49 protein-coding genes (1 of these 49 running past the window's edge) are annotated in these 54948 nt (G+C 66.1%); 19 read left to right on the top strand and 30 right to left on the bottom strand.

From position 1 onward, the window contains the following. Nucleotides 1-840, top strand: an 840-nt coding sequence (locus B9C43_RS57435) for an HNH endonuclease signature motif containing protein (protein ID WP_200825424.1), incomplete at its 5' end; no start/stop codon positions are given. A gap of 368 nt (nt 841-1208) precedes the next feature. Here B9C43_RS57435 and B9C43_RS05325 read toward each other — a convergent pair. Continuing rightward, entirely contained in the window at nt 1209-1709 is a 501-nt protein-coding gene (locus B9C43_RS05325; RefSeq protein WP_084424896.1) for a hypothetical protein, read from the bottom strand. A gap of 49 nt (nt 1710-1758) precedes the next feature. On the opposite strand from B9C43_RS05325, the gene B9C43_RS56590 reads away from it, so the two are divergent. The 6 genes from B9C43_RS56590 (at nt 1759) to B9C43_RS05300 (ending at nt 7456) form a co-directional block, all read left to right on the top strand. Next, nucleotides 1759-1929 (top strand): hypothetical protein, encoded by a 171-nt coding sequence (locus tag B9C43_RS56590; RefSeq protein ID WP_160096333.1) that lies wholly within the window; start codon nt 1759-1761, stop codon nt 1927-1929. Further along, a complete protein-coding gene (locus tag B9C43_RS05320) occupies nt 1926-2708 on the top strand; it encodes a hypothetical protein (RefSeq protein ID WP_084424895.1) in 783 nt (260 codons plus the stop codon). The genes B9C43_RS56590 and B9C43_RS05320 overlap by 4 nt, the downstream gene beginning before the upstream one ends. Next, nucleotides 2705-4135: a flavin-containing monooxygenase gene (locus tag B9C43_RS05315; protein WP_084424894.1), complete on the top strand. Its 1431-nt coding sequence runs from the start codon at nt 2705-2707 to the stop codon at nt 4133-4135. The genes B9C43_RS05320 and B9C43_RS05315 overlap by 4 nt, the downstream gene beginning before the upstream one ends. 5 nt (nt 4136-4140) lie before the next feature. Further along, nucleotides 4141-5685 carry an aldehyde dehydrogenase family protein gene (locus tag B9C43_RS05310; RefSeq protein ID WP_143446131.1) on the top strand — a complete coding sequence of 515 codons (1545 nt, stop codon included), beginning with the start codon at nt 4141-4143 and terminating at the stop codon, nt 5683-5685. After that, a complete protein-coding gene (locus B9C43_RS05305; protein ID WP_084424893.1) occupies nt 5682-6812 on the top strand; it encodes an NAD(P)/FAD-dependent oxidoreductase in 1131 nt (376 codons plus the stop codon). The genes B9C43_RS05310 and B9C43_RS05305 overlap by 4 nt, the downstream gene beginning before the upstream one ends. 86 nt (nt 6813-6898) lie before the next feature. Continuing rightward, nucleotides 6899-7456 carry a DUF305 domain-containing protein gene (locus B9C43_RS05300; protein ID WP_084424892.1) on the top strand — a complete coding sequence of 186 codons (558 nt, stop codon included), beginning with the start codon at nt 6899-6901 and terminating at the stop codon, nt 7454-7456. A 179-nt stretch (nt 7457-7635) separates the two neighbouring features. Here B9C43_RS05300 and B9C43_RS05295 read toward each other — a convergent pair whose 3' ends face one another. After that, nucleotides 7636-8364: a decaprenylphospho-beta-D-erythro-pentofuranosid-2-ulose 2-reductase gene (locus B9C43_RS05295; RefSeq protein ID WP_033391805.1), complete on the bottom strand. Its 729-nt coding sequence runs from the start codon at nt 8362-8364 to the stop codon at nt 7636-7638. Between the two features lie 55 nt (nt 8365-8419). Here B9C43_RS05295 and B9C43_RS05290 point away from each other — a divergent pair, with 55 nt between their 5' ends. The 3 genes from B9C43_RS05290 (at nt 8420) to B9C43_RS05280 (ending at nt 13878) form a co-directional block, all read left to right on the top strand. Then, a complete protein-coding gene (locus B9C43_RS05290) occupies nt 8420-9721 on the top strand; it encodes a DUF1015 family protein (protein WP_235038442.1) in 1302 nt (433 codons plus the stop codon). Then, a complete protein-coding gene (locus tag B9C43_RS05285; protein WP_235038524.1) occupies nt 9621-12281 on the top strand; it encodes an ATP-binding protein in 2661 nt (886 codons plus the stop codon). The genes B9C43_RS05290 and B9C43_RS05285 overlap by 101 nt, the downstream gene beginning before the upstream one ends. Before the next feature lie 100 nt (nt 12282-12381). Next, nucleotides 12382-13878 (top strand): hypothetical protein, encoded by a 1497-nt coding sequence (locus B9C43_RS05280; protein ID WP_143446130.1) that lies wholly within the window; start codon nt 12382-12384, stop codon nt 13876-13878. Here B9C43_RS05280 and B9C43_RS05275 read toward each other — a convergent pair. The 8 genes from B9C43_RS05275 to B9C43_RS05245 form a co-directional block, all read right to left on the bottom strand. Then, nucleotides 13875-14525 (bottom strand): DUF3558 domain-containing protein, encoded by a 651-nt coding sequence (locus B9C43_RS05275; RefSeq protein ID WP_084424889.1) that lies wholly within the window; start codon nt 14523-14525, stop codon nt 13875-13877. The genes B9C43_RS05280 and B9C43_RS05275 overlap by 4 nt on opposite strands. Beyond that, nucleotides 14526-16073 carry a DHA2 family efflux MFS transporter permease subunit gene (locus B9C43_RS05270; RefSeq protein WP_051897396.1) on the bottom strand — a complete coding sequence of 516 codons (1548 nt, stop codon included), beginning with the start codon at nt 16071-16073 and terminating at the stop codon, nt 14526-14528. A gap of 154 nt (nt 16074-16227) precedes the next feature. After that, nucleotides 16228-16395 (bottom strand): hypothetical protein, encoded by a 168-nt coding sequence (locus B9C43_RS58350; RefSeq protein WP_235038441.1) that lies wholly within the window; start codon nt 16393-16395, stop codon nt 16228-16230. 24 nt (nt 16396-16419) lie between these two features. Then, entirely contained in the window at nt 16420-17310 is an 891-nt protein-coding gene (locus B9C43_RS05265; RefSeq protein ID WP_051897397.1) for a hypothetical protein, read from the bottom strand. Between the two features lie 67 nt (nt 17311-17377). Beyond that, on the bottom strand, nt 17378-18385 hold the full coding sequence (locus B9C43_RS05260; RefSeq protein WP_084424888.1) for a D-cysteine desulfhydrase family protein: 1008 nt from the start codon (nt 18383-18385) through the stop codon (nt 17378-17380). A 3-nt stretch (nt 18386-18388) separates the two neighbouring features. Continuing rightward, nucleotides 18389-18796, bottom strand: coding sequence for an HIT family protein (locus B9C43_RS05255; RefSeq protein ID WP_200825423.1), 408 nt, complete (start codon nt 18794-18796; stop codon nt 18389-18391). A 10-nt stretch (nt 18797-18806) separates the two neighbouring features. Continuing rightward, nucleotides 18807-18971: a DUF397 domain-containing protein gene (locus B9C43_RS05250; RefSeq protein ID WP_084424887.1), complete on the bottom strand. Its 165-nt coding sequence runs from the start codon at nt 18969-18971 to the stop codon at nt 18807-18809. Then, nucleotides 18934-19857 carry a helix-turn-helix domain-containing protein gene (locus tag B9C43_RS05245; protein WP_235038440.1) on the bottom strand — a complete coding sequence of 308 codons (924 nt, stop codon included), beginning with the start codon at nt 19855-19857 and terminating at the stop codon, nt 18934-18936. The genes B9C43_RS05250 and B9C43_RS05245 overlap by 38 nt, the downstream gene beginning before the upstream one ends. A gap of 153 nt (nt 19858-20010) precedes the next feature. On the opposite strand from B9C43_RS05245, the gene B9C43_RS05240 reads away from it, so the two are divergent. After that, nucleotides 20011-20199, top strand: a complete 189-nt coding sequence (locus B9C43_RS05240; RefSeq protein WP_084424885.1) for a hypothetical protein — start codon at nt 20011-20013, stop codon at nt 20197-20199. A gap of 49 nt (nt 20200-20248) precedes the next feature. On the opposite strand, the gene B9C43_RS05235 is transcribed toward B9C43_RS05240, so the two are convergent. Further along, the gene (locus B9C43_RS05235; RefSeq protein WP_143446129.1) at nt 20249-21520 is read right to left on the bottom strand and encodes a ThuA domain-containing protein; all 1272 of its coding nucleotides are present in this window, start codon (nt 21518-21520) and stop codon (nt 20249-20251) included. Nucleotides 21521-21693: 173 nt separating this feature from the next. On the opposite strand from B9C43_RS05235, the gene B9C43_RS05230 reads away from it, so the two are divergent. After that, nucleotides 21694-22398, top strand: a complete 705-nt coding sequence (locus B9C43_RS05230) for a VIT1/CCC1 transporter family protein (protein WP_084425595.1) — start codon at nt 21694-21696, stop codon at nt 22396-22398. Between the two features lie 128 nt (nt 22399-22526). Then, complete coding sequence (locus B9C43_RS05225) at nt 22527-23237, top strand: hypothetical protein (RefSeq protein ID WP_143446128.1); 711 nt, start codon at nt 22527-22529, stop codon at nt 23235-23237. A gap of 1 nt (nt 23238) precedes the next feature. Here the strand turns inward: B9C43_RS05225 and B9C43_RS05220 are convergent, their stop codons facing one another. From B9C43_RS05220 to B9C43_RS05210, 3 genes are read right to left on the bottom strand one after another with little or no spacing between them, the layout of a single operon-like run. After that, a complete protein-coding gene (locus B9C43_RS05220) occupies nt 23239-23943 on the bottom strand; it encodes a GntR family transcriptional regulator (RefSeq protein ID WP_033391822.1) in 705 nt (234 codons plus the stop codon). Beyond that, a complete protein-coding gene (locus B9C43_RS05215; RefSeq protein ID WP_235038439.1) occupies nt 23940-25388 on the bottom strand; it encodes a purine-cytosine permease family protein in 1449 nt (482 codons plus the stop codon). The genes B9C43_RS05220 and B9C43_RS05215 overlap by 4 nt, the downstream gene beginning before the upstream one ends. Before the next feature lie 46 nt (nt 25389-25434). Next, the gene (locus B9C43_RS05210) at nt 25435-26031 is read right to left on the bottom strand and encodes a TetR/AcrR family transcriptional regulator (RefSeq protein WP_235038438.1); all 597 of its coding nucleotides are present in this window, start codon (nt 26029-26031) and stop codon (nt 25435-25437) included. 24 nt (nt 26032-26055) lie between these two features. On the opposite strand from B9C43_RS05210, the gene B9C43_RS05205 reads away from it, so the two are divergent. From B9C43_RS05205 to B9C43_RS05195, 3 genes are all read left to right on the top strand, one after another. Continuing rightward, the gene (locus B9C43_RS05205; RefSeq protein WP_456077594.1) at nt 26056-26970 is read left to right on the top strand and encodes an SDR family NAD(P)-dependent oxidoreductase; all 915 of its coding nucleotides are present in this window, start codon (nt 26056-26058) and stop codon (nt 26968-26970) included. Nucleotides 26971-27043: 73 nt separating this feature from the next. Beyond that, nucleotides 27044-27481 (top strand): MarR family winged helix-turn-helix transcriptional regulator, encoded by a 438-nt coding sequence (locus B9C43_RS05200; protein ID WP_084424880.1) that lies wholly within the window; start codon nt 27044-27046, stop codon nt 27479-27481. A gap of 112 nt (nt 27482-27593) precedes the next feature. After that, the gene (locus tag B9C43_RS05195; RefSeq protein ID WP_143446127.1) at nt 27594-27965 is read left to right on the top strand and encodes an aspartate carbamoyltransferase; all 372 of its coding nucleotides are present in this window, start codon (nt 27594-27596) and stop codon (nt 27963-27965) included. 3 nt (nt 27966-27968) lie between these two features. Here the strand turns inward: B9C43_RS05195 and B9C43_RS05190 are convergent, their stop codons facing one another. Then, nucleotides 27969-28505, bottom strand: a complete 537-nt coding sequence (locus B9C43_RS05190; protein ID WP_235038437.1) for a TetR/AcrR family transcriptional regulator — start codon at nt 28503-28505, stop codon at nt 27969-27971. Between the two features lie 88 nt (nt 28506-28593). Between B9C43_RS05190 and B9C43_RS05185 the strand changes: the two genes are divergently transcribed. Then, nucleotides 28594-29460 carry a TIGR03564 family F420-dependent LLM class oxidoreductase gene (locus B9C43_RS05185; RefSeq protein ID WP_084424877.1) on the top strand — a complete coding sequence of 289 codons (867 nt, stop codon included), beginning with the start codon at nt 28594-28596 and terminating at the stop codon, nt 29458-29460. Here the strand turns inward: B9C43_RS05185 and B9C43_RS05180 are convergent. From B9C43_RS05180 to B9C43_RS05170, 3 genes are read right to left on the bottom strand one after another with little or no spacing between them, the layout of a single operon-like run. Continuing rightward, a complete protein-coding gene (locus tag B9C43_RS05180; RefSeq protein ID WP_084424876.1) occupies nt 29450-29941 on the bottom strand; it encodes a DUF742 domain-containing protein in 492 nt (163 codons plus the stop codon). The genes B9C43_RS05185 and B9C43_RS05180 overlap by 11 nt on opposite strands. A 12-nt stretch (nt 29942-29953) precedes the next feature. Further along, complete coding sequence (locus B9C43_RS05175; RefSeq protein ID WP_033391828.1) at nt 29954-30385, bottom strand: roadblock/LC7 domain-containing protein; 432 nt, start codon at nt 30383-30385, stop codon at nt 29954-29956. Continuing rightward, the gene (locus B9C43_RS05170; protein WP_084424875.1) at nt 30382-32871 is read right to left on the bottom strand and encodes a sensor histidine kinase; all 2490 of its coding nucleotides are present in this window, start codon (nt 32869-32871) and stop codon (nt 30382-30384) included. The genes B9C43_RS05175 and B9C43_RS05170 overlap by 4 nt, the downstream gene beginning before the upstream one ends. A gap of 283 nt (nt 32872-33154) precedes the next feature. Between B9C43_RS05170 and B9C43_RS05165 the strand changes: the two genes are divergently transcribed. Beyond that, nucleotides 33155-33517, top strand: a complete 363-nt coding sequence (locus B9C43_RS05165) for a DUF485 domain-containing protein (RefSeq protein WP_084424874.1) — start codon at nt 33155-33157, stop codon at nt 33515-33517. Beyond that, nucleotides 33514-35127 (top strand): solute symporter family protein, encoded by a 1614-nt coding sequence (locus B9C43_RS05160; RefSeq protein ID WP_033391830.1) that lies wholly within the window; start codon nt 33514-33516, stop codon nt 35125-35127. The genes B9C43_RS05165 and B9C43_RS05160 overlap by 4 nt, the downstream gene beginning before the upstream one ends. On the opposite strand, the gene B9C43_RS05155 is transcribed toward B9C43_RS05160, so the two are convergent. From B9C43_RS05155 to B9C43_RS05100, 12 genes are all read right to left on the bottom strand, one after another. Then, nucleotides 35119-35541 (bottom strand): carboxymuconolactone decarboxylase family protein, encoded by a 423-nt coding sequence (locus B9C43_RS05155; protein ID WP_033391831.1) that lies wholly within the window; start codon nt 35539-35541, stop codon nt 35119-35121. The two genes, B9C43_RS05160 and B9C43_RS05155, sit on opposite strands and share 9 nt — an antisense overlap. A gap of 26 nt (nt 35542-35567) precedes the next feature. Beyond that, complete coding sequence (sigJ, locus tag B9C43_RS05150; protein ID WP_084424873.1) at nt 35568-36416, bottom strand: RNA polymerase sigma factor SigJ; 849 nt, start codon at nt 36414-36416, stop codon at nt 35568-35570. A gap of 35 nt (nt 36417-36451) precedes the next feature. Next, complete coding sequence (locus B9C43_RS05145; RefSeq protein ID WP_084424872.1) at nt 36452-37243, bottom strand: SAM-dependent methyltransferase; 792 nt, start codon at nt 37241-37243, stop codon at nt 36452-36454. A gap of 126 nt (nt 37244-37369) precedes the next feature. Beyond that, entirely contained in the window at nt 37370-38245 is an 876-nt protein-coding gene (locus B9C43_RS05140; RefSeq protein WP_084424871.1) for a GHMP family kinase ATP-binding protein, read from the bottom strand. After that, nucleotides 38242-40047: a class I SAM-dependent methyltransferase gene (locus B9C43_RS05135; RefSeq protein WP_084424870.1), complete on the bottom strand. Its 1806-nt coding sequence runs from the start codon at nt 40045-40047 to the stop codon at nt 38242-38244. Before B9C43_RS05135 ends, B9C43_RS05140 begins: the two co-directional genes overlap by 4 nt. After that, a complete protein-coding gene (locus tag B9C43_RS05130) occupies nt 40044-41174 on the bottom strand; it encodes a glycosyltransferase (RefSeq protein ID WP_084424869.1) in 1131 nt (376 codons plus the stop codon). The genes B9C43_RS05135 and B9C43_RS05130 overlap by 4 nt, the downstream gene beginning before the upstream one ends. Continuing rightward, on the bottom strand, nt 41171-41953 hold the full coding sequence (locus B9C43_RS05125; RefSeq protein WP_033391846.1) for an alpha/beta fold hydrolase: 783 nt from the start codon (nt 41951-41953) through the stop codon (nt 41171-41173). Before B9C43_RS05125 ends, B9C43_RS05130 begins: the two co-directional genes overlap by 4 nt. Nucleotides 41954-41957: 4 nt before the next feature. Beyond that, nucleotides 41958-42245, bottom strand: coding sequence for an acyl carrier protein (locus B9C43_RS05120; protein ID WP_200825422.1), 288 nt, complete (start codon nt 42243-42245; stop codon nt 41958-41960). After that, nucleotides 42238-46179, bottom strand: coding sequence for a type I polyketide synthase (locus B9C43_RS05115; protein ID WP_084424868.1), 3942 nt, complete (start codon nt 46177-46179; stop codon nt 42238-42240). Before B9C43_RS05115 ends, B9C43_RS05120 begins: the two co-directional genes overlap by 8 nt. After that, nucleotides 46167-52637 carry a type I polyketide synthase gene (locus B9C43_RS05110; RefSeq protein WP_235038435.1) on the bottom strand — a complete coding sequence of 2157 codons (6471 nt, stop codon included), beginning with the start codon at nt 52635-52637 and terminating at the stop codon, nt 46167-46169. Before B9C43_RS05110 ends, B9C43_RS05115 begins: the two co-directional genes overlap by 13 nt. Before the next feature lie 403 nt (nt 52638-53040). After that, nucleotides 53041-54501 (bottom strand): benzaldehyde dehydrogenase, encoded by a 1461-nt coding sequence (locus B9C43_RS05105; RefSeq protein WP_084424867.1) that lies wholly within the window; start codon nt 54499-54501, stop codon nt 53041-53043. A 72-nt stretch (nt 54502-54573) separates the two neighbouring features. Then, on the bottom strand, nt 54574-54948 hold the final stretch of the coding sequence (locus B9C43_RS05100) for an MHYT domain-containing protein (protein WP_051897410.1). It continues 396 nt past the right edge of the window; 375 of the gene's 771 nt are visible here — the last part of the coding sequence; its start codon lies off the right edge, out of view; it ends in the stop codon at nt 54574-54576.

Genomic DNA, 54948 nt, shown 5'->3' with positions numbered 1-54948 from the left:
ATGACCAAACAGACTGCGGTGCTGTCGGATGACCAGGCGCGGTGGGTGGAACAGCGGGTGTTGGAACGGGGGCCGAGGGCTGATCACTCCCGGTTCCGGCGTGCTGTGCGTGACACCGTCACCCGCGCCGACGTCACAGCCGCCGACCAACGACGCCAGCGCGCCCGCGAGGAAGAGCGCGGCGTCACACTCGTCGACCTGCCCGACGGCCTGGCCCAGTTGAAGATCACCCTGGATGCCGCCGAAGCGGTCACCGCGTTCAACCAGATCGACGCCCTGGCCAAGCAGCGCAACACCAAGGAGCGGTCGCTGAAGCAGTGCCGGGCGGATGTGTTCATGGACCTGGTGGCGGGCAAGAACATCAAGCGCCCGGTCATCGCCACCAACGTGATGGTCCCGATGACCACCCTGGCCGGGTTGACCGAGCGGCCTGGTGAGCTATCCGGGTATGGCGCGATCACCGCTGAGCACGCCCGCGAACTAGCCCGCGACAGCACCTGGCGCCGCATCCTCACCGACCCGGCAGGTCATGTCCTGGAAGTCAGCCACCGCAGGTTCGCTCCGCCCTCGTTGAAGCGCCACATCCAACTGCGCGACCGCACCTGTCGACAACCCGGCTGCGAAGAACCCGCGGAGCGCACCGAAATAGATCACACCCAACGCCATACCGACCACGGTGAAACCAGCGTCGCCAACCTTGCCGCCTTGTGCAAGAAGCACAACCTGTTGAAAGAGCGAAGCACCTGGAAGATCGAGCAACCCGAACCAGGAACGCTCACCTTCACCACACCAAGCGGAAAAACACACACCACACAGCCGGAACCTTATGAGTTGGAATAAGTAGGCAAAAGGACAAAGCGGGTATGGCGCGAAAAGTGAGCGAAGCGAAAAGTGGGGTATGGGGTGTGGTGGGCGAAGCGAAGGCTCGATTTTACTTGGGGTAGCGGCGCGCTTAAACTGTCCGGTGCGGGGAGGCCCCACGCGCCACGAAGGAAAAATGATGCGGAACGAAGGGGGACTCCCCGGCTTCCTCCCCGAGCGCGCCGCAGGGGCCCCAAGTCAAATCGAGCCGCAGCAGGCACCAAAGGCAGAAATAAAGGCCAAAGCAAAAGAACCCAGCTGAAACCCGAAGCAAACGGAAACCGAGCCAGAACCCGAAGCAAACGGAAACCAAGCTAGAAACCCGAACCCAACCCCAAAGCCACCACTCAATTACAAGACTCAACAGAAAGCCACGAAGGAACAGGCTGAGCCTCAGCCTCACACCACTCTAACAACCCAATAGTCCACAGCAGCGAATGTACAACAACATCCAAAGTAGTCGGAACGGTCTGCTCCGACAAAGCCAAATCCAACTGGAACCCAGCCTCGTCCGGCCGCCCATTCAACTCCGCGAGCAAAGCTCGTACCGTTGCCCGCAACGGAGGCTCAAGCTCATCAATCGGAACCGCGAACTCTTCTTCATCTCGCAAGTCCACCGCGTACGTGACGTCCGGCGGAGCGTTCCCCACGCGCAACAGCATCATCTGCGCTGACGCGGACACGAGCTGGCCGACGATCATCCGGGTGTCCGTGCCGACGATGCCTTCGTCCCCCGTGAGCTTGCGCAGGGCGTCGAAAACGCCGTTGGTGTCGCCTTCCCGGGCTACGTGGACCAGCTCACGGGCGCCGGCCCTGGCCCGGTGGAGTAAGTCTCTGTCGTCGTCCACCGGCCACGGGTACCCCGCAGGACGGGCCAACAATCGCTACCGTAGAGGGATGGCACAGTTCGGTGAGCTCTTCGGGCCGGGGAAGCTTCGCAAGGAGAGCTCGGACGACCAGGGCACAGGTGACTTGTTCGATCCTCGGTCAGTCGACCTCGACGCCGGCGTGATCCGGATCCGGCCGATGCCCAGGAAACCGGACGAGCCGGGAGATCCGGCCGAGTGACGTGGCCGTGGCGCGAGCTGGAGGGCCTGTTCGCCGCCGGTAAAGCCCTGATGTCGTCGGGCAGTCCGGCTGCGGTGCTGCAGGCCGCTGTCCGTGCTGCGGGTGACCGGGTCATCGGTCGTGAGTTGACGATGCGGGTCGGTGACGCGGACGTCACCCTCACACCTGTCGAAATCGACACGGAACTGGACACGGTCGGTCTGGCGCTTGGGCAGGTCCCCAGCGTCCGGATCGTCGCCGTTGATGTGGCCTGGCCTGGCACGCCTGTCCAGCAGCTCGCGATCACCGGCAGCAAGGTGCAGTTCCAGTCGCTGCCGTTGCCCAGTGTGCGGGCCAATGAGGTGTCCGTGGAGATCACGCTGGCCGCGGACGTCGTGAAGGCGAAGGTCGCGGAGCTGCAGCCGGATCTCATCGTCGACATCGGCGAGGACGCCGTCATGCGGGTGAAGTGGGCGCCGCGCCGCAGCTGGGGGCACATCGAGGTCGAGCCGGCTGTCGTCGGCGACTGTGTGCACCTCAAGCCGAAGGTCCTGCAACTGCGGTCCATGCGGTTTCGCAGCGCCGAGAAACTCGGCCCGACTGTCATCGAGATCCCCGACTTGCCGCGTGGGCTGCGGCTGACCGAGGTCGAGCTGGGTGCGAGCAGGCTTGTGCTGCGTGGTGAGGCTGAGCGGTGGCACGAGAAGATCCCGCTGACCGACTTGCTGACGTGGCTCGCGACCGCCGCGGCCACATTTACCCTTCCGCAATTCCCTGGACGAGATAACGTCAACGGATGACCAAGGTTGGGATCATCGGGTCGGGGTTCGCCGGGATCGGTGTCGCCATCGAGCTGCGACGAGCCGGGGTCACCGACATCACCCTGCTGGAGAAGGCCGCCGAGATGGGCGGTGTGTGGCGGGAGAACACGTATCCGGGCGCTGCGTGTGACGTGCCGTCGCCGCTGTACAGCTTCTCGTACGAGCCGAACCACCCGTGGCAACAGAGGTACTCCGGCCAGGCGGAGATCCGGGAGTATCTGACGGGCGTCGCCAAGAAGTACGGCGTCGACGAACACATCCGCTACCAGACCGAGGTCGCCACGGCCGAGTACGACGGGCGTTGGCACGTGACCACGACCGATGGCGAGAAGTTCGAGTTCGACGTGCTCATCCCGGCCGTCGGCCAGCTTTCCCGGCCCGCGCTGCCGGACATCCCTGGCATGGACACGTTCCACGGCCGCATGTTCCACTCCGCGCGGTGGGACCATGATCATGACCTGACCGGCAAGCGCGTCGCCGTGATCGGCACCGGCGCCAGCGCGATCCAGTTCGTACCCCGGATCCAGCCGTTGGTCCGGACTCTGAAGCTGTTCCAGCGCACCGCGCCTTACGTCCTGCCGAAGCCCGATCGGCGGTATGGGCGTTGGCATCAGGAGCTGTTCCGGCGTTTCCCGCAGGCGCGGATGGCCGGTCGCGGCGGGATCTGGGCGATCTGCGAGATCATGACCAAGGGCTGGATCGGCAACCAGGTCATCGCGAAGGCGTTCCAGGGGCTCGCGCTGGCGTTGCTGCGGCTGCAGGTCAGGGACCGGGAACTGCGCGCCAAGCTCACGCCGGACTATCCGGCCGGGTGCAAGCGGATCCTGTTCGCCAACGACTACTACCCCGCGCTGACCAAGCCGAACGTGCGCCTAGAAACCACCCGGATCACCGAGATCACCCCGCGCGGCGTGCGCACCGAGGACGGCGTGGAGCACCAGGTCGACACGATCATCTTCGGAACCGGTTTCGACACCAAGGATTTCCTTGCGCCCATCGAGATTCGCGGCCGGGACGGCCAGGATCTGCGTACTGACGCGTGGGCCAAGGGAGCACGCGCGTATCTGGGCATCTCGGTACCCGGATTCCCCAATCTGTTCCTGATGTACGGCCCGAACACCAACCTCGGTGGTGGGTCGATCATCTACATGCTCGAACGCCAGGCGCGCTACATCGCCCGGTTGGTCCGTTATCTCCGGCCAGGGCAGTCGCTCGAAGTACGGTCCGAAGTGGCCGAGCGGTTCGACGAGGAGATGCAGCGGCGGCTCGCCGACACGGTGTGGACGTCGTGCGACAGCTGGTATCGGACGTCGTCCGGACGGGTGGTCAGCAACTGGCCGGGACTGGTTTCGGAGTACGACCGCAGGACAAGGACCTCGGATCGGGCCGCGTATGACCTACGGTGAGATTCGTGCAGACGCTCGAATCGATCATCGAAGGCAAAACCTGGTCAGGCGAGGGCTCCGACTACGAGTCGTGCAACCCCTCGAACCTCGACGACGTCGTGGCGACGGTCCGTTTGGCGGGCCCCGATGCGCTGAAGGCGGCCGCTGAATCCGGCCGGCGGGCGCAGCGGGAATGGGCAGCTGTGCCTGCGCCTGTGCGTGGCCAGTTCGTGGCCGCGCTTGGCCGGTTGGTGGCAGCCAACAAGGAGACGCTTGCCCAGCTCGTCACGCGGGAGATCGGCAAACCCATCGGCGAGGCTCGCGGCGAGGTCCAGGAAATCGTGGACACGTGTGACTTCTTCCTCGGTGAGGGACGGCGGCTCTACGGCCAGACCGTGCCCTCGGAGATGCCGGACAAGCAGTTGTTCACGTTCCGGGTTCCGGTCGGTGTCGCCACGATCATCACCGCGGGCAACTTCCCTGTCGCTGTGCCGTCCTGGTACTTGGTGCCCGCGCTGCTGTGCGGCAACGCCGTTGTCTGGAAGCCCGCGGAGTACGCCGCCGCCAGCGCGAAGGCGTTCGCCGATCTGATCTGGCATGCCGGGTTGCCCAAGGGCGTGCTGAATCTCGTCTTCGCGGATGGACAGTCCACTTTTGACGGTCTGCGGGACTCGCTTGAGGCCAAGCTGGTCGACAAGGTCGGGTTCACCGGGTCGAGTGCGGTCGGCACGAAGATCGGCGAGCTGTGCGGGCGGCACCTGCAGTCGCCGTGCCTGGAACTCGGCGGCAAGAACCCGATGGTGATCACCGAGGACGCCGACCTCGACCTGGCCGTGGAGGGCGCGCTGTTCTCCGGGTTCGGCACGGCTGGGCAACGTTGCACCTCGCTCGGCACGGTGATCGTCCACGAGAGCGTGCACGACGAGTTCGTCCAGCGGTTCGACGCGGCCGTCAAGGCGGCCAAGGCGGGCAAGCCGGATGACGATGTCCTTTTCGGACCGTTGCTGGACGAGAAGTTCGCCAAGTCCTATGAGGAGTATCTCGGGTGGATCGGCGAGCACCACACCGTGCTCGGTTCGACCGGTACCGGCCGGATCACCGCGGACAACCCGCGCGACGGCTTTGTCGGCGACCCGTCGAAAGGCCTGTTCTACCACCCGGTGATCCTGGACGGCGTCAAGCCGGACGACCGGGTGTTCCTCGAGGAGACGTTCGGCCCGATCGTCGGCGTGACCACGTATCAGACCTTCGACGAGGCGATCGAGCTGGCGAACAAGCCAGGGTACGGACTGTCCTCTTCGGTCTACACGACCAACCCGACGACCGCTTTCCGTTACCGCCAAGGCATCAGCGCGGGCATGGTCAGCGTGAACAACTCGACGTCCGGCGCCGAGGCGCATCTTCCCTTTGGTGGCAACGGCAAGTCCGGCAACGGCAGCCGTCAGTCGGGTATCTGGGTGCTGGACCAGTTCACCCGGTGGCAGTCGATGAACTGGGACTTCTCCGGCAAGCTGCAGAAGGCGCAGATGGACGTGGCCGAGGTCCAGCCGGATGAGGACTTCCGCCTGTGACGGAGGTCGTGATCACCGGCGGCGGCGTGGTGGGCGCGAGTACCGCGTTCCACCTCGCCGAAGCCGGTGTCAGCGTGGTGCTGCTGGAGCGGGGCACGCTCGCCTCCGGCAGCACCAGCCGCGCGGCGGGCGGCGTGCGGGCGACGTTCTCCGATCCGGTGAACATCGCGTTGGGACTGCGGAGTCTTGCGGCGTTCGAGCGGTTCGGCACGCGGCCAGGCGCCGAGATCGACCTGCGGCAGCACGGATATCTGTTCCTGCTGGACAACGCCGAGGACATGGCGGCGTTCCAGACCAGTGTGGACTTGCAGAACTCGCTGGGTGTGCCGAGCCGGATGATCTCGGCCGAGGAGGCGCGAGAACTCTCGCCGTTGATCTCGACCGAAGGCTTGCTCGGCGCGGTTTTCTCCCCACGCGACGGTCATTGCACACCCGAGGCCGTTGTCCAGGGATATGCAAGCGCTGCACGGCGATTGGGCGCTGACATCCGTCAGCATTGCACAGTCACCGGAATCGCTGTCAAGGATGGCGAAATCCTTGGCGTGCAGACCGATCGGGAGTTCATCCCGACATCGACGGTCGTGTGCGCGGCGGGCGCGTGGTCGGCCGCGATCGGCGACATGGTCGGGGTTCCGTTGCCAGTGCGGCCGTTGCGCAGGCAGATCCGTGTCACCGAACCGGTTTCGGTGCCGTCGGACCTGCCGTTCACGATCGACTTCGGCACGACTTTCTACTTCCACCCGGAAGGACCGGGGTTGCTGGTCGGAATGTCCGATCCCGACCAGGAATTCGGGTTCGACACACATGTATCGGATGAATGGCTGGAAAGACTCGCGGCCGCGGCGGCCAGACGCGCACCCAGCCTGACCGAGGTCGGCATCGCTCGCGGCTGGGCCGGCCTGTACGAGGTGTCACCTGACCACAACGCGATCGTCGGCGAATCGCGTGAGGTCAGCAGGTTCTTGTACGCCACCGGGTTCTCCGGCCACGGTTTCCTGCAGGGGCCGGCCATCGGCGAGGTCATGCGCGACCTCGTGCTCGGCCACACACCAGTGGTCGATGTGTCCTCTTTGGACGCCACCCGGTTCGCTTCGCAGGAGATCCGGCCGGAGCACAACGTGGTTTGACCTGGCATTCGGACAAACTTCGCACGCCGTTGAACCGTCTGGGCGGTCACATCCGTATCTCCAAGCGTGGAGGAGACGGAGGTGCGATGCGTACAGGACTGATGGCGATCGTGGCAGCCATCGCGATGGCAGTGACGGGATGCTCGTCCACTGGTGGCAGCTCGACCGCCACGGCTCCCCCTGCCGGCGCGAGTACTCACAACCAGGCGGACGTGAAGTTCGCCCAGGACATGATTCCCCATCACCAGCAGACGATCCAGATGGCCGACCTGGCCACCCAGCAAGCGACCGGTCAAGAGGTGAAGATCGTCGCTGCCTCGGTGCTCAGCGCGGAGGAGAAAGAGATCCAGACGATGAAGGGCTGGCTGTCCCAGTGGGGCGCCTCCCAGCCTGACGCGGCCGCGCACGGCGGTCACGACATGCCCGGCATGATCTCCACAACGGACATGAAGGCATTGCAAGGGTTGTCCGGTGAAGCGTTCGACAAGAAGTGGCTTGAGCTGATCGAGAAACACCTCGAGTCCGGCGTGACGATGGCCAAGACACTGGTGTCGGAAGGCCAGAACCCGAACGCCAAGGCGATGGCGAACGAGATCATCGAGAACCAGGAAGCCAAGATCAAGGAGGTCAAGGCCCTCAGCTGAGGTAGAAAGACGTTGGCAGGACAGGGAAACCCAGCCCTGTCCTGCCTAGCCACGCCAAGCACCGACAGCACAGCGGCATCCATTGCTGGAGACAGCAGACTTGATCGCGGCTTCCCGCTGGCCTTCCGCGGTCAGGATCATGGCGCGCGAACCCAACTGGTCCTCCGACAAGGGCTACATCATCGCCACAGGCGGCGCCAGATCGGGCGCGGCAGGATCCGCAACACCGCGAAGAGCCACCGCAGTATCCCCGGCACCCATATGTCCGACTTCTTGCCGCGCAACGCCTTCACCGTCGCATCCGCCACCTTGTCCGGTGTGGACGGGAAAGGCGCCGGTTTCATCCCGGCCGCCATCCGGCCGATCACGAACCCCGGCCGGACAACCAGAACCCGGACGCCAGTGCCATACAAAGCGTCGGCCATCCCCGAAGCGAACCCGTCCAACCCGGCCTTGGTCGAACCGTAAACATAGTTGGCCTTGCGCACCCGCACCCCGGCGACCGACGAGTACACGACGATCGTCCCGCTCCCCTGAGCCCGCATCAACCGGCCAAGGTGCGTCAGGACGCTGACGTGCGCGACATAGTCCACATGCACGATCTCCAGCGCGTGTGCGACGTCCACTTCGGCCTTCTCCTGTGAGCCGAGGATGCCGAAGGCAGTGACCACAACGGACACCGGGCCGAACCGGGCGAACACGTCCTCGAGCAGCGGACCGTGCGAGGCCAGGTCATCCGCGTCGAACTCGACCCGTTCCACATGCGTCGCCCCGGCGTCCAGCAACTGCTGGGCTTCGGTGTCCAGCGAGGCACTTCGCCGCGCTGCCAGCACAACTGTGCCTGCGGCCAGGCGCTTGGCCACGGCAAGGCCGATCTCACTGCGTCCACCGAGAACCAGAATGGTCATGCCCGCGATTCTTACAAGAGCTGCCGAACCTGTTGACGGGAGTACCGTTAACCGGATGAACACCTGGGTATCGCCGATCCGGCGCGGCTGGGTGGTACGGGACTCCGTGCCTGGTCCGGATGTGGACGAGTTCGCCGAGCCGGATCAGGTGATCACCGCACTGGCTCAGCCTGGCGCGACGGACGGCACATTGCTGGCCGTGCAGCATCCGCATCGCACGCCTGCGGCTCGCGCACAAGGTTTGGACCTGCGTGCGGCGCTGCCGATCGCGCACACCGCGCTGAGAGAACTGCGTGCCAGCCACTACCGTCCGGTGACCGATGTGGTTGGGCTGTCGTGGGGTAAGGGTCCGACGGGATCGGCGCTCGGGCTGCTGTGCGTGGTCGATCCAGCCGCCGTCAACACCGATGGGCGCGCGTGGGTGCGGCACACCGAAGAGGTCTACCCGGATGTCGTCGCGGAACGGGCCGCGATGCTCAGCGGGCTCGGCTGCGCGACCAGCGCGGCGATGCTGGTCCCGGTGGACGGCGGCGAGCAGTTCACCCGGTTGTTGTGCGACGCGGTCGCCCAACTCGGCGCGCCGGCTGTGTCTCTGCCTGACGCGCGGCTGTGGCTGGCGGGCAAAGGAGAGCTGCAGGACAGGTTGATCGAGGCCGCGTGCGTGCAGTCGCTGCTCGTCGCCGACGGAAACCACCGGGTCGCCGCGGCTGCCGAAGCCGGGAACGGCTCGCTGCTCGCCCTGATCACCGCGGGCCCGGCCCTGCGGATCGGCCCGATTCACCGGGTTCTGGTCGGCACCGGGCTGAGCCTCGAGGACCTCGCCGGGCGATGGCGGCGCATCGGTCTCGACGTGCAGCCCAACCACGACCGCACTCCCCCGCAGACGCCCGGCACGGTCGTGGTGGTGGCCGGAGATGCCGCCTTGCACGTGAAGCTGCCCGGCCTGGACATCGATCACCGGCAGGTCGAGAACATCTTGATCGAGCAGGCGCTTGGTCTTGATCCGGCCGGGCCACAGGTCTGGCCGTTGCCACCCGGCCGCCCGGCACGGCCGGACGCCGACGCGGTCTTGCTGATCGCTCCCGTCCCGTTGGCCGACGTGCTCGCGGTGCACGCCGCCGGCCAGCGGATGCCGCGCAAGGCCACGTACTTCACCCCCAAACCACGCAGCGGGTTGCTGCTCGCTGAAATTCCCTCGCCCCCTCCAGTAGAGTCAGGGGTTGATGAAATCCCAGGTCGTCGGGCGGGACCCGGAGCTGGACACGCTCACGCGAGCGCTGGATCGACCGGGCGGGACGATCCTGCTGTGCGGGGAGGCAGGGATCGGCAAGTCGGCCCTCGCCCAGCACACCCTTGACCTCGCGGACGAGCGTGGCCTGACGGTCCTGCATGGACAGGCGCACCCGTTGCACGCCGGGCTCGCGTACGCGCCGATCGTGGCAGCTGTCCGGCCGTTGCTGGCCAAGATGACGGAGATGAGCGGCCTGACGCAGCTGGGCAGGCTTATGGCCGACCCGCGTCTGCCGACGATGGCGCCGACCGACAACCCCGAGCTGGACCGGACGCAAATGTTCGAGGCCGTGGCGCGGCTGGTGGAACGGCACGCGCCCGCTGTGTTCTTCATCGATGACCTGCACTGGGCGGACCGCGGCACCATTGAGCTCGTCCACTACCTCGGCCGCAACACCCAGAACGTCCTCACGCTTGCCGCGTACCGCCCAGGCGAGGCCAACCCGACACTGGATGACCTCGCTACGACTGTCCGGCGCGACGGCACCGAACTGTCGTTGGCCCCGCTGACCGACGATGACGTGGCGCGGATTGCCCACAACTTGCTCGGTGAGGCGCCGGAACCACGGTTCCTCGAAGACGTCACACAGCGGGCCAAGGGCGTGCCGTTGTTCGTCACCGCCCTGGTCCAAGGCGGTTTCCAGGCGGTGCCGACGATCGTGCGGGACGTCGTCCTCGGCCGTCTGCAGCGCCTGGACGAACCCGAGCGCAGGCTTCTTGAGACCGTCGCCGTGGCGGGCGAGGCGGCGACAGATGCCGTCCTGAGGGCCGTATCGGACGCTCCCGCAGCACTGCGCACACTGATCGTCGACGGGTTGGTCGTCGAACGTCCCGTTGCCCGCGCCATGACATACCGGGTCGCACATCCGTTGTACGCCGAGGTCACGTATGCCGAGATGACCCTCAGCGAACGGCGGGCGTTGCACGCTGCTGTGCTCGCCGCGATCGAGCAAACCGACCCGGACGACACGCTCGCGCTCGCCCCGCACTACCGCGAGGCAGGCAGCCTGGCTGATCCCGTACGGGCCGTCGCGGTGATGGCCGAGGCAGGCTGGCGTGCCCTGGCTGTGCGGGCCGCGGAGGAAGCTGTCCGGTATCTCGAGGCGGCCATGGAACTGGCCGAGCCGGAACTGCAGCCGGACCTGCTCGACGGCATCGGCCGTGCCCACATGAACCTCGGCGACATGGACGCCGCGACGGCCGCGTGGACAACGGGGATGAGACTCGCCGATCGGCTTGGCCTGGACAAAGCGTTGGCTGTGCTGCGGTTCCGGCTGGCGATGCTGGACTCCGAACGGCTGGATTCGGCGATGGCCAACAGCCAGCTGTGGACGCAGTTGCGGGACATCCCGCTGGAGTCGCCGGAGATCGCGATCCAGTCGATCATCTACACCCTGCGGCACGGCACCCTGGACGACGTCCGCGCGCTGAGTGCGAGCCTGTCCGACTGGATCGGACCCGGGCATCCGGCGCACGCGCGTGCGGTCGCCCACTTCGGGCAGGCCGTCTGTCTGTTGATCGACCAGAAGTTCAAGCCCGCGTTGGTGCACGCTCAGAACGCGGTCACACAGGCCAAGCGCTGCGAGGCCGAGCTGCCGTTCTACGCCCAGTACTTCCAGCTCTTCCTCAGCGCGTTGAGCGCGTTGAACGGCGACGTCGCGATGTCCATCGACTGCGCGCGAGAGACGGTGAGCGCGGGGACGTTGGTCGAGTTGCCTTCGCTGAAGTGCTTCGAGCACTACGCGTTGTCCTTCGGGTATTACCTCGCCGGTGACTTGGCGAATGCGCTCGCCGAGATCGACACCGGCGTCGCCGTGGCCAAGGAGTCGGGGATGCCCCGGTCCATCTCGCGAGTGCTGGCGTTCCGCGCGTTCGTGCTTGCCGAGCAGGGCAAACTCGCGGAGGCGACGGCGGCACTCGCGGAGGCGGAACGGTCCTATCGCTCTCCTGAACAGAGTCTCGTCGAGGTCGTCGCCCTCGCATCGACCGCCATCGCGCTCTACGACAACAAGCCGCTGCCTTCGATCCCGTTCGACGCGTCGCAGACGTACAGCGACCCGGTCGCGACCATGCTGCGGATGCTGTTCGCGGGCTTGTGCGGGCTGAACAACGGCCAATCGTCGCCTGCTGCGGAATGTGCCGCGTCGTTGCGCGAGTTCGACCAGGCAGCGGCCCTGATGATCGCCATCGCCGACCGGCTGGACGGAGTACGTCTGCACGACGCGGATCTGTTGGCCCGTACCGCAGACGCGTTCGACGGCATGGGTGCCCCGCTGTTGGCCGCGCAGGCGAGGCTCGAGCAGTACGAGTTCAGCAAGTCCGCCCCGGCTCTGCCTCAGGTCCTTGAGGTCTTCGACAAAGCGGGCGCGGCGCACTGGGCCAACCGGGCACGTCGACTCGCCCGCACGCTCGGTGTCCGGGTCCGGGCACCGAGCCGTGACGGCCCGCTGACCGTCCGCGAGTCCGATGTGGTCCGGTTGCTCGGTGCCGGGTTGTCCAATGCGGACATCGCCGCTCGCCTGTTCCTCAGTGGACGAACCGTGGAGACCCACCTGCGCAACAGCTACGCCAAACTCGGACTGACCACACGGGTCGCGCTCGCCAGGTGGGCGGCCGAGAACCTCTAGCGGACCGAAAGGAAACCACAAGCCTCCGGTGTGATACTCCGGTCGGAGTAGTGAGACTGGGACACGAGAGGCGAGCGGGTAGCCGATGACCGGCAAGTACATGAGTGGCAGTGAGTATTCGGCATCCCTTTCCGCGGCGCTCAACAGTTATTGGCAGGCGCTCGAGGTGCGCTGGACCAAAGAGGCCGGTAAGACGCTGTACGGCGGCACGGCCGCTGTTCCGGCTGCTCCTGAGCCCGTCCGGTGGCAGGTCCCGCCGGACTCCTGGCGGCACTTGACGACCGCGTGCAAAGTCGTGGCGTGGGCGATGAACGACGGCACGCCCGAGAACAGGCCCAACGAATGTGACGGGTGGAGTGTTCCGGACGCGAGGTACGTCGAATGCAAGGCCTTGGACGTCTTTCGCCAGGTCGGCGACTGGGCGTGGGCGAAACGGGAGCAGCTTTCCCGCGCGGTCCCGGATCTCGCCGCCGGACCGGAACTGTCGTTCCTCGAAGAGGCGCACGGCACCCTCAGGTCCATCGGCGTGGCGATGAGGTCGGAGGGTTCCGTCGGTGACCACGCGCTCACCGGTGCGGTGGACCGCATGGCCATCGGGCAGAACGACAACGCCAACCGGGCCTGGTTGACCGGCTGGACCGGCCTCGCGGCCAACAGCCTGAAGGGCGGTTTTCTCAGCACGGTCAAACCTACGCTGGTCAACCAGGCTGCCCTGTGCGATTGGCTGGCTAGTTGCTACTCGGTCCGTGGCACGGTCATCCACGCCACGCGCAACAACATCCTCAACGTCATCGGCCACCTGACCCGTGAGCTCGGCGAAGTCATCGTCACACCAGTGGATCTGTCCAAGCCGAAGCTGGTGGTCAGCTACGCGAGCCAGGTGTGGACGATCGCCCAGATCACCTTCGAAGTACTGAAAAACGTCGGCGCTGTCGGCACGGTGCTCGGCTTGGTCGATTTCGCGCTGGGCAAGTCGGACAGCGTGACCACGGAGTACAAGTACGCGCAGATGAGCGACTTCTTCGCGCTCGTGGATACGTCCGTGCGCACCCTGCACAGCGAAATGGACAGTGCGGAGGCCGAGTACGCCAAGGCGGTCAACGCCATCAACGCGGCGATCGCCAGCGTCGACCGGACGACTCTGGAACTCTACGACATCACGCAACATTCGCCGGATGGCGACGACAGCGATCCGAACGCCTCGGCCCGGTTCGCCGTTGACGTCAACGTGGTACTCCAGATAGCCCAAGACTGCTACGAAGCCGCCGAGGGCTACTCCCAGCTGCTCAACAAGCTCGCCACGACCTCATACTCCGACGGTCAGCTCGCTGGCCGTGGACTGACACCGATCGCGGCCGACCAAGGCGTGATCGAGTTGCGCGAGGACATCGAGTCGTTCTTCAGCACCACGACCACTCGGTATCTCACCGCCGCGGACCGGATCAAGGCCGCTGCCAAGCTGTACGTCCAGAACGACGAGGCTCAGCGAGAGCGGTACAACAAGACCATTTCCGAGTGGCGCAAGCTGGGACTTGGCGAGTTCGGGCAGCGCAACCGGATCGACACCGACCCTGACAAGGAAGGTGTGCAGAACTAGTTCCTGGTGACGTCGGTGACGATCGCGTTGGCCAACAACTCCGCGTCCGGGCACGGCACCGGGTAGTTCAGTGTGTTCGGGTCCGCGATCGTCGTCGTCACCGTGAGCAACACATCCTCGGCCACTCCGACACTCACTGTGCAACGGCCCTGGTCCGGCACGGCACGGTCGGCGTCGTAGCGCACGGCCGGATAGTTCTGGATCTCGATGGGCTCGAAGAACGGCAGCCGCACCCGCTTGCGGTACAACCCTTCCAGCCCACCCGACACCTGGTCGATGGTCGCGGTCATCTGCGGCTGCTGCGGGGTCTTCGCCCGCCACGTGCACGTGCTGCCGCCCTCGTTGACCCCGGCGGCCAGGTCCTTGGTCACCGCCTGGCCTGGCTTGAGCATCGCGCACGGGTTGTCGGCGTACTGCTTGATGTCCAGCGGCAGGGAGACTTCCGGGGCGAGTCTGCTCGGGCTCGGCGGCGGGGACGCCATGGTGATGCCCTGGCCGCGCGAGGCACAGCCACTCAACACGACTAGACACGCCACTACGCCAAGCCCGATCCGGAACATTTCCTCCGCGCTCCCTTTGCCGGGACGTCCGTACACCTCGATATCACAGTCGACGCCGTTGTCGATCTGGATATCCAGCCAAGGCATTCAGTGCCCGAGCATCACCGGTGTGGTGCCCTCGTCCTCGTCTTGATGATCGCTGTCCCCCGACGGGCCCGACGATACCTTCTTTCGGGCGCCCGGCAGGAACAACGCGGGCACGACACACACCGCAATCAGGATCAAGGCCCAGAAGAACGTCGAGGCGAACGCGTCCGCGGCGGCCGATGCGGCGAAATCGTGCGTCCTGGGATCGTGAATCGCCTGCGTCGCCGCGATCTGGCCCAATTGGGTCGGTACGCCGAACTTCCCGGCCAGCAGCGCGGCCAGGATGATCGACATGATCGCGGTGCCGATGGCACCGAATGCCTGCTGGATGATGCTCATCGCGGTCGACGCCCTGGCCACAGTGCGCTGCGTGAGGGTCTGCAACGCGGCCGACATCATCGGCATCATCGTCGCGCCCATGCCAAGACCGGTCACGAAAAGCGCGCCGAGCAGTTGCAAATAAGGTGTGTCCGCACCGACCTGTGTGAACATCACCATCCCCGCGACGATCAGGACAAGTCCTGGCAGCACGACCTTTCGCGGGCCGATCTTGTCGGCGAGCGCACCGGCGATCGGCATCGTCAGCATCGCGCCGACGCCTTGCGGCGCCATCAACAGCCCGGCGTCCAGGGCCGTTTCCCCGCGCACCAAAAGGAAGTACGTCGGGAACAGCAGCATCGCACCGAAGAACGAGGTCGCGAAGAACGCTGTGGCCAGCACCGCGATGGAGAAGTTCCTGTTGGCGAAGAGCTTCAGGTCCACCAACGGGTTGGCCACCCGCTTCGCCCGGACCAGGAAGGCTCCGATCAGCACGATGCCCGCGACGGCAGGCAGCCAGACCTCGACCTCACCGATGCCACCCGCGGCCGGGATGTTCGACACGCCGTAGATCAGGGCGGCCAGCCCGGGCGAGAGCATCAGCATGCCGGGGAAGTCGAACTTGTCCCCCGGCTGCGGGTCGTCGGCCGGCAGCACGCGCCAGACCAGCAGCAGCGCGATCAGGCCGATTGGCACGTTGATGTAGAAGATCCACCGCCAGCTGACCTCGTCGACCAGCCAGCCGCCCAGGATCGGGCCGCCGATCGGGCCGAGCAGCATCGGCACACCGAGCACGGACATCACCCGGCCGACGCGCTGCGGCCCGGCCGCCTTGGTCATGATCGTCATGCCCGCTGGCATCAACATGCCACCGCCGAGGCCCTGCATAACACGGAACACGATCAGCGACGTGATGTCCCATGCCATTCCGGCGAGCACCGAGCCGACGAGGAACAGCACGATCGCGAGCATGTAGAGCCGCTTGGTGCCGAACCGGTCGGACGCCCAGCCGGTCACCGGAATGACCGCGACCAGCGCCAGCATGTAGCCGGTGGCGACCCATTGAATTGTGTCGAAGGAAGTCTTGAATTCCAGGGCGAGCGCCTGCAACGCCACGTTGACGACCGTGGTGTCCAGAATCGCCATGACGGTGCCGAGAATGACGACACCGGCGATCTTGAGCACGCCCGCGTCGAGCTTGTCCGCCCCTGCCGGGGCCGAGCTGGTCACGAAGAATCCCCCAAGGATCTCGTTCGGATTTGCCCGCAACCCCCATTGCGAGGCAATACGAAAAGAACCCTATCCGTGGCACATCGTTGCCAGCAAAGACAAGCGTGAGTGTGCGCGATCACACTACGGACCGCTGCCGGGCATGATCGGACGGTCAGAACCGGCCTATGGCAACGAAAAGCGCGAGCAGCAAGCGAATCACGTTGACCGGCAGGTCCTTGTACTCGTTTCGCCGGGCGTGCACGACCATCGCCTCGGCAACGTGGTGCGAGCGTTCTACCAGGCGGCCGCGCAACAGCCCGACGTCAACCGGCTGGTCCAAGCCGGACGCCGATGCCCTGCTGCGTTAGAGATCCTGGGCGGAGCCGTTGATGTGCCTGCCGTTCTCGCTTGCCTGAATCGCACGCAGAAGATCCGGTCCCGGGATCTCCTTGCTGTTCGCGGCGGCCGTCAGCTGCGCGAGGTGGCCGATCATCTGCACGCTTTCCTCGATCTGGTCGGTGTGCCGGGACACCCACCAGACGACCGCGCTGCCGGTGTCCTTGAAGACGTCCTCACTGAGGTACCGGCGCATGGCGATCTCGATGCGCCGTTCCTGCTCCCACATCCGCTCGTGTTTACGCATCTCAGCGAGCCGGTCCAGGCGCTTGGCGTCCTCGTCGGACATCGCGAGCGAGACGTCGACCGCCCAGGCGACGACGTGGCCGTACGGCTCGGCCAACGCCGTGCCCAACGCGACCGCCAGCCTGTGCTGCACGACGCGGTAGTCCTCCGGCTTCTCCAGCACGGTCAGCTCACGGGCCCTGGTCAGAATCCAATGCACGGCCAGGTCACCGGGGCTCGCGTGCGGTACGGCGGTTTTCGGGCTCGTCTGCCGCCAGCACACCGTCGCCGAGAAGAGAAACCGGTAATCGACCTCGGAACTGGGCAACGGTACGGCGGAAACCGGGTACTGCACATGCGTCGGCTGCTCCGGCTCCGACGTCGCGATCGGCTGTTCGGCCACCGGTTCGACCGTCTTGGCCGTCCGCTGTTCTTCCATCGCTTTACGCAATTCCGCCTGCTCCCGCCGGTGCACGATGTGCCGGGCAACCAGAACAGCAATTCCGTTCGCGCCGATCAGGATCGCCGCCCAGAGGCCGATCGGCCCCGGTAACAACAGGCTCAACGCCAATACGACAATGGTCGTCAGCACGGCCGCCAACAGCGCCAGCCGGGTCTTGTTGCTGTGCCCCATGGGACCTGCCTTTCGTCAGCCCCCACCCGGGCCCATATTCCCGTGCGGATGTGCTCGCGCGGGATACCTACCGCAAGTTTTCGCTCGAACGAACCAGTTCCGGAGCATAGGCGAACAGACCGGGCAGGCCACCCGTATGCATGAACGCAACAGTTTCATCAGGCCCGATGGCCCCACTGCGCACACCGGCGACAAGCCCGGCGGCGGCCTTGCCTGAATAGACGGGGTCCAACGTGATGCCCTCGGTCCGTGCGAACAGACGCAGCGCCTCCCACATCTCGTCGGTCGTAACGCCGTAGCCAGGACCGACCGAGCCGTCGGAGACGCGCAGGTGCGTCAGGTCACCTGTGCCGACGCCGAGCAGCTGCCCAGTCTCGTCGACCAACCTGCGGATATCGGCCCTGGACTCCTCAGCGGTGTGCGAGACGCATTGAGCGTCGAGCAGCACCGGCCAGCCCAGCAGGTGAATGCCCAGCGCCAGCCCGGCCGCGGTCCCGGCGCTTCCCACGGCCACGACGATCCGGTCGATCTCGCTCAGTTGGCCGTGCAGTTCCTGCGCCGCGGCCACGTAACCCAGCACGCCGACAGCGTTGGATCCGCCGACCGGAATGGTCGCGGTCTTACGACCCTCAGCCTCGGCAGTCGCGACTACCTGGTTGTAGACGTCGGCCGTCTCTTCCGGGGTGTCGCAGAGGTGCACATGGGCGCCGTAGAGGTTGTCCAGGGCCATGTTGCCGGAACGCTCGTACGCCTCACCGGACATCGGGACGGACTTCGTGAGCACCAGCTCGCACCGAAGGCCGAGACGAGCACAGGCGGCCGCGGTCTGCCGTCCATGGTTGGTTTGCACGGCACCGAACGTGATGATCGTGTCCGCGCCCTCGTTCCGGGCCTGCGCGAGCAGGAACTCGGCCTTGCGGAGCTTGTTGCCGCCGACGCCGAGCCCGTTGACGTCGTCCCGCTTGACCAGGATCCGCGGGCCGCCGAGAGCTTCCGACAGCCTCGGGCACTCGTCCAACGGGGTCGGCCAGGTACCGAGCGTCAGGCGTGGCTGGCCGGAAAGGTCGATCGGCATGGGTCACACCTTCGCACGGATGTCGTCGGCGAACGACTGAGCTTCCTCGTCGGACGCGTACTTCGTCCGTGGCCAGAAGAAACCGCGCAGGCCGTCGCCTTTGGTACGAGGCACGACGTGAGTGTGCAGGTGCGGAACGCTTTGGCTGACCGTGTTGTTCATGGCGACGAACGTGCCCTGTGCGCCCATGGACTCCTTGACGGCGGCCACGATTCGTTGGACGAACCCGAAGTAACCGGCCAAGTCGGCCTCGGGCAGGTCGGTGAGGGTCTCGATGTGTGTCGGCGGGACGACGAGCGTGTGCCCCTTGAAGACGGGTCGGATGTCGAGGAAAGCCATGCCGACAGGTTCGGAGGCCACGACGAAGGCGGGCTTCTCACCGGCCACGATGTCACAGAACAAGCAAGCCACGAAGGTGAGCCTAGAACCCGGCCTTGATGACGGTCACCAACGCGCGGACATCGGCGTGGATGGAGTGGTCGGGGTTCTTGGTGTCGCGGATGGCCCGGAGGTCCGAACGAACCTCGACGCAGTCGCTGCCATTGACGCTATGAGTCGCCTTCTTCCAACCAGCGGGGGCAGTCATGTCGGTTCTCTTTCTTCAGTTGGTTGATCTCCTGCGCGATCAGCCGCTTCGAATCTGAAGGTCCCACCGCCACGACTCGCAGTGCTCCAATCGCATCCCGGTAAGCCATGATGTCGGGATCCTCGTGAAGGAACAATCCTGACCTGCGATTCTCCAAGTAGACAACTGTCTTGCCCTGGACAGACTCGATCAACTTCACAGGCCCCTCGAGCCCGGGATGCCAATCCCTCGTGAATGGGATCACCCGCAGGTCCATCTTCTCGCTCATTTCGAGCAAGTACTCCAACTGGCCGCGCAGCACATCACTGCCACCGATGCGCTGCACAAGTGCGGCCTGCCCGATGTACACCTCGAGTTCGGCGTTGCGCAGTACCTCCCGCCGCCCTATCCGGATGGTGATCCGAGATTCGATCTCGTTCGCCGGGGCACCGCCCTTGGTCATGATCGCGCGGGCATAGTCCGCTGTCTGCAGCCACCCCGGCACGATCAATGGTGCCACCGCGATGACCTTCCGCGCCTCGCGCTCGAACCGCAGCAACGCTTCCAGGTGCAGGCGCTGTTCCGGCAACGATATGGCCAGCCATGACGTGGCGTCCGGATTCCGCGTCAACGCAAGGATGTCGTCGAACCGTTCCCCGGTGATCCCCAGCATTGTCAGGATCTGCGCGACATCCTCAGGGCGTGGAGTCCGTTGGCCGGTCTCCCAGCGGGACAGCGTGGGAGCAGGCTTGCCAAGCAGCTCCGCAAACTTGGTCAGCTGCTCGTGCCCGGCATCGATGCGCGCCTCACGCAGCGCAGCGCCCAGCGCGAGACTTTTCGAGGTTGTTTTGTTACCACCCATGCAATTAAGAATATCGATCGTGAGCAGCCGAATGGTGTCGCACAATCGGGGGATCTTGGGCTTTGATTAACCGAACTGGCGCTAGTTTGACAATCGGTAATCCAATTCGACTCGGCACAGGCCATCAATTTAGGAGTTCCCACATTGTCAGATATCAATGCGCAAGTTGCCGAACAGGCACCTCGCCTCTTTGCCACCGTGGTAACCACCGGCAGCGGGGAGACCACGATCATCGGCTGGGGGATGGAGTTCGAGGACAGCGCGTACATGGTCACCGCTGACGGCCGTAACCAGTACTTCCTCGCCGAGGCCGAGAACGCGCTGATGTACATCCGAAGTGGACCGGACGTCACGCCCGACCTCGTCTTCCTCGACTCGCGCGACTGAACAAAGCGGGGCGGCCCGGCAAGTGCCGAGCCGCCCCATTTCGGTCACATCATGCTTGCTGCGTCAGCCGGAACGACTGCGCCGCACTGCCGTTGCATGTCAACTGCACCAGCTGCACGCTGTCCGCAGTGGAGCTGTTCGGCACGGTCAGGCACTTGCCGCTGTGCCTGCTCACGAAGTGGAAGTAGCCACCGTCCTCGGCGACCGGCTGCCACTGCTGGTTGTTGCCACCGCCGTACGCCCACAGGTGCAGCGCTGCGTTGTCCGCAGTCGACACGTTGCTCACGTCGATGACCTGTGCACTGTTCGCGCGGTTGTTGATGCGCACGTAACCGCCGCTTGTCGCCTGGAACTGGTACCCCTGCGCCAGGGTGCTGTTGCAGGCGTACTGCTGGATCGCGGTTCCGTTGGCCGTCGCCGCGCCCCGGGCGTCAACGCACTTCGAACTGTTCTTGTTCACCACAGAGAACCACTGGGTGGGCGGGATGGGGCCGCCCGGGTCCGGCGGCGGGATCGTTCCGCCGCCCAGCCACAGCAGGCTGTCGATGATGAAGTTGTTCTGGTCCGGGCTGGCGAACGTCGACGACGTGCCCTGCCCGCTGCCGTTCACCGAGTTGTGCCCGAAGTTCGCGTAGACCATCTTGAAGTTCTTGTTGGTCCACATGATCGGGTAGTCACCGCTGTACCAGGACTGGTTCGGGTCCGTGCCGAGCGGGAAGCTCGACGGGTGCACCGACGCCAGCACACTGATGTTCGGGTTGGTGCGCAGGTTGCCGTTCCAGCTGTACCACTCGCTGACCGACGACCGGAACGCCGCGGGCAGGCGCTTGGTGCTCGGGTGGGTGCGGTTGTCGGTCTGCAACGTCGCCGCGGTCGGGAACCACGTGTTGTTGCGGAAGTTGCCGCTGCCCAGGAACGTGTTGTGGTACCACGGCCAGCTCGACGCGTTCTGGGTGAACGCCGAGACGTGCCAGCCGAAGAATCCGCCACCGTTCTCCATGTAGCGCTGGAAGCCCGCGCGCTGTGCGGCGGTGTTCGGCATGTCGTCCAGGAACATCACGACCTGGTACTGCTGCGGGCTGATGTTGTTCAGCAGGTCCCAGTTCGTGCTTCCGGTGTACGAGAAGTTGTTCTGGGTGGCCGCCTGGCTGAACCAAGGGTTGGCCTCACGGACGAACGCGATGTGCCCCGGGTCCCACGTTCCGTGGTAGAAGGCGATCACGTTGAACTGCGGCGCGGCCTGGGCGGAGTTCTGCGCCGGCACGAAAATCACGCCGAGTAACAGGCCCAGGACCACAAATGCCCGCGTTATCGCGGACATTCCCGCATTTTTGGACATGCAGGTGCCCTTTCAATCAATGGCGGCGCTGAACTGGGCGCGATGGAGGGCCCAGACCGACACGACAGGCGGTTTTTACAGCGATACGGAGCGTATAGAGGTCTAAACCACTTTCGCAAGGGGCCGAACGGCTGTTGCTGACCTACCCTCAGTCCGTGACAACGGAACTGCACCATGAGCCGCATGAGGATACCGGGGCACGGCTGAACTGGTTGCGAGCCGGTGTGCTCGGCGCCAACGACGGCGTGGTGTCCACTGCGAGCCTGGTCCTCGGCGTCGCGGGGGCGACGACATCGGTCCCGCAAATCCTCACCGCCGGATTTGCCGGAATGTTCGCCGGTGCGATGTCGATGGCCGCCGGTGAATACGTCTCGGTTTCCAGCCAGCGGGACGCCGAAAAAGCACTGCTCGACCAGGAACGCCGCGAGCTGACCGAGATGCCGCAGCACGAACTGGACGAACTCACCGAGATCTACCGGGAAAAGGGCCTGTCCCCGGAACTGGCCCGGGAAGTAGCCGAGCAGCTCACGGAGAAGGACGCGCTGGCGGCGCACGCCGAGGCCGAGCTGAAAATCGACCCCGACGAACTGACCAGCCCATGGCAGGCCGCATTCGCCAGTTTCGTGGCTTTCACCGTGGGCTCATTGTTGCCGTTGCTGGCGTTCATCATCCCGGCAGGCGACTTCCGGATCTCGCTGACGGTCCTTGTCGCCGTGCTCGCACTGGCGTTGACCGGCTCACTCAGCGCCCGGCTCGGTGGCGCGCCACGGCTGCCCGCGATCGCCCGGAACGTCGCAGGCGGCATCGTCGCCATGGCCGCCACGTACGGCATCGGCCACCTGGTCGGAGCTGCGATCTAGCATTACAGGTATCCCGGGATGATCTTGTCTCACGGTGCATGGCACTGCTCGCCGTGGCCGCTGCGGGATGCTCGGCCTCGACAAGTGCCACGGCGCCTGAGCCAGGCGTCGAGGCATGGCAGCTGGCCATGCCCTTCGACGCCTACAACTTCTCCCCCGCCGAGGTCATGACCTTGACCATTGCGGAGGATCTGCTCACGCGCGACTGCATGCACGGCAAGGGCCACGACTGGGAGTTGCTGCCGCGTGCCGTCGAAAGCGACATCGAGCCGCCCCACCGCCGCCGCTACGGCGTGATAGAGCCTCAGATCGCGGACAAGTACGGCTATCACAGCGCGCCAGACCGGCCGACTGTGGCCGCGCGCAAAGCGAAGCAGCTGGCCAGGGCGAAGCAGACAGCTGACCTTCGCAGCGTCGTGCGCGATTGCGGTGCGCAAGCCGAGGCCGTTCTGTCAGCGGGAACCCCGGATGTCGACGCCGGCCGGTTCGATGCCCTGATCCGCAAGACCTTCGAGGACTCCCAACGTCTCCCCGAGGTGGCTGAGGTCTTCCGGTCCTGGAGTGCGTGCATGAGCGGCGAGGGTTTCCCCTACCTGGACCCTCTGACGGCCATCACCGATGAAAAGTGGTCCACGGCTACCCCGACACCGCAGGAGATCCGCGCGGCGCAGGCGGATGTGCGTTGCAAGGCCAAGACCAGCCTCGTGGCTGTCTGGGCAGCAGCGGAGACCCGCGTCCAGAACGACGCGATCGCGGCCAGCCCCAACGACTTCCACGGTTTGCGCGCCAGCAAGACCGGGCGGCTCGAAGCCGCAAAGCAGGTCATCGCCCGCGGCTGAGCTAACCGCCGAACTTCAAGTGCAGCCGGAAGCGGTCCGGGTCGAGCAGGCTCTCGACGTGCTCGACGAACTGGCCGTTGATGTCACGAGTCAACCGCCGGGTGCGCAGGAACCGTTCGCCCACAGGGCGTTGGAGCAACTCGGCCTCGGTCGCGCTGAGGCGGGCGAGTTCACACCACTCCTCGCCCGAGTCCGGAACCAGGCCGACGCCGCGCAGTTCGTCGTACAACGATCCTTCGAGTCCTTTCCACGGCAAGTCACGCAGGCTCCCGATGGCCGGGACACGGCTTCGCTCAAAGGAAATCGGCGAGCCGTCCACTATGGAGCGCAGCCGGTCCACCGCGATCAGCTCGGCCGATTCCAGGCCGAGGCGTTCGGCCAGCTCGGCTTCCTCGACCAGCGCGATCCGGACGACCTTGGTCTCGACTCCCTTATCGGCCAACGCGCGCGTCCAGCCGAGGCGGTCGTCTATTGTCCGGTCGTCGAACGTGACGAACGAGCCCTTGCCCGAGTGCGTCGCGATCAGGCCTTGGTTTCCCAGCTCTGTCAACGCTTGCCGAACAGTGTTACGGCTGACGCTGAACCTCGCTGCCAGCGCGTTCTCCCCTGGCAGCTGCGCGCCGTGCGCCAGCCGTCCAGATTGGATCTCCTTCGCCAGCTGCTCGACGATCCGTTCGTGCTTGAGCCTGCCAACCCGGTCGTTCATGCTCGCTCCTGAGCACTGACTTGCCTGCGGCTGAACAGGAACGTCACCAGGAAGCCGATCACCAGCGCGACCAGCACCCCGAGGTTCGCACCCGACCAGGCATCGGCAAGACCGAGCGGTGCGAGCAGATACCCCTGCCAGCCAAGCCACTCCGCACTGGTGTTGGTCACCAGGCCCCACCCGATCGCGGTACCCACCAGCACAGTCATGATCGGCAGGACTCGGACATCGCCGTACCGTCCGGACGGGTCGTAGAGGTCCCGCTCCGCGTAGTCGGTTCGGCGTAGCGCGATATCGGCCAACATGACGCCGCACCATACCGCGATCGGCACGCCGAGTGTGATGAGAAATCCCTGGAACTGCCCGAAAAATGTGCCCGCGAAGAAGACGACGTAGACCGTGCCGATCACCACGACGATGCCGTCGACGAAAGAGGCGGCGTAGCGCGGGATCCGAATGCCCAGCGCCAGCAAGGTCAAGCCGGACGAGTAGATGTTCAGCACCGCGCCGCCGACCAGGCCGAGCACGGCGACCAAGGCGAAGGGCACCAGGTACCACGTCGGCAGAATCGCGGCCAGCGCACCGATCGGGTCGGCGGCGATCGACTCGTTCAGCTCAGTGGACGACCCGGCTAGCAACAAACCGAACAGCAGCAGCACGACTGGCGCCAGCGACGAGGAGAACGCCGTCCAGCCGACGACCGAACGACCGGAGGTGCTGCGCGGGAGGTACCTCGAATAGTCCGCGGCCGCGTTCACCCAACCGAGGCCGAAGCCTGTCATCAGGAACACGAGCGCGCCGACCACGTTCTGCGCCGAGCCCGCCGGAAGCGCGGACACGGCCGACCAGTCGACGCGGTGCGCGACGAAGCCGATGTACACGACCGTGAGCACGCCGGTGATGATCGTGATCCACGTCTGCATCCGCATGATCAGGTCGAAGCCGAGCACGCCACCTGCGATCGTCAGCACGGTCACCACGATCAGGGCGACGATCTTCGTCGTCGTGCCGCCGCCCCAGCCGAGACGTTCGAACACCGTGGCGGTCGCGAACGTCGCCAGGATCGTCAGAACGGTTTCCCAGCCGACGGTCAGCATCCATGAAATCAGCGACGGCAGCCGGTTGCCGCGTACACCGAACGCCGCGCGCGAGAGCACCATCGTCGGCGCGGATCCGCGTTTGCCCGCGACCGCGACCAGTCCGCAAAGCAGGAATGACACCCCGATGCCGATGATGCCGACGATCACGGCCTGCCAGAAGGAGATGCCGAAGCCGAGCACGAAGGAGCCGTAGCTCAGCCCGAAGACGGAGACGTTGGCGGCGAACCACGGCCAGAACAGCTGGCGCGGCGTTCCTTTGCGCTCGGCGTCGCTGATGACGTTGATGCCGTTCGCCTCGACCTGGAACACCATGAGCATCCCCTGATCCGGTTCAGACCTGTTCAATTGATTGTGGACGGTAGGCCTCTATACCCGCGCCGTCAACATCCCGTCAAGATCGCGCCAGCCCGTCCGAGATGACCTGGAAGATCCGCTCGGAGTCGCCGCCGAACCGCTGCATCGCCTGCAGGCCGATCAGCAGGGTCTTGACGTGCATGACGTCCACATCGGACCGGGCGGTACCGGCCCGCTGGGCGAGGTCGAGCAGCTTCTCAAGCGCCACCATGAACTCACGCTCGCCTTCGGGCACCACGACGCTCATGTCGATCCCGATCCCCGCCATCGCGTCGACAAGACCATGGTCAACCGCGGCCTCGTCGATCATCCGGCGCAGGAACGTGTACAACGCGCCACCCGGGTCCTCGGCCGCAAGCGCCTGCGCGTCCTCAGAGAGTTGCCGCATCCGATCGGTCACGACCGCTTGGTACAGCGAGTCCTTGGTCGGAAAGTGCCGGTACACCGTGCCCGCACCGACTCCGGCGCGCCGGGCGATCTCGTCGATCGGCACGCCGAGCCCCTCCTCGGCGAACGCCTCATAGGCCACCTTCAGGACCTTGGCCCTGTTCCGTGCCGCGTCGGCCCGCACCGTGACCCACCTCTCCGTCGACAACCGGGGCGTGCGTTCCGTATAGTCATAACCGGAACGCACGCCCCGATTCTACCTCCAGGAGTGATCATGCCCAAGTGGACAGCAGCCGACGTGCCCAATCAGGACGGGCGGACAGCGGTGATCACCGGCGCGAACACCGGCATCGGCTTCGAAGCGGCGAAAGTACTGGCCGCCCGTGGCGCCACAGTGGTCCTCGGCGTCCGCGACACCGCCAAGGGCTCAGCGGCGGCCGCCCAGATCGTCGCGGCGAGCCCCGGTGCCGACGTGCGCGTGCAGCGTCTGGACCTGACCTCATTGGACTCGATCCGCGCGGCGGCAGACGCGATCCGCGCCGACTTCGCGAGCATCGACCTGCTGATCAACAACGCAGGCGTGATGTACACGCCGAAACAGACCACGGCCGACGGCTTCGAGCTGCAGTTCGGGACAAACCACTTGGGACACTTCGCGTTGACCGGGCTGCTGCTGGACATGCTGTTGCCCGTCCCGGATTCCCGGGTGGTGACGATTTCCAGTGTGGGTCACCGGATGCAGGCAGCCATCCACTTCGACGACCTGAACTGGGAGAAGTCCTACAGCCGGGTAGGCGCGTATGGACAGTCCAAACTGGCCAACCTGATGTTCACCTATGAGTTGCAGCGCAGGCTTTCCGGCAAGGGCAAGACGATCGCAGTCGCGGCACACCCCGGCGGCTCGCGGACCGACCTGATGCGTAACTCACCCCTAGCCTTCCGGTTGGCGTACAAGGTAATCGGCAGGCTGATCACCCAGGCGCCATCCGAGGGTGCGTTGCCAACCCTTCGCGCGGCAACGGATCCCAACGTCCTCGGCGGCCAGTACTACGGACCATCGGGACTCGGCGAGTCCCGGGGCGCACCTGTCCTGGTCAAGTCCAGCGCTCAGTCCCACGACGTGGCGATCCAACGCCGCTTGTGGACGGCATCGGAGGAGCTGACCGGCGTGAAGTTCCCCGTCTGAGGGACCTGCGGTTGCGTCATCCAGCCGGCGCAAATAGTTGCAATCTGGAACTAGATAGTTCTAGATTGGAACTATGTCGAGCAAGCACGTGGACGAGTTCGCTGAGTCGTTCGCGGCCTTCATCCGGTCACTGGGGCTACTCGAGCCTGACCGCACGCCGTGCGGCGCACCGATGTCGGTCGCGGAGGCCCACGCGCTCACGATTCTCCGCGAAGGCGCCCTGCACCAGGGCAAACTCGGCTCGCTGCTCAACCTCGGCAAGTCCACGACCAGCCGGTTGACCGATGGTCTGGTAGAGCGCGGATGGGTTCAGCGCGAGCCCGACCCGAGCGATGGACGGGCCCGGCTGCTGACGTTGACCGAGGCCGGGTCGAATGCCGCCGAGTCGGTCGTACAACGGCGCAGCCAGCGCCTCAAAGCCTTGCTCGACCACATCGATCCCGATCAGCACGCCGCTGTGATCAACGCACTTCGGCTGCTCAAGGAGGCAAGTGAGCATGATCGCCGGTAAGCCGGTCGCCGCCCTGTTATGCCTGGCGGTCTTAGGCACAGCCTGTTCGGCACCGACCTCGGATCCGGGCACCGACCGCCAAGCCCAGGTCGCCGAGAAGGGCCAGTCCGTGATGCCTTTCGACCTGGACAAGACCACACACCGCTTCACTCCGCGCGAAGACGGCCTGCTCCAAGAGGTTTTCGCCGACACACCGGACGACACGAACCAGATCAACCTCATCCGCGAACATATTGCCACCGAGGCAGACCGCTTCCGCCGTGGCGATTTCTCCGACCCCGCCACGATTCACGGCACAGCCATGCCCGGCTTGGCAGAATTGTCTTCCAGCGCAACGAAAATCACCATCGCCAAGGCCGACCTGCCCAACGGTGCCTCGTTGACCTTCCGCACCACCGATCCAGCCCTCGTCAAAGCCCTCCATGTGTGGAGCGAAGCGCAGGTCGCCGACCACGGCAAGCACGCCGAGCACGGGACCACATAAGGCTCACGCCCGGAGCCCGTCCAGCATGACGTCGAGAATCCGGTCGGTGACCTCGCTGCGTTCGTCCCGGATGAACATGTTCATGAACGTGGCGATCTCAAGCAGGCCAACATCCTTCCGAAGGTCGCCGTCGTCCTGCGCCCGTTGGATCACGTCCTCGAACAAGTCGAGCCAGCGTTGCCGGACTTCGCGAAGTTCCGGGTCCGCCTCGATCGCCGCGGGAATCCCGTGGCACATCGGGTCTTGCAACAAGCCGAGCCGGAACTCCGACCACGAGCGCAGAAACCGTTGCAGCACCGCCCAAGCGGACTTCTCCGAGGCGTTCGCCGCGGTGATCGCCTCGGCAAGGCGCTGGAACATGTCCGTCGACACCGCGTTCACCAGTGCGTCGCGGTCTGGGAAACGCCGGTAAAGCGTCCCGACGCCAACTCCTGCCGCCCGTGCGATCTCCTCCATCGGAGTGTCCACGCCGTTGGCGGTGAACAGCACACGGGCGGCCGCGACGATCTGGTCGCGGTTGCGTTGGGCGTCCGCTCGCACGCCGCCTCCCGGTATGTGGACGATCTTCTTCCGGTTAGTGTAGCGTCGGAGTTAAGCGGAGGAAATCCATCCACTTATAGGGGCGAGTATGCGCATCGGGCTCTTCGTCGAGGACATGGGCAAGACCATCGAGGAGTACTTCGCAGAGGTCAAAGCCGCTGCACAGGCAGGCATCCGGGCCGTGTGGCTCGGTGAACGGCTCTCATGGGACCCGCTCACGCTGCTGGCGATCACCAGCCGCGAAGTACCGGACATCGCATTGGGCACCGCAGTAGTGCGTACCTATCCACATCATCCGCTCGCTCTGGCGGCCCAAGCGCTCACCGTGGGCAATCGGCTCGTCCTTGGCCTCGGGCCGAGTCATCAGCCGCTGATCGAGGGCCAGTACGGCTACGACTACACCAAACCGGTACGGCACATGCGTGAGTACCTGACGGCCCTCATCCCGTTGTTGCACGGCGAAAGCGTTGACTACCAAGGGGAAACACTCAAAGCGCACGGCCAGATAACCGCGCCGGGAAGCCAGCCGCCACCCGTGCTGATCTCCGCACTCGGCCCGCAGATGCTCAAGCTCGCCGCCGAACTCACCGACGGCACGATCACCGTGTGGGCAGGCCCGAAGACAATCGGCGACTACTTCGTGCCCACGCTTCAAAAAGCGGGCAAAGGCACCAAGGTTGTCGCGATCGTCACCGTGTCGGTGACCGACGATCCTGATGCGGCAAGGGAAAGTCTCAACCAGACATACGCTCCCGCCCGCGATCTGCCCAGCTATCGCCGGGTGCTCGACCGCGAGGGCGTCGACAACATCGGTGACACAGTGATCGCTGGCAGTGAAGAGCAAGTCGCGCAAGAACTCCAGCGTTACCGAGACGCGGGCGCGACCGAGATCATCGCTGTCACCGTCGGCGACCACCAGCGTGCGATCAACCTGCTGGGCGAGCTCACGTCCTGAGGTTCGTCAGTCCTCTGAGGACACGTTCGAGCAGTTCCATGTCCGGGCTGGTCGAGTTGCTCTCGTGCACGGTGATCAGGCCAAGCATCGCCATGTCCCCCAGCAGAACCTTGGCCACGCCGAGCGGAAGTCGCAGCAACGCACCGACTTCGGCGACCGATTTGGACTGACGGCACAGTTCCGCGACTTCCTGGTGCTCGCCCTTGAGTTCCCACATCCGGTCGAGGGCCCGTGCACTGGTCGAGACCAGGGTCTCGATTTCCAGCCGGTAGTCCGACCGGGTCCGGCCGCCGGTCCACGCGTAGGCGCGGACGCTCGCCGCCTGCTCGACCGGGAAGTCGGGTTCGGCGGCGGGCGCGGGGGCCGGTCGTGGCGTTATCGATTCAGTGGCCGCCGGTGCCCGATGGCCACCTGAACGGAAGTTCAGGCTGAATCCATTGAGCACATCGGCGAATCCTTGATCATGATCCCCGGCGCTCATGGATCACCTCGCTTACCGCCGCACTGACCCACTCAGTTCGGCACGCAGTTCCGGAGTCAGCATCTGACCGACCTGGTCGACCAGCACGGTCATCTCGTACGCGATCTGTGCGATGTCGCTGTCGCGACGGGCAAGCACAGCCATGCACGAACCGTCCTTGATGGACGTGAGCAACAGCACGCCGTAGTCCATCTCCACAATCGCGCGGTTCACCGTTTCCGCGCCGAGCACCTTGGCCGCACCCATGTTGAGGCTGTGGATGCCCGCGGCGATCGCGGACATCTGATCCGCCCGGTCCAAGGGCAGCCTCTTCGATGCGGTGAGCAACAGCCCGTCGACGGAGATCACCACGGCGTGCGCCACTCCGGCGACGCGCTCGGTGAAGTTGTCGATGAGCCACCCGAACCGGCTGACCTGACGACCCTTGGTCGGCGTTTCGGTCATGTCTGCTCCTCCCCCTGTTCCTCTGTCGTGCTTTGGCGGATACCCGCCTGAAAGCTGCTCAAAAATCCCCGTGCACGTTCGGCGTTGCCCGGGCCCCGGGCAGGCACGGCACCACGCTTGCCGTTGCCTGGTGGCCCAGTGCCTTCTGGGCCCATCGGAGTGACGAACAACTGCGCTTTGGGGACCCGTTTGGGCAGCTCCCCTTCTTTTTGTGGCGGCGGAGGGGTCGTCGGCCTGGCCTGCGCCGGGACCGACGGTTGTGCTGCGTGCTTGGCCGGGGCGCTGCTGGACCCGCCACCGGGTCCACCGAGCCAAGCGAACTCGTCCTGCTGTGGTTGCTGCTGTGGCTGGGCCGCAACCGGTTCAGGGTCCTGCTCGATGACCGGCCGGTGTGACCGGAACAGGATCGACGCGGGCGAGCTGGCCCGCGGCAGGTCTGGCAGTTTCACCGAGATACCGACCGAGCTCAGCCTGCCGGACAGGCTGCCCTCGTCCGGGGCGGCCGGCTGCGGCTCGAAGACCATGGTCTCCTCGGCCGCACCGGGCTGCGCAGGCTGAGCGGGCCCCGACTGTGCCGGGGCCATACCGGTGATCAGCTCCGGTGGCACCACGACGGACGCGACGAGGCCGTCCTCGCCGTTGTCCCTCCTGGCCAGCAGCACGCGGATACCGTGCCGGGTCGCGAGGCTACCGACGACGAACAGTCCCATTTGCCGGGACACCGGAACGTCGACGCCACCGCCCGCGGCCACACGCGCGTTGGCGTCGGCCAGTTCGGCGTCACCCATGCCGATGCCGTCGTCGATGATCTCGATCAGCACCGACCGGTCGTCCCGGATGGACGTCTGGATGATCACCTGCGAGTCCGGCGGCGAGAACGCGGTGGCGTTCTCCACTAGTTCGGCTACTGAACGAACCAAATCACCCGCGGCGTAGCCGAGGACGTCCACGCGCGGAACCGACCGGACCGACGCCCGTTCGTAGTGCTCCACTTCGGACACCGCGGCACGCAGCACGTCGGCCAGCGGCACGTGCTCGGTGAACCGGCGGCCCAGTTCGGCACCGGAGAGCACAACGAGGTTCTCGTTGTTGCGCCGCATCCGGGTGGCCAGGTGGTCCAGTTTGAACAGGTTGGCCAGCTGGTCGGGGTCGTTCTCCTTCTGCTCCAGCTGTTCCATCAGCCGCAGCTGGCGCTCCACCAGACCCTGGCTGCGCCGCGACAGGTTGACGAAGATGTTGCGCAGGTTGCCGCGCAGCTCGGCTTCTTCCTCGGCCGAGCGGACCGCCTGGTTCTGCACGGTGTCGAACGCGCGGGCCAGCTGGCCGAACTCCTCGGTCGTGTTGACCGGCATCGGGTCGATCTTCGCCGGACGGCCCGCACGGATGTCCGACACGGCGGAAGGCAGCTTGGTCGACGCGACGTCCAGTGCGGCGTTACGCAGCGACCTCAGCGAGCGCAACAGGTATCGGCCGACGACACCACCGATCCCGGCCGCCAGCAACACCATCGCCAGCAGCAGCACGGACTGGAAACCCGCACGGGTACTGGTCTCGTCCTGCAGCCGGGTCGCGCCGTCACGCAGCTCGGTCGCCACGGCCTTGAGCACGAACGTCATCAGCGCGGTCGTCTGGTCCGAGGTCCTGGTCCAGTCCGCTGCGTTGAACGGCAACGTGGCCCGGACACCCGGACGACGTGGCGGCGGCTCGGCGCGTGCCTGGCGGACGAACTCCTGGCGCTGGGTGACATCCGAGCCGGCGACCGTGTCGAGATATTGCTGCCACAGCTGCGGCGGGGCGACCGAGCGCATGTCGGCGATCACGTCGGCGAGCCGGACGTCGGACTCGATCAGCCGCTCGCGTTCCGGACCGGTCAGCTCACCGCGGCGGACCCCTTCCAGCACCAGCGATTGCTGGAAAGACACCTGCTCGCGGGCCACCTGCAGGTCGAACAGCGCGGTGGACGAGCCGGTGAGCTCCTCGTCGGGGAACTTGCTGACCAGCGACCGGTCGAAGTCCAGCATCGCCTGGGTCAGGATCGCGTAGCCGGACCGGACGACCTCGGTGTCGGTTCCGGCGAGCACTTGCTGGCGCAGTCCGGGCAAAGCGCCCATCGCACGCTTGAGGTTGTCGTACCCCGCTGTGGCGACCGGGCCGAGGTCCGGCGTGTTGCCGACCATCCAGTCGACGGTCTCCATCAGCGTGTCGGTCCGCGCCCACTGCGCGCGGTACTCCTCGTCGTCGGACTCCATCGCCAGGTTGCGCTCACCCTGGAGCAACCCGAGGGTGGGTACCAGCTCTTCGCGCAGCTGTGCGAGCCGCTCGACTTCGGCGTACGAATCGGCCAGGTCGAGGTCGGCCTGCACCCGCAAAGTGCCAAGCGTCATCGCGCCAATGACCGGCACCACCAGGACGGCGCCGATCTTGACGAGTACAGGCCAGTTCCGCCACTGCACGGCCACCTTGGACCACGAGCGCCGTGCGGTCACGAGAACCTCAAATACAAATAGGACATCGCGGATAACCTAGGTAACTGTCGCCCATTTGTTCAAGTGTCAATTACGCCACGATCCCAGCACGGTCGGTCAATGGCTCAACATGCAGACCAACAATGGTGTTGGAACTTTTCACACCGTAACAGCACTGAGTTGAAACCTCTCCGGGATGGCGCTTGACGTCGCAGGTACGACAGCCTAGCTTGACTTCGGCCACCGGCCCGCTCCCCCCATCCGATGGATCGTGCCGACGAGAACCCCGCGGAGGACAACCCCGATGAAAACGATGCCGTCCTTTTCACGGGACCACGATTTCACCGAGGTCGACGACGGTGCGCCGGACTTCTCCGCGATCGCGCGCAGCCCTGAATTCGTCCGGCTCCGCAGGCGGATCCTCTGGTTCGTCATGCCGGCGACCCTGTTGTTCCTGATGTGGTATCTCAGCTATGTCCTGCTCGCCGCTTATGCCCCCGAGTTCATGAGCCAGCGCGTCAGCGACAACATCACAGTGGGGCTTTTGCTCGGGTTGTCCCAGTTCGTGACCACTGTGGTGATCATGTTGGGCTACGTTCGGTTCGCGAAACGGCGTATCGATCCGCAAACCGAACAATTGCGAAACCGAGTGGACGCGGTCCAATGAACCAGTCGGCCGACACGGTTTTTCTGGCCCAGGCAGCCGGTAATCCGACAATTAATGTCAGCATCTTCCTCGCCGTCGTTGTGGTCACGCTGTTCATCGTCTACCGGGTGAGCAGCAGGAATACCACCGCAGCCGACTACTACGCCGCGGGCGGCGGCTTCTCCGGCATGCAGAACGGCATCGCGCTGTCCGGTGACTACCTGTCCGCCGCGTCCTTCCTGGGCGTCGCAGGCGCGATCGCGGTCTATGGCTACGACGGCTTCCTGTACTCCATTGGCTTCCTGGTCGCGTGGCTGATCCCGCTGATGCTGATCGCGGAGCGGTTCCGCAACACCGGCCGGTTCACGATGGGCGACGTCGTGAGCTACCGGATGAAGCAGCGCCCGGTCCGGGCCGCCGCGGCCAACGCCACCCTGGTGATCTCGTTCTTCTACATGCTCGCCCAGATGGCCGGTGCGGGCGCGCTTGTGGCGTTGCTGCTGGACGTGCACACCGCAGGCGGGCAAGCGTTGGTGATCTGTGTCGTCGGCGTGATCATGGTGTTGTACGTGCTGGTTGGCGGCATGAAGGGCACCACGTGGGTGCAGATCGTCAAGGCGGCGCTGCTGCTGGTCTGCGTGAGCCTGATGAGCGTGTTCATCCTCGGCAAGTTCGGCTTCGACCTCGGCGCGTTGTTCGGCCGTGCGGCGGAGAAGAACGCGCTGAGCGACCTGATCCTCGAGCCGGGCGCACGGTACGGCCGGAGCGACACGGCCAAACTGGACTTCGTCTCGCTGTCCTTGGCACTGGTGCTCGGCACGGCCGCGCTGCCCCACGTGCTGATGCGCTTCTACACCGTGCCGAACGCCTACCAGGCACGCAGATCAGTGGTCTGGGCCATTTGGACGATGGTGCTGTTCTACCTGAGCACGCTGGTCATCGGCTACGGCGCCAGCGCGATCGTCGGTTCGGACGCGATCACCAGTGCGCCCGGCGGCGAGAACTCCGCTGTGCCGCTGCTGGCGTTCCACGTCGGCGGCACCGTCCTGCTTGGACTCGTCTCGGCCGTGGCGTTCACCACGATCCTTGCTGTGGTGGCGGGTCTGACGCTGACGGCGTCCGCGTCATTCGCCCACGACGTGTACGCCAATGTGATCAAACACGGTAATCCCGAACCAGGTTCCGAGGTCCGGGTGGCCAGGATCACCGCGGTCGTGATCGGCGCCCTCGCGGTCGGCGGCGGCATCCTTGCCACCGGCCAGAACGTCGCTTTCCTTGTGGCACTGGCGTTCGCGTTCGCCGCGTCGGCCAACCTGCCCGCGATCCTGTACACGCTGTTCTGGCGCCGGTTCAACACAACCGGGACGTTGTGGTCGATTTACGGCGGCCTGGCCAGCTGTCTGGTGCTGATCCTGTTCTCGCCGGTGATCTCCGGCAGCGAGACGTCGATCATCCCCGGCATCGACTTCGCGCTGTTCCCGTTGTCCAACCCGGGCATCGTGTCGATCCCGCTGTCGTTCGTGCTCGGCATCGTCGGCACCTTCGTCGGTGAACGCAAGGGACTCCAAGAAGGTGCCGACCGCCGTGACGAGATGGACGTCCGGTCGGTGACCGGGATCGGCTCAGGCTGACTTACGCAGGGAACCCGGGACTGACTGGAGGATCACGCCGAACCGGTTCCACGCGTTGATGGTCGCGATGGCCACCACGAGTGCGCCCAGTTCCTCGTCGGTGAAGTGCTTCTGGGCTTCGGCCCAGGTGTCATCGGACACGCGGCCCGTGGTCAGCCGGGTTCCTTCCTCGGCGAGCCGGAGCGCCGCACGCTCCTGCTCGGTGAAGAAGGGCGTCTCCTCCCACGTCACCACGCTGAACAGCCGCTCGTCGGTCTCCCCCGCGGCCTTCATGTCGTGGGCGTGCATGTCGACGCAGAACGCACAGCCGTTGATCTGGCTGACGCGGAGTTTCACCAGCTCACGGATCCGCTCGGGCAATGGGCTTTCCCGCTGCCACTCCTCGAGAGCGGCCATGTGCTTGTACGCGCCCATAGGCGGCTTCAATCGCGGTTGCACCGTTACTCTTCCTCTCCATTGATCAACGCGCGCACGCGCGTGAGTTTTTCCGGGTTGGCGACCATGTCGATCGCGGTCACCCGGCCATTCGCCGTGGTCAGCGCCACGACGCTGTGCAGGTCGCCGTCGACGAAGCGCAGCAGCCCGGCCCAGCCGTTGACCTGGACCGCACGGAACTGCACCGGAGCGCGGTGCACTCCCGCCAGGAACCGGGAGACCTTGTCGGCGCCGTAGACCGGTTTGCGTGCGGCCTTCATCACGCCGCCACCGTCGGTCTTGAGCACGACTTCCGGATCGAGCAGCCGCAGCAATCCCTCGATGTCGCCGCCAACGCATGCCTGCGAGAACGCGTCGACCACGCGTTTCTGCTGGGCGTGGTCCAAATCGAAGCGTGGTGTCCGGTCACGGACGTGCTTGCGGGCGCGGCTGGTCAGTTGCCGCACGGCCGCCGCGCTCCGGCCGACTGCCTCGGCGACCTCGGCAAACGGCATACCGAACACTTCGTGCAGAACGAAGGCGGTCCGTTCGGCGGGCGAGAGCGTCTCCAGGACCACGAGCATGGCCAGGTTCACCGACTCGGTCATGGTCACGCGGTCTTCCGGTCCCTCGACGAGGGGCTCCGGCAGCCATGGCCCGACGTACTGCTCACGCCGGACCCTCGCGGATCGGACATAGTCCAAGGCGAGCCGCGAGGTCGTGACCACGAGCCACCCGGTGACGTCCTCGATGTCCTGCGTGCGGTTCAGCCGTAGCCACGCGTCTTGGACGATGTCCTCGGCCGCGCCGAGGTCACCCGTGATGCCGTAGGCGATGCCGAGCAGCCGGTCCTTGGCTTCCAGAAATTCCTGCACACCCCTAGGACGGGGCAGGATTCAGGATTGTGACATCAGGGCTTGCGGCCGACCGCGCCCAACGCGAGCCGCTGGGTACGGCCGAGCGGTTGCAGGCGTGGGCCGTCCGGCCACCAGTCCGCGAGCAGCACGAGCCCGGGATCGAGCAACTCAAGGCCGGCGAGCATGCCCTCGATCTCTTCGCGGGTCCGCAGCCACAGCGGGACCTGGGCGTTCACGTAGACGTCCCGCACGGCATTGGCGAGCTTGGACAGCTCTTCGTCCTCGACCGGATCGATCAGATGCGCGAAGACGAAATATGAGCCCGGTGCAAGTGCGTCGATGTAGTCCGCGACGATTCCGGCCGGGTCGCGCTCCGGACGGACGTGCTGCATGGTGCCGACGTGGTAGACCGCCATCGGCTGGCTGAAGTCCAGGTGCTTGGCGACGGTCGGGTGCTCGATCACCTGCCGTGGCTTGCGGAAATCAGCCTCGACCATGTGGGTCCGGTCGTTGTCGGCCACCAGCGCACGGCCATGGGCGAGCACACCGCGATCCAGAGAGACATAGACCATGGCCGACTCACGGTTGAGCCGTTGCGCGACTTCGTGTGTGTTCTCCGCCTCTGGCAACGTGGCACCCAGGTCGAGGAACTGGCTGATGCCCAGTTCACCGGCGAGGTACCGGGTCACTCGCATCATGAAGTCGCGACGGTCGAGCACCGCACGCAGGAACTCCGGGTCCAGTTCCAGGAAACGCGCGCGCACGTCCCGGTCGACCTGGAAGTTGTCCTTGCCGCCGAGCAGGGCGTCGTAGACCCGGGGGACACTCGCTCTCGTCGTGTCCATCCGGAGAGGAGCGTCCCGGACTTCCGACGATTCATCACCCCGAGTCATCCAACTAGTCCCGTCTGCTTGTCGCTGATCACCGTCTACAGTACGGGTTCACGCAGCGCGACGGGCGGCATACGGCATTTATCCGGTGACTCTGCGGGCGCCGGGTGACGGCCGGATGGTCAGATACCTCGGTGCGGTGAGCGTTTCGCGGCGGAAGGCACCGGACACATAGGCCCGCACCGCGGCGACGCGATCGGGCGTGGCGAGCGCGACAACAGGTCGTCCCGGGTCGTCCACCAGCATCGTTGCACCAAGCGCACCGGCTTTTAGCGCTGCGGCAACAGCGATGTCCTGTTCGGTCTCGGTTTGCTGGGCACGGTGGAAGTCCGTCAGATCCTGCCCGAGCTGCTCGACCGAACCGTGTTGCCGGATGCTGTAGTCCGTCAGCCGCACCGGTGTGTCGCGACGGACGCGGGTGTCGACAATCAGCAACCGCGCGCCCGCGATGTCAACGCCCACTTCGTATCCCGCGAATGCCGCCTCCACCCGCGATTGCGGCTGCGATTGCGCGAGAACATCCACGAGATGTCCCAAGGGCATGCTCGGATGGCACAGATCACGCAGCGCCAACGCAGCCGCGCATGCCAACGCGGTCTGCGACGACAACCCGCTGCCAGCCGGAAGGTCCACACTGCACAACAACGTGGCGCCGCCGGGTTGCAGGCGTTCGGCCACCTGGACCACCGGTTTCGCCCAACTGGGCACATCATCTGATGGAAGGACCACTGGCTCGGCGGGTTTGTTGATGGACGCCAGCTCAATGATCCCGTCGTCCCGCCGCTCACCCGCGACGATCGCGCCCCACCGTCCGCACACGGACAAACCCGGCAGCACGCTGACGACGCCGGGCGCATACCAGACGCCTTCGGCCGAACGGCCGTACGCCTCCCGGAAGGCATGGGGCACAAGACGAAGTTCCGGGGAGACGTCCGGCCGGTCAGCGAGGTCGATCACGAGCTCTCCTTGCGAGCAAGCACTCGGTAGGCGTTGCCGCGGTCGGTGCGCTTGGCGATGGCCTGGTTCACGGTCTTGTCCAGCAAGCCCGCCACGATCAGCCACGGGATGCCCACCGACCAGACGGCCGCGCTGCGCAGCGCCTTCAGCTTCGGTTTGGCCGGGCGCCACGGCGATGGTGACCGTGGCGCGATGCTGGCGAGGAACAGGTAGCTGGACAGCACGAAGTCGTTGCAGAGGTGGGCTTTGCCGCGTTCCTCCGCGACCGGTCGCAGGCCACGCTCGGCCAGTGCCTTCTTCAGGTTCTCGATCGGCAGCATGTGCTGGTGCTGCGGCTGGAACCACGGCATCCAGTACCTGCCGAACAGCCTGCCCAGCCGCCATTCCGGGTCGGGCACCTCGATCAGCAGGTATCCGCCGTCGGACAGTGTGTCCGCGGCGATGTCCAGCTCGTCCCACGGGTCACGGACGTGTTCGAGGTAGTGGTGCATGCTGATCACGTCGTAACGGCCGCGCAACTGGTCGGCGAAGTCCTTGAAGTTCCCCCGGTAGGACTCGGTGATCCACCCGAGCGTCACGGCGTCCTCAATGGACGCTCCTTGGTCGAGGCCGTCGAACCGCGTGTCCGGCAGGATCTCCTTGGCACCTCGGCAGAAGTGCGCGTGCCCGGAGCCGACGTCCAGCCAGTTGCGGGGCGTGGTGAACGGTACGACCATCTTGGCCCGGTCGTAGTACGGGTCGGGTTTGCCCGCGAACACGGCTTCGGCCGCGCTGGCGCCGTGGCCGTCGTAGAAGTCCCGGTAGTAGAAGTCCAGACCGGCGGTGGACAGCCGCGGGTTCTGGAAGACGTGCCCGCACGAGACACAGCGGTCCATCGTGAACTCACCGGGCTTGCGCTGCACGAGGTCGACACTGCGGACAATCCGCTCGAGTTGCACCGCGCCGCAGGTCGGGCAGCTTTCCCTGCGTGGCTCGAAGAACCGGTCGGTGCCGCGCTCGATCTCGTCCCGATAGGACGGCGCCGAGGCCAGCAGATCCTTCTCCTGCTGGATTTCCGCTTCCGTGCGCCAAGTTCCGCTGAGCGTCCTGATCCACAGGTACGGCTGGTAGACCGCGCGGAAGACCGACGTCAACCAGAGGTCTTTGGGTCGCAACGGAGTTCCGGCGAACACGAGCAGCGGTTGGAGACTGTACAGACCGGCCGCGATCAAGCCCCACGGCCACGTCCACAGAGTCGCGCCGAGCACCGCGAGGTATCCGATCACCGAGGCCACAGTGGACAGTGCGGGGCGCTTGCCGTACTTGCGCAGTCGTGCTTTCCGCGTTGACAGGTCGTACGGGTTGGCGGGCAAGGTGGGCGCGACGGCGAGGTCGACACTGACACCTTCCCGGTCTTTCACACGCCGGGCAACGGTGACGAACTCGGTGGGATCGGCCGGGTCCTTGATGTCCAGTTTGTCCACGGCCTTGCGGCTGTAGAGGATCGCTTCGCCCGCGCTGGTCCCGCGAATCCAGCGGCCGCCCCGGTAGGTCTTGGGGTCGACCTGGTTGAGCAGGTCGAGCGCGGCGACCGTCGGCAGGTTGGCCGGAACGAGGTCGACCAGCCCGAGATCCTCGGTTCTGGCGAACTCGATCGCCGACTGCCGCACGTCCGCGGGCAACTCCGCCGGGAAGGACTGGAAGTCCTCGGAGTCTCCGGATGCCGCGGGCAGCACCCGTACCTGACTGGCTCGTCCCCGCAGCCGCAGGGTGTCCAGCGCCAGGTAGACCACTACCAGGCCGAACAGGATCCACGCGATCATGCCACCACCGCCTCGAGATGATCAGCCGCAGCGGACGCACCGCCGCCGAGCCGGAAGGACTCTTGTACCCGGGTCGCGTTGGCCGCGTACTCCGGGTCTGTCAGCACGTCGGCCAGTGCCGTGCGGATCTCACCGGCCCGGACTCGTTGGTATTTCAGGCGAATTCCCGCGCCCGCGGACACGACCTGCTGCGCGATGATCGGCTGGTCGTCCCGGATGGGAGCGACGACGAGCGGCAGCCCGTGTGCCAGCGTCTCGCAGACAGTGTTGTGGCCGCCGTGCGAAATCACCGCGTCCATGTGTTTCATCAGTGCCAGTTGCGGGACATGCTCCCGCACAAGGACATTCCGCGGAGCTTCCAGCGGCGGAGCGACCATGACCACCTGCACGTCCGGCATGTCCGTGACGGCCTCGATCACCTCGCCGAAGAACCGGTGCCCGGCGGCGCCGTTCAACGTTCCCAGCGACACCAGGACTTTGCGTTTTCCCTCGGCGAGCCAGTCCCACGGGAAATCACCGCGGTCGGGCCGGTGTTCCAGAACCGGGCCGGTGAAGACGTAGTTCGGCGGGAATGTGTCACCGACCAGCAGCGGTGAGGTGAACACCAGGACGAGGATCTCGGAGAACCGGATGTCGGATCCGCTCAAGTCGTGCAGCTGGCCGAGCACCCACTCCTCGACCTTTGGCATCGTCTTCAGTGGACGGATCAGCTCGGCCGGGGTGCTCGCGCTGGTCACCCACGGCACGCCGAAGTCCTGGGCCACGACCGGCCCAGCGAGCGCTTGCTGGTCGGCGATCAGCACGTCCGGCTGGTAGTCCTTCACCGCGGCCTGGACACCGGGGATCATCGCGTGCGCCAGCGGGATCAGGAACTCCTCCCACAGGAACTTCAGCACCGCGATGCCTTTGAGCTCAAGCCAGCGCTGCCGGGCATCCTGGATTTCGGCTTCCAGCCGGTCGTCGAGCGCAGGGAACACATGGGATCCGAGGGGCAGCAGGGCTTCCAGGGTGGCGGGATGGCCCACCCATGCGACCTCGTGACCACGCCGCAGCAGCTCCGCGCCAACGCCGACGGTCGGGTTGATGTGCCCGGTGAGAGGTGGCACGACGAACAGGAATCTGCTCATGCGCGCTCCAACCAAGCAAGCACCCGGTCGATCAGCTCCCCTGTCGCCTCACGCAGCACGGTGTGCCCGAGGCCGGGGATCACGTGCGTTTCGCAGTTCGGCACGAGCCGGTCCAGATCCTTCGCCGCGCCAACGAGTTCCGACTCGGCACCGAACACCCCGAGCACCGGGCACTGGATCTGGGAAAGGTCCGATTCGGACAGCAAAGCACCCGAGACGAGGTCGTCTATCAGCGAAGTCTTGTTGAGCAAGGCATCCGCGTTGTTGGCCAGCTTGGCGACCTTGCGCTGACCAAGCTTGATCAGTTGCTCGCCGGTCCGGTCGAACTCCAGCCCCAGCGCCGCCACGCTCAACGTGTTGACGATGTCCTCGACCCACTCCTCGCCCGACTCCCCCGCACACGCTGCCTCCACGAGCACAACCCCGGCAACGCGTTCGGCGACCTTGAGCGCCGCGTGCATCGCGACGATGCCGCCGTAGCTGTTGCCCAGCAGGTACACCGGCTCCTCAACACCCAGCTCGTCCAGGATCGCGATCAGGTCGAGCGCACTTTCCTGTGGCGTGTAGCCGGTTTCCGGCCGCGCGGACAGGCCGTGCCCGCGCAGGTCGAACAGGATCGTGCGGACCCCGTTGCGTGCCAGGGGTGCCGCGAGGGTGTAGTAGAAGCTGGACAGGTTGTCCATCACGAGGCCGTGCACGAACACCACTGTGGGTCCGGTGTTCTCCGGACCCAGCTGCTGGACGTGGAACTTCAGGCCACGGGCGGGGATGTGAGCCACGGTCTCAGCCGGTGCTCGCGGCGGGTTGCGCCTGGATGTGCCCGACGAGCTGGCCGACGGTCATCGCCATGATCTCGTCGATGTCCATGTCGCCGAGGAACGCGACCAGGTCGACTTGGCTGCCGTAGCGTTCGCGCAGCTTGTCGGCCAGTGCGACGAACTCGATGCTCTCCAGGCCGAGGTCGTCGCTGAACGTGGTGTCCGCGGTGACTTCCATCCCGAGCAGCACATCCTCGCCGACCACCTCGACGATCAGCCTGATCACCTCGTCAAGCACTTCCGATTCAGACACGCTGCTCTCCCGTCTGCTGCCATGCGACCACATAGGACGTTCCGTGATCCGTGACGACAGCCGCACCCGGTTCGGTCGCGTCCCCGGGTTTGATGTCGATCACGACGTCGGTATCACCAGCGATGGCCACCGCACATCCGGCGGCCGAGGGCTTGCTTGGGTCAGCGCAGTGCGCGACCGAGACCTTGGGTGTGGCGAACGCGCCACGAACCTTCACCTTGGTGCCGTCGTCGGTCACCGTCAGTTCGACTGGAAAGATCGCGCCGGCGCCACGGTTCCACAGCCAGCGGCGCACCGCGTCCTTGGCTGCGATCATGCGGAGCAACCACTGGCGCCGGGTTCTCAGGTCGAGGCTCTCGTAATGGGCGCGCTCGGCTGCCGTCATGTACCGGCGGGCCATGAGTTCACGGGTCGCGCTGTCGTCGGCCCATTTCTCGGTCACCAGCACCCAGCCGCCGTTGTGGGGTTCGGCCAGTGTGTTGTGCTCGGGACGCAGCTTGACCTGCCAGATCCGGTCGTCTGTGGTGAACCGGCGGGTCGTCCAGCCGTCGATCCGGCACCAGACTTCGCCGTTCTCGGTCCGCAGTTCGGCGTCCGCCCGCATCGTCTCCGCGGTGACGTCCAGAATCCAAGCCTCGCAGGAGATCCGCGTCCCAGGCTCGGGATCCGGTCCGTAGAACCGGATCGCGCCGATGCCGGTGGGCAGCACGGTCTGGTCGACGTCCCGGCTGACCTGCATCCAGTGCCCGATCAGCTGTCCAGCGCAGTCCAGCAGCGCTCCGGGCGCGGGCAGGACGGTCAGCGCACCGGTGATCCCGTTCTCCGCCAACGTGGTGATCTTCGAGACACCGGCGAACCTTGGGCCGTGGAACATCCAGCCTTCGTCGTAGAGCTCGTTCGCTTTCACCGGAGCTGGGCGGGGTGCCTGCAATGGCGGATAGGCACGGTCTTCTGGCTTCGGGTAGGCAGGCTCGATTCGCACGAGCCCTTCGGCGTAGTCGCCGACGCGGACACGAACCACGTCGCCGTCCAGCTTGGCTGTGATGCGGACTTCACGCGCGGGCTCGACGTCCAGCCAACGCATGGCTCGTACCGACTCGACCGCGCTCACCACACCGGATGGGGCGACGGCCCTGGCCGCGTCCTTGATCACCTCGACCAGGCCGGTGATCGGCACGATCGGGAACCCGTCGGACAGATCGTGCCATCCATCGGGTTGCGGGAAGATCGAGTGGTCCACCAGGTGCGGCATGGTCTGTACCGAGAAGACCCTGCTCAGCTCGACTTCGGTCGGCTTGGGCGCGGCCAGTGCGTCGGCGACCTCGCGCGCGACCGCCGTGGTCTCCGCCAGAACCGCGCTCAGGGCAACACCCACCGCGGTCGAAGCGTCCACGGTCACTGGCTGGTCGACGGTGATGGGGTCAAGCTTGACAGGCTTGAGGCCGAGCGAGAGTCGTTTTCCGCCATGACCGCGCTGCAGACCGAACGCCCACAGAGCCGCGGCGGCCCGATGCTCGGAATCGCCCGCGATGGCCACGAAACCCTGGCCGGTCAGCGTGTCCTCGACGAAGCCGGGCAAGCTCCCCGCACCGACCTGGACGAACGCACGGATCCCGTGGTCGTGCAACCGTTGCAGCAGCGGCCGGAACCGGACGGGTTCGACGAGGTGCCGCAGCACGAGTTCCCGGATCGCGGCTGGGTCGTCCGGCATTGGCGCCAACGAGGTGGCGGACCAGACCGGGATCGACGGCGGATGCACGGCGAGAGCCTCGACCGTGGCCTTGGCTCCCTGCAGGTACGGGGCGAGCGCCGGAGTGTGGAAGCCGGTCCGGAACGGCATGATCTGGGCAAGGATTCCGTGTTCCTTGAGGCTTTCCGCGGCCCTGGCGAGGTCTGGCGCCGGTCCGCAGATGACCGACTGATGTGGACAGTTGTCGTGGCTGACGACCACGTTGACCCTGAGCTCGTCCAGGATCGCCTGGGCTTTCTCCGCCGAGCAACCGAGCGCCGCGTAGACCACGTCCGCGACCCCGACCATGCCTGGGCGAAGCGACTCGACGAACTCGTCGATCGTGGGGTAGATGCCCGCGACGATCATCGCGGTCCACTCCCCCATGCTGTGCCCGGCCATCGCACTCGGCACGATCCCGGCTTCCCGCAGTTTGTGCGCCTGCCGCCGACCGGCTCGCAGCAACGTCAGCGCGTGGTCGACCACTGACTCCTCACCGGACAGCTCGGCCGTGCCGCGTTGTTCGAACCCGGGGAACAGGAAGGCGATCTGGTCGTTGCGGGTCAGCAACGGCTTCGGCGAGAACCAGATGTCGTGCCTGCCGGTCCACTTCTTACCCCTGGCCACGACTTGCCGGGCCAGCTTGAGCCTGCGGGCGTCCGGCTGCCAGATCACCAACCGGCACGGCTTGTCCTGCGCCCGAGTCCGCAGCGCGGCCCGGCTCAGCAGATCGGCGTCTTCGGCCAGCAGTTCCCGTTCGAGTTCCTCGGCCGAGTTCGCCGAGAGGAACAGCACGGGCGCCAACGGATCCGGCTGTACTGCGCCTGAGTCGCTCGCTTGCTCGAGAACGACGTGTGCGTTGATTCCGCCGAAGCCGAAGGCGTTCACACCTGCCCGACGCAACCCGTCCCACGCCTTCGGTTCGAGTACGGGCTCGAACCGGGTGCCTGCGAGGGCCGGATGCGGGTCCTCGATGTGCAGTGTCGGCGGCAAAGTCGCGTGGTGCACGGCGAGAGCGGCTTTGATCAGCCCGGCCATCCCCGCCGCGGGCATCGCGTGCCCGATCATCGACTTGACCGTGCCGATTCCGACCTGAGCTCCCACCGCACCGAACGCCTTGATCATCGTGCTCAGCTCGGCCGCGTCACCGGCCGGTGTCGCCGTGCCGTGCGCTTCGATCAGGCCGAGGCCGTCGCCGGGTTCGAGTCCGGCTTCGTGCCAAGCTCTGCGCACGGCCAGGAGTTGGCCTTCCGGGTTCGGCGTCATCATGCTCGTCGCCCGGCCGTCACTCGCCGTTGCGACACCACGGATCACGGCGTAGATCCGGTCGCCATTGGCCACGGCATCGTCGAAACGCTTGAGCAGGACCATGCCGACGCCCTCGGACAGCAGGGTTCCGTCGGCTTCCCGGTCGAACGGCCGGATCCGCTCCTTCACGCTGAGCGCACGCAGTTGCGTGAACACGCTCCACAATGTCGGGTGATGCGACACGTGCACCGCACCGGCCAGCATCGCGTCGCACCGGCCGGAGATCAGCTCGCGGACCGCGTGCTCGACGGCCACAAGGCCCGAAGCGCAGGCCGCGTCCACTGTGTACGCGGGACCGAGCAGGTCGAACCGGTTGGCGATCCTGGACGCGGCCAGGTTGGGCACCAAGCCAATGGATGCCTCCGGCTGCTCGGGGCCGAGCCGTTCGGCGATCGCCTGCCGGAGAGCTTTGGCGTCGACTCCGGGCATGAGGTCCTGCACGACCGAGATCAACTGCCCGACTTGGACGCGCTGGTCAAGGCGGGCGCAGCCGGGCGTCAGGTAGCCGCCGCGGCCGACCACGACCCCGACCTTCGCCCGGTCGGGCAGAGCTTGTTCGCCGCCCGCGTCGGCAATCGCCTCGGCGGCCACGCCGAGAGCAAGCAGCTGGTCAGGTTCGGCCGCGTCCACTGTGGACGGCATGATGCCGAACCTCGTTGGGTCGAACATCGCGAGGTCGTCGAGGAACCCGCCGCGCCTGCAGTAGAACCGGTCGCTTGCTTGGACGCCGGACGGGTCGTAGTAGATGGCCGGATCCCAGCGTTCGGCCGGGATCGTGCCGATCGCGTCGACCGATCCGACGATGTTGTGCCAGAACGCCGGCACATCGGCGGCGCCGGGGAACAACGCCCCCATGCCGACGATCGCGACGGAATCGACACTGCCTACGAGGCGCATTGATAGACCACCTGGACGGCGTCACCAACCGCGATCTCACGCAACAGGCACGCGACACCTTCGCGCGGGTCGATCAGCTGGATGCCACGGCGTGCGTACTCCTCGGCGAGATCCGCCGCCATCCCGCTGCCTGCCCACGGGCCCCAGTCGACGCTCACCACGCGCGCGTCGGTCTGGGTTGTCCAGAATCGGGCGATCCGATCAAGGGTGTCGTTGGCCGCCGCGTAGTCGGCTTGGCCACGGTTGCCGAGGACACCGCTGATGCTGCCGAACAACACCACGAACTTCGGGTCGTGGCTCAGTGCCTTCGCCAGCGCTCGCGCGCCGTCGACCTTGGTGTTGTAGACCCTGGCGAAGGCCTCCGGGGTCTTGTCGGCGATCAGCTTGTCGTCGAGGATGCCCGCACCGTGCACCACGCCGTCGATCCGGCCGAATCTGCCGGCGATGTCGGCGATCACCGCGTGCACAGCTTCGACGTCCTGCACATCACACGCGTGGTAGCGCACAGACGCCGCTGAGGACCGCAACGCGTCCATGGTCGCGCGGATCTCCCGCTCGGCCAGGATCTGCCGGGCTTGCGCGGCGATCTCTTCGCGGTCCTTCAGTCCCGTCTCGATGAGAGCCCGGCGAAGTTCGGCCTCGTTCTGAGCCGACGCTGTTCGCGGGTCCTCAGGTCCCTTCGGCGGGGCTGTCCGGCCGATGAGTTCGATGCGGCATCCTGTCCGCTCGGCCAGTGCGATCGCCGCGAGGGCGGTGATTCCCCGTGCGCCACCGGTCAGCAGCACCACGCTGTCCTCATCGAGGTCAGGCGTGCCGTCGCCCTGGATCTCCGAGACGCCCAGTTCGATCGTGTACCGCTGGCCGGAGGCGTGCCCGACGATCACCGGGCCGTCCACTGTGGTCAATTCGGCCAGCAGGGAAAGGGCGATCAGCGAGTCGCTTTCCTTCGCACTCACGTCGACCGCACGGATGTGCAGGTCCGGGTACTCCAGTGCGGCCGTTCTGATCAGGCCGTGCATACCGAGGTCGAGGGGCTCATGGTGGTCTTCGGGCTCGCCGTACCCAAAGGTGCCGCCGCCCGCGGTGGCCACGATCAGGCCCTTGATCCCGGCTGTGAGACACGCCCGGATCTCCTCGTAGGCCTCGGGCAGAGTCGGCTCGCCGGTCGACCTGAGCGCGCTGAGGTACAGGACGTAATCAGCGTCTACGCCTGACAGCTGGTCGACCGTGTGCGGTGTTCCACCGAGCCGTTCGATCCGGTCGGCGATCTCCAGACCGACGTTGCCGCCGTCATCCACGATCAGCACCCGCTGCCCTGCCAGCGAAGTGGGTTGCGGGCACGCGTCGATGGTGACCACTGTGGGCACTTGCCGGACTGGACGGCCGCCTTCGACTGCCACCTTCTCCTGTTTTGGCGCAGGTGCTGGCGTGGTGTCACGCTGGCCGAACCAGCCGACGATTCCTTCGATGGTCTTGATCCGGGTCAGCGCCTCGACAGTCGTGCTGTCGCCGGTCACGCCGAGTGCGGTGGCGAGCTCGCCGATGATCTCGGTCCGCTTGATCGAGTCGATCGACAGGTCGGCTTCCAGGTCAAGGCCTGGCTCCAGCATCTCGGGCGGATAGCCGGTGCGGGCACTGATCGTCTCCAGCACGACCGTGCCGACGTCGACGGCCCGCTCCGGCTCCTTCACCGGCTCGGGTGCCACAACCTCAGCAATCACGGCCGGAGCCGGAGGCGCACTGACAGGTACAGGCGCCGTGCCGAGGTAGCCGAGCATCACATCACGCTGGGCGGCGACGGCTTCGCGCATGCCGTCGAGGAATTCCTTGACGATCGCGTCCCGGTTCAGTCCCGTTGGGACGGTGAGTTTGGGCGCCTCGGTGGCCGGGCGCAGGCCGCCACTCAACGCTTTTCCGTTGGCGTCACGCACGAGTCCTCCATCAACGAACCACTTGGGGCGGGACGGAATGTCCTCGAGCCGGACCGGTTCGGCCCGTCCGGTGAACAGCGGAGCCACGTCGACCGGGACGCCCGCGACGGCCAGTTCGGCCAGCGTGGCGAGGAAGGTCCTGATCCCGTTCTGGCCGGGAGCGTCACACGACACCGCGGTGTACGGCCGGTCACCGAGAATCTTGCGGACCAGCCCGGTGAGCACACCGCTCGGCCCAGCCTCGACGAACACCCGCGCACCGGCCCGGTACATCGCCTCGATCTGGTCGACGAACCGGACCTCGGCCGCGACCTGACGGGCCATGGTCGCCCGCACGTCCCGATACGGCTCCGCGTCCACATTGGACCACACCGGGAACTGCGCCTGCCGGACTTCCTGCGATGTGAGAACGTCCGCGAAGATGTGTTCGGCCTGCGCGACCAGTGGACTGTGGAACGCCGCCGCGACCGGAATGGTCCGCGCCGACAGCCCGGCTTCCTTCAGCCGCTCGACAGCCTCGGCGATCGCTGTCGTACCGCCGGAGATCACCGCCTGGGTCGGCGAGTTGTGGTTGGCGACCACGACGGTGTCCGGCACGAGTTTCCGGACGTCCTCGATCGCGCCCGTTACCGCTGCCATGGTGCCCGGGTCGTCGCCGATCGCGCTGACGATGGCTTTCGCCCGCGCTTCGCTCAGCTCCAGCAACTGCTCCGGCTGGAACACCCCGGCCGCGGTCAACGCGACGAGTTCGCCGTAACTGTGCCCGCCCGCCATGTCCGGCCGAACCCCGAGCCACGCCAGCAGTTCCGTCATCGCGAGTCCCGCGATGCCAAGCGTGGGCTGGGCAACGGTCGTGTCGGTGATCGCGGCTCGTTGCCGCTCCGCTTCCTCGGGCGTCGTGGCCGCGGCCGGGAACATCACGCTCTCGTAGCGTCCACCGGCCAGCCGCAACGTCTCCTGCAGTCGCGGGAACGCGGTGAACAGATCCAGCAGCATGCCCGGCCGTTGACTGCCCTGGCCTGGGTAGAGGAACGCGACCTTCGGCGGCTCGCCGTCGTGGCGCAGTCGCACAGATCCCGACGCACGCCACGCCTGGACGTCTGCCAAGACGTCTAGCAGCTCGTCGATGTTGGTCACTACGGCCACAGCCTGGATCGGCTGGCTTGGTGAGATCGCGGCCGCGGTCGCTGCCATGTCACGCAAGGCTTTGGGCCGTCCCGCGTCCTCATTGGCCTGTGCCAGCCGGGCGAGCCGCTCGGCGGCCCGTTGCGCGGCCGCTGCGTCCGAGCCACGGAACACCAACAGCTCGGCAGGCCATTCGCGCAGGCCGTGCCAGGGCTCGTCGACTCCGCCGTAGCCGGTGATGACGGTGTGGAAGTTGGTCCCGCCGAACCCGAACGCGCTGACTCCGGCCGTGCGCTGCTCGGCAGGGGCCGACCAGGTGCGGTGGCCGAAGGCGAACGGGCTGGTCTCGGGCTTGTAGTAGGGATTGGGCTTGGTGACGTGCAGTGTGCCCGGCCGGATCCCGGTGTGCACGGCGGTCGCGGCCTTGATCAGCCCGGCCAGGCCCGCTGTGCACTTGGTGTGCCCGATCTGCGATTTCACCGAGCCGATCGTGGCGCTGCCGGCTTGCGCTCCGGCGTCACTGAACATCTCGGTCAGTGCCGCCAGCTCGGTCCGGTCGCCGACGACCGTGCCGGTGCCGTGGGCCTCGACGAGCCCGACTTCCTTCACCGAAACGCCAGCCGAACCGTAAGCCCGTTGCAGCGCACGGCGTTGCCCGTCGGCGCGTGGGGCCGTGAGTCCCAAGGACTTGCCGTCGCTGGAGGCGCCGATTCCCTTGACCACGGCGTAGATCCGGTCACCGTCCCGTTCGGCGTCGGCCAAGCGCTTGAGCACGACACACGCCACACCTTCGCCCAGTGCGATCCCGTCGGCAGCCGAGTCGAACGTGGCGCACCGGCCGCTGGGCGACAAGGCCTTGACCGAGGCGAACATCAGGTAGTCGTGCGCGCTGTTGTGCAGGTCAACGGCCCCGCACAACACCATGTCACTGGTACCGGCCTTGAGTTCCTTGCAGGCGACGTCCAGGGCGGCCAGGCTCGACGCGCAGGCCGCGTCGACGGTGTAGTTGGCGCCGCCCAGGTCGAGCCGGTTGGCGATGCGCCCGGCGATGACGTTGCCCAGCACGCCGGGGAACGAGTCCTCGGTCAACGTGGGCAGGTACTCGTCGAGCCCTTCCGGTGCGCTGCCGTACAGGGCGGGCAGTGCCGACCGCACGGTGTACGCGTTGGCCAGGTCCGCTCCCGCTTCGGCACCGAAGATCACCGACGTGCGTTCCCGGTCGAACTCGCGGGTCTCGTACCCGGCGTCGCGCAGTGCCCGCGCCGCGGCTTCCAGAGCAAGCAGTTGTGCGGGTTCGATCGAGGTCAGCGAGGTCGGCGGGATGCCGTACGCGAGCGGGTCGAACGCGACCGGATCGAGGAATCCACCCCACCGCGACGGCGTGGCGTCCTGGTACAGCTCAGGGTTCCACCGCTCGGCCGGGACTTCACTGATCGCGTCGACACCGGACACGATGTTGGCCCAGTACTCGGCGACGTCACCCGCGCCAGGCAGCATCGCGGCCATCCCGACGATCGCGACGTCCAGCGGGTCGGCCCGCTGCTCGGCCGGCCGCTCGGCGAGCTCGGCGTACCTGGCCCGCAGGAACTGCTGGCTGGTGACCTCCTCGTGCAGGCTGGCGATGTCGGTCAGCTCGGACCGCAGCGTCGCCACTTGACCGATCATGAACATCCCGGCCCGGCGCTGCTCGTCCGCATCGACGCCGATCAGCTCCTGCCCCTCGCGCTTGAGCGCGCGGCTGGCGATCCGCAGCCTGCCGAGGTTCAGCTTCTCCAACTGCTCCCATGCTTCTTGCTTGGGCGCGTCGGCGAGGTCCGCCTTGGCCTGCTCGAAAATGTCCACAAAGGACGACTGGGCGCACCGCACGCTGTGCCCCGGTGAGGTCTCCAGCAGCGCGGTCTGCTCGCATTCCACCGCGACCTGCTGGAACACCGGGGTGATCGCGCCGTGTTCGACGGCTTCGCGCGTGAACAGGTAGGCCGTGCCCATCAGTGCGCCGACGCTCGCGCCCTTGTCGACCAGGGGCGCGCTCATCGCCGACACCATCGCGGCCGAGCGTTCGTCGTGGATCCCGCCTGCGAACAGCACGCTGACGTCGTCGAGCGACGCCCTGCGCCGCAGCACCGAGATCTGCTGCTCCCACAGGGTGAAGCTGGATCGCGGACCCGTGTGGCCGCCGCACTCCCACCCTTCGAAGACGAACTTGCGGGCGCCGTCGTCCAAAAAGTTCTGCAGCAGCGCGGGCGACGGGACGTGCAGGAACGCCTCGATCCCGGCATCTTCGAGCACACGGGCCTGCGCCGGGTTGCCACCCGCGACGATGGCGTACGGCGGTTTGACGGCAAGGACTTCCGCCAATTGGGCCTGCCGCAGTTCCGGCTCGGCGAAACCGAGTATTCCGACACCCCACGGACGGGTGCCCAGCCGAGCGGCTGTCCGGGTCAACAGCGACCGGGTCTGCTCACCGTTCATCAACGCGAGAGCCAGGAACGGCAGCCCGCCGGCCTCGGCGACGGCCTCGGCGAAGGGGGGTTGATCGCTCACGCGGGTCATCGGCCCTTGTGCGAGCGGGTAACGTAGTCCATTCGCACGCGCGCAGAAAGGTCCATCCGGCCGCAGTGCTGGATTCCGCGCGGCCAATTCGAGATTGGCCTTCACAGTTTTCTGAATTAATTGCACGACACCGCCTGCGGTGCGGCACGATTGCCGCAACCCATCGGCCAGCGCGCCGTCCTGACCGATCCGCAGGGCATAACCCGCGCCCGGGCGGGCCAGCACGCGATGCCCGTCGACAATAGCGGTGTCGGCGCCGTCCATCCCGGAAATTGCGGCCGTGACCTCGACATTCAGACAATCACGGACTTCGTCGGCAAGTGCGAACTGACTGTCCAGAAGGACGCCACGAGCCCCACCCGCGACGGCCGCGGCAGCGGTATTCGGCCCGATCCCCCCAGCCGCCCACACGGGCACGTCGAACTCGGCGAGCAGCCGCTGCAGGAGCACGAACGTGGTCAGTTCACCGACCCGTCCGCCCGACTCACTGCCGCGTGCGACCAGTCCGCTGGCACCGGACAGGACCGCGGCGCGCGCTTCGTCGACCGAGGTCACCTCAACGATGACTCTTCGGCCAGGACTTGAAACAAGTTGGGGCGTAACGATTGTGTCGACGTCGTCCGCCAGCTCGTCCGGACTAAGTGGACAGTCCGGGGCAAGCCGGACACCGAAGGGGCCGGCCAGTCGTCGTCGAACGAGCGCGAGCTCGGCCAGCGCTCGCACGCGATCGCGGCCGAGGTCGAGCACGCCGAGACCACCGGCACGCTCGACGGCGACGACGAGTGCGGCGTTGGGCTCGCCGAACGGGCTCACACCAATGACCAGGTCACGACAGGAAAGCGCGCTCAAATCGATTCCTCCTCCACACCTACAGGGCAAGGGATGTGAAAGGAAACCAGTGGTGAACTACCGGAGCGCCACCCCGGCGGGACGTTTCCGGACCGTTTACAACCGTTTCTGCGGGTTAACTTCGTCGCAACGAAAATGTTTCGGGTCTTTGTTTGACACCTGCGCCCGATGGACCTGTCACACAATGGGTTCCTGTAGTGACGGTCCGTCGCACGACGATCACCGTACAAACAAACCGGAGCGCCGTCCACACCCTTGTGAGAATTTCTCACGCGACGGGTGACGGTTGTCTGGGAACCACACCTTCCACGCCACAATCCACTCACCAGAGTGAGTGCAGGCAGTGGGCTGAAACGATGAAGGGACCCGGCCGCGGCCGGGTCCCTTGACGGCGTGACGGTGCTTACAACGGGAAACTGGGAATGTCGCCGCGGACGGTCACCCAGCGGGTCTCGGTGAAGGCCTCAATGTTCGCCTCCGCGCCACCGAAGCGTGATCCGGTCCCGGACGCGCGAACCCCACCGAAGGGTGCGTTGGCCTCATCGTTCACCGTCTGGTCATTGATGTGCACGATTCCCGTCGGGATTCGTTCAGCCAACGCCAGTCCGCGCATCGCGTCGCCGGTCAAAATGCCAAGCGACAGACCGTATTCGCTGTCGGAGGCCAGCTTCACGGCGTCGTCCTCGGAAGCGAACGGCGTGACCACGGCGACCGGGCCGAAGACTTCCTCGCGGTACGCGCGGGAGCTTGCGGTCGTGTCGGCGAGAACGGTCGGCCGGTAGAACAAATCCGTGAAGTTCCCGCCGGCGGCCAGAATCGCCCCCGCGTCGACCGAGTCGGTCACCAGAGCGTGGATCTTGTCGCGCTGTCCGGCGTCGATCACCGGCCCCAGCGCGACTTCGCCCGCCGCGGGGTCCCCGACGGGCAGCGCGTCGGCCTTGGCGGCGAGCAGCCGGACGTAGTCGTCGAAGATCGACTCGTGCACCACGTGCCTGCCGGTGGTCATGCAGATCTGGCCCTGGTGGAAGAACGATCCCCACGCCGCCGCGCCGATCGCGTGCTGCAAGTCGGCGTCTCCGGTGACGATCAACGCCGAGTTGCCGCCCAGTTCGAGGTGCGCGCGCTTCAGATGACGGCCTGCCGCCTCCCCCACAAGACGCCCCGCAGCAGTCGAACCAGTGAACGAGATGACACGGACGTTCGGGTCGGCCACGAGCGCCTCGCCCGCGTCCGGTCCGCCGGGCAGAACGTGCAGAACTCCCGGCGGCAAGCCAGCTTCCTCGAAGACACGAGCCAACGTCACGCCGCCGCACACCGCGGTGCGCGGGTCCGGCTTGAGGACAACGGCGTTGCCGAGTGCCAAAGCCGGTGCCACGGAACGGATCGCGAGAATCAGCGGGGCGTTGAAGGGCGCGATCACGCCGACCACACCGGCGGGCACACGTGTCGCCATGCTCAGCCTCGGCGCCTCGCTGGGCAGTACTGTCCCGCTGGGGCGCCCAGGAAGCGTTGCGGCCTCAAGGCATTCCTGTTCGGCCACGTGCAACTCGAAGCCGACCTTGCCCGCGATGCTGCCGGACTCCCTCGTCAGCCAGTAGCCGATCTCGGCGGCGTGCGCGCGCCACAAACCCGCTGCCTTGCGCAGAACGGCTGCCCGCTGTTGGAAAGGCGTCGCGGCCCACGCCCGTTGCGCCTCCACAGCAACGGCGGAGGCCGCGGCGATGTCGTCGGGCGCGGCCATCCCGATGCGGCCGAGTTCGCTGCCGGTCGCGGGCGCCACGACAGCCCGGTCACCGCCTGCCGACGCCACCCATGAGCCTCGGAAGATCCGTCCCCGCCAGGTCTCGTCGCTGAGAAACGCCATCGCTGCTCCTGTCTCGTGGGCAAGACCAGACTCATACCGCGTTGATGAACGTCAGTCAGCCTCAGTTTCCACTCAACGGAAGTTCGTTACCCGCGCGATCCTCGCCTGCAACGCCCGTTCCTCCGCGATCTCCTGAGCATTCGGCGACAACGCCACGATCGCCAGGGTCATCACGGTGACGAAGCTGATGCCGACCACCATGGGCAGCAACAGATCCTGACCGTTCATCCCAACGAGTCCGGCGCTTGCCGCATGCGGCATCACCTCAGCCGCGGCCATCCCCACGTGGTGCATGCCGTTCACTGCGATGCCCATGATGAACGCGGCGAGGATGACCGCACCGAACGCACGGATGTTCACCGCTGCCCACAACGCAGCCGTGGCCGCCACGACGGCGATGACGACCGAAGCGGCAACGAGCAACGGGTCGTAATGGATCTCGCCGAA

It is taken from the genome of Kibdelosporangium aridum (genome assembly GCF_900176515.1).
GTDB lineage: Bacteria > Actinomycetota > Actinomycetes > Mycobacteriales > Pseudonocardiaceae > Kibdelosporangium > Kibdelosporangium aridum.
This window is presented reverse-complemented; position numbering and strand designations above follow the sequence as displayed.

Excerpts from the sequence above, each read along its gene's own strand:
- B9C43_RS56590 (WP_160096333.1), top strand. The coding sequence starts at position 1,759 with ATGGCACAGTTCGGTGAGCTCTTCGGGCCGGGGAAGCTTCGCAAGGAG.
- B9C43_RS05315 (WP_084424894.1), top strand. The coding sequence starts at position 2,705 with ATGACCAAGGTTGGGATCATCGGGTCGGGGTTCGCCGGGATCGGTGTC.
- B9C43_RS05300 (WP_084424892.1), top strand. The coding sequence starts at position 6,899 with ATGCGTACAGGACTGATGGCGATCGTGGCAGCCATCGCGATGGCAGTG.
- B9C43_RS05295 (WP_033391805.1), bottom strand. The coding sequence starts at position 8,364 with ATGACCATTCTGGTTCTCGGTGGACGCAGTGAGATCGGCCTTGCCGTG.
- B9C43_RS05290 (WP_235038442.1), top strand. The coding sequence starts at position 8,420 with ATGAACACCTGGGTATCGCCGATCCGGCGCGGCTGGGTGGTACGGGAC.
- B9C43_RS05280 (WP_143446130.1), top strand. The coding sequence starts at position 12,382 with ATGAGTGGCAGTGAGTATTCGGCATCCCTTTCCGCGGCGCTCAACAGT.
- B9C43_RS05275 (WP_084424889.1), bottom strand. The coding sequence starts at position 14,525 with ATGCCTTGGCTGGATATCCAGATCGACAACGGCGTCGACTGTGATATC.
- B9C43_RS05265 (WP_051897397.1), bottom strand. The coding sequence starts at position 17,310 with ATGGGGCACAGCAACAAGACCCGGCTGGCGCTGTTGGCGGCCGTGCTG.
- B9C43_RS05260 (WP_084424888.1), bottom strand. The coding sequence starts at position 18,385 with ATGCCGATCGACCTTTCCGGCCAGCCACGCCTGACGCTCGGTACCTGG.
- B9C43_RS05250 (WP_084424887.1), bottom strand. The coding sequence starts at position 18,971 with ATGACTGCCCCCGCTGGTTGGAAGAAGGCGACTCATAGCGTCAATGGC.
- B9C43_RS05235 (WP_143446129.1), bottom strand. The coding sequence starts at position 21,520 with ATGTCCGCGATAACGCGGGCATTTGTGGTCCTGGGCCTGTTACTCGGC.
- B9C43_RS05225 (WP_143446128.1), top strand. The coding sequence starts at position 22,527 with ATGCCCTTCGACGCCTACAACTTCTCCCCCGCCGAGGTCATGACCTTG.
- B9C43_RS05220 (WP_033391822.1), bottom strand. The coding sequence starts at position 23,943 with ATGAACGACCGGGTTGGCAGGCTCAAGCACGAACGGATCGTCGAGCAG.
- B9C43_RS05200 (WP_084424880.1), top strand. The coding sequence starts at position 27,044 with ATGTCGAGCAAGCACGTGGACGAGTTCGCTGAGTCGTTCGCGGCCTTC.
- B9C43_RS05195 (WP_143446127.1), top strand. The coding sequence starts at position 27,594 with ATGCCTTTCGACCTGGACAAGACCACACACCGCTTCACTCCGCGCGAA.
- B9C43_RS05185 (WP_084424877.1), top strand. The coding sequence starts at position 28,594 with ATGCGCATCGGGCTCTTCGTCGAGGACATGGGCAAGACCATCGAGGAG.
- B9C43_RS05180 (WP_084424876.1), bottom strand. The coding sequence starts at position 29,941 with ATGAGCGCCGGGGATCATGATCAAGGATTCGCCGATGTGCTCAATGGA.
- B9C43_RS05175 (WP_033391828.1), bottom strand. The coding sequence starts at position 30,385 with ATGACCGAAACGCCGACCAAGGGTCGTCAGGTCAGCCGGTTCGGGTGG.
- B9C43_RS05165 (WP_084424874.1), top strand. The coding sequence starts at position 33,155 with ATGAAAACGATGCCGTCCTTTTCACGGGACCACGATTTCACCGAGGTC.
- B9C43_RS05160 (WP_033391830.1), top strand. The coding sequence starts at position 33,514 with ATGAACCAGTCGGCCGACACGGTTTTTCTGGCCCAGGCAGCCGGTAAT.
- B9C43_RS05155 (WP_033391831.1), bottom strand. The coding sequence starts at position 35,541 with ATGGGCGCGTACAAGCACATGGCCGCTCTCGAGGAGTGGCAGCGGGAA.
- B9C43_RS05145 (WP_084424872.1), bottom strand. The coding sequence starts at position 37,243 with ATGGACACGACGAGAGCGAGTGTCCCCCGGGTCTACGACGCCCTGCTC.
- B9C43_RS05135 (WP_084424870.1), bottom strand. The coding sequence starts at position 40,047 with ATGATCGCGTGGATCCTGTTCGGCCTGGTAGTGGTCTACCTGGCGCTG.
- B9C43_RS05130 (WP_084424869.1), bottom strand. The coding sequence starts at position 41,174 with ATGAGCAGATTCCTGTTCGTCGTGCCACCTCTCACCGGGCACATCAAC.
- B9C43_RS05115 (WP_084424868.1), bottom strand. The coding sequence starts at position 46,179 with ATGCGCCTCGTAGGCAGTGTCGATTCCGTCGCGATCGTCGGCATGGGG.
- B9C43_RS05105 (WP_084424867.1), bottom strand. The coding sequence starts at position 54,501 with ATGGCGTTTCTCAGCGACGAGACCTGGCGGGGACGGATCTTCCGAGGC.